51 protein-coding genes and 3 tRNA genes (2 of these 54 cut by a window edge) are annotated in these 56894 nt (G+C 68.8%); 40 read left to right on the top strand and 14 right to left on the bottom strand.

Annotated elements, in window-relative coordinates; translation table 11 throughout:
- Positions 1–343: the end of a 2-succinyl-5-enolpyruvyl-6-hydroxy-3-cyclohexene-1-carboxylic-acid synthase gene (gene menD / locus EER34_RS02810; RefSeq protein WP_127473044.1), read on the top strand. Its footprint begins 1472 nt before the window's first position; only the last 343 of its 1815 coding nucleotides appear in the window; its start codon lies beyond the left edge, outside the window; it ends in the stop codon at positions 341–343.
- A 71-nt stretch (positions 344–414) separates the two neighbouring features.
- A complete protein-coding gene (locus EER34_RS02805; protein ID WP_127473043.1) occupies positions 415–1278 on the top strand; it encodes a polyphosphate kinase 2 family protein in 864 nt (287 codons plus the stop codon).
- Positions 1279–1293: 15 nt separating this feature from the next.
- Here EER34_RS02805 and EER34_RS02800 read toward each other — a convergent pair whose 3' ends face one another.
- The gene (locus EER34_RS02800) at positions 1294–2052 is read right to left on the bottom strand and encodes a class I SAM-dependent methyltransferase (RefSeq protein ID WP_127473042.1); all 759 of its coding nucleotides are present in this window, start codon (positions 2050–2052) and stop codon (positions 1294–1296) included.
- Positions 2053–2132: 80 nt separating this feature from the next.
- Here EER34_RS02800 and EER34_RS02795 point away from each other — a divergent pair, with 80 nt between their 5' ends.
- The 4 genes from EER34_RS02795 to EER34_RS02780 all read left to right on the top strand — a co-directional run bounded on the left by EER34_RS02795 (position 2133) and on the right by EER34_RS02780 (position 5348).
- The gene (locus EER34_RS02795) at positions 2133–2513 is read left to right on the top strand and encodes a PadR family transcriptional regulator (RefSeq protein ID WP_127473041.1); all 381 of its coding nucleotides are present in this window, start codon (positions 2133–2135) and stop codon (positions 2511–2513) included.
- Positions 2510–3406 (top strand): permease prefix domain 1-containing protein, encoded by an 897-nt coding sequence (locus tag EER34_RS02790; RefSeq protein WP_127473040.1) that lies wholly within the window; start codon positions 2510–2512, stop codon positions 3404–3406. The genes EER34_RS02795 and EER34_RS02790 overlap by 4 nt, the downstream gene beginning before the upstream one ends.
- A 113-nt stretch (positions 3407–3519) precedes the next feature.
- Complete coding sequence (locus EER34_RS02785; protein WP_127473039.1) at positions 3520–4539, top strand: ABC transporter ATP-binding protein; 1020 nt, start codon at positions 3520–3522, stop codon at positions 4537–4539.
- Complete coding sequence (locus EER34_RS02780; protein ID WP_127473038.1) at positions 4536–5348, top strand: ABC transporter permease; 813 nt, start codon at positions 4536–4538, stop codon at positions 5346–5348. Before EER34_RS02785 ends, EER34_RS02780 begins: the two co-directional genes overlap by 4 nt.
- A gap of 115 nt (positions 5349–5463) precedes the next feature.
- On the opposite strand, the gene EER34_RS02775 is transcribed toward EER34_RS02780, so the two are convergent.
- Positions 5464–6765 carry an isochorismate synthase gene (locus EER34_RS02775; protein WP_127473037.1) on the bottom strand — a complete coding sequence of 434 codons (1302 nt, stop codon included), beginning with the start codon at positions 6763–6765 and terminating at the stop codon, positions 5464–5466.
- Between the two features lie 22 nt (positions 6766–6787).
- On the opposite strand from EER34_RS02775, the gene EER34_RS02770 reads away from it, so the two are divergent.
- From EER34_RS02770 to EER34_RS02750, 5 genes are all read left to right on the top strand, one after another.
- Positions 6788–7336 (top strand): DUF402 domain-containing protein, encoded by a 549-nt coding sequence (locus tag EER34_RS02770; protein WP_127473036.1) that lies wholly within the window; start codon positions 6788–6790, stop codon positions 7334–7336.
- 72 nt (positions 7337–7408) lie between these two features.
- Positions 7409–8149 carry a demethylmenaquinone methyltransferase gene (locus tag EER34_RS02765; RefSeq protein WP_127473035.1) on the top strand — a complete coding sequence of 247 codons (741 nt, stop codon included), beginning with the start codon at positions 7409–7411 and terminating at the stop codon, positions 8147–8149.
- A gap of 45 nt (positions 8150–8194) precedes the next feature.
- Positions 8195–9250, top strand: coding sequence for a polyprenyl synthetase family protein (locus EER34_RS02760; RefSeq protein WP_127473034.1), 1056 nt, complete (start codon positions 8195–8197; stop codon positions 9248–9250).
- A 65-nt stretch (positions 9251–9315) separates the two neighbouring features.
- Positions 9316–10689, top strand: a complete 1374-nt coding sequence (locus EER34_RS02755) for an FAD-dependent oxidoreductase (protein ID WP_127473033.1) — start codon at positions 9316–9318, stop codon at positions 10687–10689.
- 71 nt (positions 10690–10760) lie between these two features.
- Positions 10761–11741, top strand: a complete 981-nt coding sequence (locus EER34_RS02750; RefSeq protein WP_127473032.1) for an alpha/beta hydrolase — start codon at positions 10761–10763, stop codon at positions 11739–11741.
- On the opposite strand, the gene EER34_RS02745 is transcribed toward EER34_RS02750, so the two are convergent.
- Complete coding sequence (locus tag EER34_RS02745) at positions 11635–12450, bottom strand: hypothetical protein (protein WP_205791329.1); 816 nt, start codon at positions 12448–12450, stop codon at positions 11635–11637. The two genes, EER34_RS02750 and EER34_RS02745, sit on opposite strands and share 107 nt — an antisense overlap.
- Before the next feature lie 196 nt (positions 12451–12646).
- Between EER34_RS02745 and EER34_RS02740 the strand changes: the two genes are divergently transcribed.
- Genes EER34_RS02740 through EER34_RS02730 form a run of 3 tightly spaced genes read left to right on the top strand, consistent with a single transcriptional unit; the run spans position 12647 to position 16187 of the window.
- Positions 12647–13468: a pyruvate, water dikinase regulatory protein gene (locus EER34_RS02740; RefSeq protein ID WP_127474255.1), complete on the top strand. Its 822-nt coding sequence runs from the start codon at positions 12647–12649 to the stop codon at positions 13466–13468.
- A 44-nt stretch (positions 13469–13512) separates the two neighbouring features.
- Positions 13513–15903: a phosphoenolpyruvate synthase gene (gene ppsA, locus EER34_RS02735; RefSeq protein ID WP_127473031.1), complete on the top strand. Its 2391-nt coding sequence runs from the start codon at positions 13513–13515 to the stop codon at positions 15901–15903.
- Between the two features lie 56 nt (positions 15904–15959).
- Complete coding sequence (locus tag EER34_RS02730; RefSeq protein WP_127473030.1) at positions 15960–16187, top strand: RNA-binding S4 domain-containing protein; 228 nt, start codon at positions 15960–15962, stop codon at positions 16185–16187.
- A gap of 55 nt (positions 16188–16242) precedes the next feature.
- Here EER34_RS02730 and EER34_RS02725 read toward each other — a convergent pair whose 3' ends face one another.
- The gene (locus EER34_RS02725) at positions 16243–17487 is read right to left on the bottom strand and encodes an RNA polymerase sigma factor (protein WP_127473029.1); all 1245 of its coding nucleotides are present in this window, start codon (positions 17485–17487) and stop codon (positions 16243–16245) included.
- A gap of 111 nt (positions 17488–17598) precedes the next feature.
- Positions 17599–17985: a YciI family protein gene (locus EER34_RS02720; RefSeq protein WP_127473028.1), complete on the bottom strand. Its 387-nt coding sequence runs from the start codon at positions 17983–17985 to the stop codon at positions 17599–17601.
- A gap of 398 nt (positions 17986–18383) precedes the next feature.
- Here EER34_RS02720 and EER34_RS02715 point away from each other — a divergent pair, with 398 nt between their 5' ends.
- The 5 genes from EER34_RS02715 to EER34_RS02695 all read left to right on the top strand — a co-directional run bounded on the left by EER34_RS02715 (position 18384) and on the right by EER34_RS02695 (position 22850).
- The gene (locus EER34_RS02715; RefSeq protein ID WP_240642088.1) at positions 18384–19460 is read left to right on the top strand and encodes an acyl-CoA dehydrogenase; all 1077 of its coding nucleotides are present in this window, start codon (positions 18384–18386) and stop codon (positions 19458–19460) included.
- Positions 19457–20839, top strand: a complete 1383-nt coding sequence (locus EER34_RS02710; protein WP_127473027.1) for a bifunctional PIG-L family deacetylase/class I SAM-dependent methyltransferase — start codon at positions 19457–19459, stop codon at positions 20837–20839. Before EER34_RS02715 ends, EER34_RS02710 begins: the two co-directional genes overlap by 4 nt.
- Positions 20836–21576: a glycosyltransferase family 2 protein gene (locus tag EER34_RS02705; protein WP_240642087.1), complete on the top strand. Its 741-nt coding sequence runs from the start codon at positions 20836–20838 to the stop codon at positions 21574–21576. Before EER34_RS02710 ends, EER34_RS02705 begins: the two co-directional genes overlap by 4 nt.
- Positions 21577–21705: 129 nt before the next feature.
- A complete protein-coding gene (locus tag EER34_RS02700; protein WP_127473026.1) occupies positions 21706–22158 on the top strand; it encodes an Hsp20/alpha crystallin family protein in 453 nt (150 codons plus the stop codon).
- 221 nt (positions 22159–22379) lie between these two features.
- Positions 22380–22850, top strand: coding sequence for a CinA family protein (locus EER34_RS02695; protein ID WP_127473025.1), 471 nt, complete (start codon positions 22380–22382; stop codon positions 22848–22850).
- Positions 22851–22971: 121 nt separating this feature from the next.
- Here EER34_RS02695 and EER34_RS02690 read toward each other — a convergent pair whose 3' ends face one another.
- Positions 22972–23460, bottom strand: coding sequence for a YajQ family cyclic di-GMP-binding protein (locus EER34_RS02690; RefSeq protein ID WP_127473024.1), 489 nt, complete (start codon positions 23458–23460; stop codon positions 22972–22974).
- A gap of 271 nt (positions 23461–23731) precedes the next feature.
- On the opposite strand from EER34_RS02690, the gene EER34_RS02685 reads away from it, so the two are divergent.
- The 10 genes from EER34_RS02685 to EER34_RS02640 all read left to right on the top strand — a co-directional run bounded on the left by EER34_RS02685 (position 23732) and on the right by EER34_RS02640 (position 34471).
- Entirely contained in the window at positions 23732–24988 is a 1257-nt protein-coding gene (locus tag EER34_RS02685) for a sugar ABC transporter substrate-binding protein (RefSeq protein ID WP_127473023.1), read from the top strand.
- An 82-nt stretch (positions 24989–25070) separates the two neighbouring features.
- The gene (locus EER34_RS02680; RefSeq protein WP_127473022.1) at positions 25071–26672 is read left to right on the top strand and encodes an ABC transporter permease subunit; all 1602 of its coding nucleotides are present in this window, start codon (positions 25071–25073) and stop codon (positions 26670–26672) included.
- An 80-nt stretch (positions 26673–26752) separates the two neighbouring features.
- Positions 26753–27667 (top strand): sugar ABC transporter permease, encoded by a 915-nt coding sequence (locus EER34_RS02675; RefSeq protein ID WP_127474252.1) that lies wholly within the window; start codon positions 26753–26755, stop codon positions 27665–27667.
- 123 nt (positions 27668–27790) lie between these two features.
- Complete coding sequence (locus EER34_RS02670) at positions 27791–29764, top strand: glycoside hydrolase family 13 protein (protein WP_127473021.1); 1974 nt, start codon at positions 27791–27793, stop codon at positions 29762–29764.
- Positions 29761–30546 (top strand): hypothetical protein, encoded by a 786-nt coding sequence (locus tag EER34_RS02665; protein WP_127473020.1) that lies wholly within the window; start codon positions 29761–29763, stop codon positions 30544–30546. Before EER34_RS02670 ends, EER34_RS02665 begins: the two co-directional genes overlap by 4 nt.
- A 174-nt stretch (positions 30547–30720) precedes the next feature.
- Entirely contained in the window at positions 30721–31629 is a 909-nt protein-coding gene (locus tag EER34_RS02660; protein ID WP_127473019.1) for a bile acid:sodium symporter family protein, read from the top strand.
- A gap of 86 nt (positions 31630–31715) precedes the next feature.
- Entirely contained in the window at positions 31716–32216 is a 501-nt protein-coding gene (locus tag EER34_RS02655; protein ID WP_127473018.1) for an FBP domain-containing protein, read from the top strand.
- Positions 32213–33133: a PfkB family carbohydrate kinase gene (locus tag EER34_RS02650; protein WP_127473017.1), complete on the top strand. Its 921-nt coding sequence runs from the start codon at positions 32213–32215 to the stop codon at positions 33131–33133. Before EER34_RS02655 ends, EER34_RS02650 begins: the two co-directional genes overlap by 4 nt.
- A 97-nt stretch (positions 33134–33230) precedes the next feature.
- A tRNA-Tyr gene (locus EER34_RS02645) sits at positions 33231–33312 on the top strand.
- Between the two features lie 211 nt (positions 33313–33523).
- Positions 33524–34471, top strand: coding sequence for a hypothetical protein (locus tag EER34_RS02640; protein WP_127473016.1), 948 nt, complete (start codon positions 33524–33526; stop codon positions 34469–34471).
- 10 nt (positions 34472–34481) lie between these two features.
- Here EER34_RS02640 and EER34_RS02635 read toward each other — a convergent pair whose 3' ends face one another.
- A complete protein-coding gene (locus EER34_RS02635) occupies positions 34482–36071 on the bottom strand; it encodes a phytoene desaturase family protein (protein ID WP_127473015.1) in 1590 nt (529 codons plus the stop codon).
- 102 nt (positions 36072–36173) lie between these two features.
- On the opposite strand from EER34_RS02635, the gene EER34_RS02630 reads away from it, so the two are divergent.
- From EER34_RS02630 to EER34_RS02615, 4 genes are all read left to right on the top strand, one after another.
- On the top strand, positions 36174–36968 hold the full coding sequence (locus tag EER34_RS02630) for an inositol monophosphatase family protein (protein WP_127473014.1): 795 nt from the start codon (positions 36174–36176) through the stop codon (positions 36966–36968).
- Between the two features lie 211 nt (positions 36969–37179).
- Complete coding sequence (locus EER34_RS02625; protein ID WP_127473013.1) at positions 37180–38808, top strand: M23 family metallopeptidase; 1629 nt, start codon at positions 37180–37182, stop codon at positions 38806–38808.
- Between the two features lie 64 nt (positions 38809–38872).
- A tRNA-Thr gene (locus EER34_RS02620) sits at positions 38873–38944 on the top strand.
- A 23-nt stretch (positions 38945–38967) separates the two neighbouring features.
- A tRNA-Met gene (locus EER34_RS02615) sits at positions 38968–39041 on the top strand.
- A 261-nt stretch (positions 39042–39302) separates the two neighbouring features.
- Here EER34_RS02615 and EER34_RS02610 read toward each other — a convergent pair.
- From EER34_RS02610 to EER34_RS02595, 4 genes are read right to left on the bottom strand one after another with little or no spacing between them, the layout of a single operon-like run.
- Entirely contained in the window at positions 39303–40220 is a 918-nt protein-coding gene (locus EER34_RS02610; RefSeq protein WP_127473012.1) for a carbohydrate ABC transporter permease, read from the bottom strand.
- Positions 40220–41158, bottom strand: a complete 939-nt coding sequence (locus tag EER34_RS02605; protein ID WP_127473011.1) for a carbohydrate ABC transporter permease — start codon at positions 41156–41158, stop codon at positions 40220–40222. Before EER34_RS02605 ends, EER34_RS02610 begins: the two co-directional genes overlap by 1 nt.
- A 1-nt stretch (position 41159) precedes the next feature.
- Positions 41160–42446 carry an ABC transporter substrate-binding protein gene (locus EER34_RS02600; protein WP_127473010.1) on the bottom strand — a complete coding sequence of 429 codons (1287 nt, stop codon included), beginning with the start codon at positions 42444–42446 and terminating at the stop codon, positions 41160–41162.
- Positions 42447–42477: 31 nt separating this feature from the next.
- Positions 42478–44655, bottom strand: a complete 2178-nt coding sequence (locus tag EER34_RS02595; protein WP_127473009.1) for an alpha-galactosidase — start codon at positions 44653–44655, stop codon at positions 42478–42480.
- A gap of 115 nt (positions 44656–44770) precedes the next feature.
- On the opposite strand from EER34_RS02595, the gene EER34_RS02590 reads away from it, so the two are divergent.
- Both EER34_RS02590 and EER34_RS02585 read left to right on the top strand, forming a co-directional pair.
- A complete protein-coding gene (locus EER34_RS02590) occupies positions 44771–45886 on the top strand; it encodes an ROK family transcriptional regulator (RefSeq protein ID WP_127473008.1) in 1116 nt (371 codons plus the stop codon).
- Positions 45887–45915: 29 nt separating this feature from the next.
- The gene (locus tag EER34_RS02585; RefSeq protein ID WP_205791327.1) at positions 45916–47673 is read left to right on the top strand and encodes a glycoside hydrolase family 13 protein; all 1758 of its coding nucleotides are present in this window, start codon (positions 45916–45918) and stop codon (positions 47671–47673) included.
- Between the two features lie 170 nt (positions 47674–47843).
- Here EER34_RS02585 and EER34_RS02580 read toward each other — a convergent pair whose 3' ends face one another.
- Positions 47844–48593, bottom strand: coding sequence for a GntR family transcriptional regulator (locus tag EER34_RS02580; RefSeq protein WP_127473006.1), 750 nt, complete (start codon positions 48591–48593; stop codon positions 47844–47846).
- Between the two features lie 368 nt (positions 48594–48961).
- Between EER34_RS02580 and EER34_RS02575 the strand changes: the two genes are divergently transcribed.
- Positions 48962–50008 carry an aldo/keto reductase gene (locus EER34_RS02575; protein ID WP_240642086.1) on the top strand — a complete coding sequence of 349 codons (1047 nt, stop codon included), beginning with the start codon at positions 48962–48964 and terminating at the stop codon, positions 50006–50008.
- On the opposite strand, the gene EER34_RS02570 is transcribed toward EER34_RS02575, so the two are convergent.
- Together EER34_RS02570 and EER34_RS02565 are read right to left on the bottom strand one after the other, a co-directional pair.
- Positions 50005–50766 carry a GntR family transcriptional regulator gene (locus tag EER34_RS02570; RefSeq protein ID WP_127473005.1) on the bottom strand — a complete coding sequence of 254 codons (762 nt, stop codon included), beginning with the start codon at positions 50764–50766 and terminating at the stop codon, positions 50005–50007. The genes EER34_RS02575 and EER34_RS02570 overlap by 4 nt on opposite strands.
- Before the next feature lie 108 nt (positions 50767–50874).
- Entirely contained in the window at positions 50875–51612 is a 738-nt protein-coding gene (locus tag EER34_RS02565; RefSeq protein WP_240642085.1) for an SDR family NAD(P)-dependent oxidoreductase, read from the bottom strand.
- 396 nt (positions 51613–52008) lie between these two features.
- Between EER34_RS02565 and EER34_RS02560 the strand changes: the two genes are divergently transcribed.
- The 4 genes from EER34_RS02560 to EER34_RS02545 all read left to right on the top strand — a co-directional run.
- Positions 52009–53154, top strand: a complete 1146-nt coding sequence (locus EER34_RS02560; protein WP_240642084.1) for an ABC transporter substrate-binding protein — start codon at positions 52009–52011, stop codon at positions 53152–53154.
- Positions 53155–53245: 91 nt separating this feature from the next.
- Positions 53246–54145 carry a carbohydrate ABC transporter permease gene (locus EER34_RS02555; protein WP_240642083.1) on the top strand — a complete coding sequence of 300 codons (900 nt, stop codon included), beginning with the start codon at positions 53246–53248 and terminating at the stop codon, positions 54143–54145.
- Positions 54142–55143, top strand: a complete 1002-nt coding sequence (locus EER34_RS02550) for a carbohydrate ABC transporter permease (protein WP_240642082.1) — start codon at positions 54142–54144, stop codon at positions 55141–55143. Before EER34_RS02555 ends, EER34_RS02550 begins: the two co-directional genes overlap by 4 nt.
- 5 nt (positions 55144–55148) lie before the next feature.
- Positions 55149–56894, top strand: the 5' portion of a protein-coding gene (locus tag EER34_RS02545; protein ID WP_127473001.1) for a DUF8034 domain-containing protein. It continues 225 nt past the right edge of the window; only the first 1746 of its 1971 coding nucleotides appear in the window; the start codon lies at positions 55149–55151; its stop codon lies off the right edge, out of view.

Genomic DNA, 56894 nt, shown 5'->3' with positions numbered 1-56894 from the left:
CGACGGGCGGCCGGGCGTCACCCGTGTGCTCCTCGGCGACCTCGCGCTGCTCCACGACGTCGGAGCCTTCCTGCTTCCGCCCGGCGAGGCCGAGCCCCGCATCCAGGTGATCGTGGGCAACGACGGCGGTGGAACGATCTTCGACGGGCTCGAGGTCGCGGGCGTCGCCGGTGCCGAGGCGATGGACCGGGTGCTGTACACGCCGCACACCGTTCGCCTCGAGCATCTCGCCCTCGCGTACGGGTGGGAGTACCGGCGCATCACGACGCGATCGGCACTCGACCAGGCGCTCACCTCGCCCGTCGGCGGCCGTCAGCTCATCGAGGTGCCGCTCGAGCGGTAGTCTCGGCATCCCTCCCGATTGGCGCGCAACGAAACCGTGCGCTCCGACACCGCGGTCGGCATGATGGGCAGATGATCGCGAAGAGTCAGAAGAACTGGAGCGGCGACGCGGCCGCGCTCCTCCGGGTGGGCGAGGGCTTCGCGCTCGCCGACGTCGACCCCCAGTCCACGCCCGGGTACGAGAAGACCAAGGTCGAGGCGGCCGAGGATCTGGCGTCGGGCGCCGGCCAGCTCGACGAGTATCAGGAGCGCCTGTTCGCGCAGAGCCGTGTCGATGCGACGAACGCCTCGGTGCTGCTCGTGCTGCAGGCGATGGACTCGGCCGGCAAGGGCGGGATCGTGAGGCATGTCGTGGGGTCGGTCGATCCGCAGGGGGTATCGATCACCGCCTTCAAGAAGCCCACGCCCGAGGAGCTGGAGCACGACTTCCTGTGGCGCGTCGAGCGGCGGCTGCCTGAGACCGGAATCATCGGGGTCTTCGATCGCTCCCACTACGAGGACGTCCTCATCGGACGGGTGCGCGAGCTCGCCCCGACCGACGAGATCGAGCGCCGCTACGGCGCCATCAACGAGTTCGAGAAGCGGCTGACGGATGGCGGGACCCGCGTGGTGAAGGTGATGCTGCACATCTCGTCCGACGAGCAGAAGGCACGTCTCGAGGAGCGGCTCGAGCGACCCGACAAGCATTGGAAGTACAACCCGGGCGACGTCGACGAGCGCGAGCTGTGGCCGAAGTACATGGAGGCGTACCAGCGGGTGTTCGAGCGCACCTCGACGGAGCACGCGCCGTGGCACGTGGTCCCGGCCAACCGCAAGTGGTACGCGCGCATCGCCGTGCAGAACCTGCTGCTCGAAGCCCTCGAGTCGATCGACCCGCAGTGGCCGGCGGCGACATTCGATGTGGAGGTCGAGAAGAAGCGCCTCGCCGCGACGTAGGCGCCGCGCCCGTCGTCACGCCACGCCGCGGGCACTCCACGCCGTCGCGGTGATGGTGAACGGCCCGTTCGGGAGCAGCTCGACGCAGCGCTCGCGCACGAGCGCACGGTCGACCTCGCCGAGTGCCGCGAGCTGCTTGCCGGCGGGCGACACGCCGAGCGTGTACGGCCCCCACCAGTCCTCGAACGCCGCGTACTCGACCGCGACGGAGAGCTCCGTCTCCTCCACGTCTGTGCAGCCCGCGCCCTCGAGCAGTTCGCCGAGATCGCCCGCGTCTGCCCCGACACGGTGCGTCTCGTCGTCGATGCCCACGACGACCGAGCGCAGAGCTTCGAAGAAGGTGCTCTGCGGTGCGCGGCCGCCGACGAAGTCCCACACGCACGCCGCCAGCACGCCGCCGGGGCGCGTGACCCGCTTCATCTCGCGGGCGCCGGCGGAGGGATCCGTCATGAAGTGCACGACGAGCTCGGCGAGCGTCGCGTCGAAGGTGTCGTCGTCGAATGGCAGCGCCTCGGCCGTACCGTGCCGGATGTCCGCCCACGGGAAGCGGTCGTGCGCGGCGGCCACGAAGCTCTCGGACGGGTCGACGCCGGCGACCTGGTCGGGACCGAACCTCTCGGACAGGACGGCGGTCAGCGCACCCGGGCCGCAGCCCACGTCGAGCACACGCCCTGCGGCGGGCAGGCGTGCGGAGTGCACGAACACAGCGGCCAGGGGAGCGGAGTAGCGGCCCATGAATCGGTCGTACGCCTCCGCGGCGACGTCGAACGACATGCGCGCAGTCTAGGCCCGGTGATGTCGATACGGTATAGATGACTGCTTCATCAAGTACTGGATGTGATACAGTACTCGACATGACAAAGGACGACGCGTTCGCAGCCGACCTGCTGCGCGGCCACACCGACACGATCGTGCTCGGTGTGCTCCGTCGCGGCGACCGGTACGGCTTCGAGATCTACAAGACGATCCGCGACGCGACCGGCGGCGACCACGAGATCAAAGAGGCCACCCTCTACGCCACCTACCGCCGCCTCGAGAAGGACGGGCTCGTCGAGTCCTACTGGGGCGACGAGACGCAGGGCGGCCGCCGCAAGTACTACCGCATCACCGACGCCGGCCGCGCGGTCTTCCGCAGCAACGTCGCGGCATGGGCGGCGACCCGGCGCATCATCGACTCGCTCCTGGACGTGGGTACGGACGCCAAGAGCACAGACGTGAAGGGCACGCAGAAATGACCGAGAACACCGACATCCATCGCCTCCTCGACGAGGCCTTCCGCGGCGTCGACATGACGGCCGACGCCCAGGATCTGAAGGAGGAGGTGCGCGCCAACCTCATCGCGCGCGCCGCCGAGCTCGAGGAGGCCGGGCGCACGCCCGCCGAGGCCGCACGGCAAGCCGTCGCCGAGCTCGGCGACGTGCGCGAACTGCTCGACGAGTCGACGGATGCCGCACCCACCGCGCGTTCCGAGGGCTACGCCGCCCTGCAGCAGCGCTACCGCGTCAAGCCCAAGGCAGGCTATGTCGTGCGCGTCGTGGCGTATTCGCTGGCCGCCGTGGTCGGCATCACCCTGGCGATCCTCGGTGCGACGGGCGTGCTGCCGCTCCCCGTCGGAGCCATGATCGGGATGCTCGGCTTCGCGTCGACCGCCCTCGGACTCGTTGTCGGGGACTCGCTCGCGCAGGAGACCACCACGAACCATCCGATGCCCGACAACCGTGCCGGCGGCTACGCGCTGGCGACGTTCCTCGCCGTCTACGGGCTCGGGTTCGGCATGCTCGTGCTCAGCGGCGCCATGCCGGTGTGGGGCATCGTCTTCGCCGCGCTCGGCGTGATCGCGTCCATCATCCTGTTCGCCTTCCTCCTCTCGAGCCAGACGAACCGTCACAAGGCGTGGACCAGGGAGGCCTTCGCGCACGAGCCCCCCAATCGCTTCGAGCGCGAGCCTGAGGTCGCCGCTCGGTTCGGCATCTACACGGTGTCCATCTGGATCGTGACGTTCGCCGTGATCGCGGTCCTCGTCTTCACCGTCGGGTGGTGGTGGGCGCCCGTCGCGTTCGCCGGCGGGTTCGCCGTCATGATGCTCGTCCTCGCCCGGATGCTCTTCGGCCCCGACAAGAGGTCCTGACCCCGGCGCCCCTCGCCCGGCCGTTCACGAACGGCTCCGGCCGCTCTCCGCGGGGCCATTCGAACGACAGCCGTTCGCACACGGAACACACACTAAGGAAGGGATGCTTCGCCATGCCCGAAAACAACAGCGACGCCATCGTCGCCCGTGGCCTCGTCAAGGTCTATACCGGTCGCGGCCGCAAGAACACCGTCCGCGCCCTCGACGGCCTCAGCTTCGAGGTCCCCGCCGGACGCGTGTTCGGCCTCCTCGGCCCGAACGGCGCCGGCAAGTCCACCACCACGAAGATCCTCACGACGCTCTCGCGTCCGACCGAGGGAACGGCGCGCGTCGCCGGGTTCGACGTCGCCCGAGAGCCGAACGCCGTCCGCTCCGCGATCGGGTACGTATCGCAGGGGTCGAGCACGGATCCGCTCCTGACCGCGATCGAGAACCTCGAGATCGCCGCCCGGCTCCGGGGCGCGAACAGCGCCGATGCCCGTGCCCGGGCTGCGCGCCTGCTCGACGAGTTCGGGCTGGCCGAGGCATCCCGTCGGCCCGTGAGCTCGTTCTCCGGAGGCATGCGCCGTCGGCTCGACGTCGCGGCGGCGCTCGTCCATCGCCCGCGGGTGCTGTTCCTCGACGAACCGACGACGGGGCTCGACCCCGAGGCGCGCGCCGCGATGTGGGCCGAGATCCGGCGCCTGTCGGGCGAGGAGGCCCTCACCGTGGTGCTCACGACGCACTACATGGAGGAGGCGGATCGCCTCGCCGACGAGCTGCTCCTCGTCAACCGGGGCCGCGCGGTCGTGCAGGGCACGCCCGGCGCGCTCAAGGCCGCGCTCCACGGAGACTCGGTGCGGGTGAGTCTCATCGAACCCGACGTCGACGCCGTGCGCCGAGCCGTGGCCTCCGTCGCCGGCCTCCGCGACGTCCTGGTCGAGGCATCCGGTGTCGACGGCGTCCTCGCCGCCCGCACCGACGACGCCTCGGCCGCTGTCGGGGCCGTAATCGCCGCTCTGGATGCCGCGGGCATTCGCTTCGGGCAGGTCGCGGCATCCCACCCCACCCTCGACGACGTGTACCTGCACTTCGTCGGCCACACCTTCGGCGACGCCTCGGCGACCGCCGTCACGGAAGGAGCAGCGGCATGACCACGCTGACTTTCGCCCCCGCGGTGCGCCCCGCGCGCGCCGGGTGGTTCACCCAGACCGGACAGGTGCTCCGGCGCTGGCTCATCGCGACCCTGCGCCAGGCGTGGGGACCGGTGATGTCGCTCATTCAGCCGGTGATCTGGATCGTGCTGTTCGGTGCGGTCTTCTCGTCGCTCGGCGAACTGCCGCAGTTCGGCTCCGCCGGCTACATCGACTACCTCGTGCCCGGCATCCTCATGATGACCGTGCTCTACTCGGGCGCGTGGGCCGGCACCGGCTTCATCGACGACATCACCTCCGGCGTCATGGACCAGTACCTCACCTCGCCGCTGTCGCGATCGGCGATCATCACCGGCCAGCTCGCCCAGCAGCTGATCGTCAACCTGGCGCAGTCGCTGGTCGTGCTCGGGATCGGCTGGCTGGCCGGCGCGCGCTTCCCGGGCGGAATCGGCGGGATGCTGGTGGCCCTCGGTGTCGCGACGCTCCTGGCGACGATCTTCTGCTGCGCCTCGACGGCAGTCGCGCTCACGACCCGCAGCCAGATCGCGCTCATCAGCCTGTCGCAGCTCATCGTGCTGCCGGCGACGTTCCTCTCGACGACGATGATGCCCGCCGAGCTGCTGCCCGCGTGGGTGCAGGACGTCGCCCGGTGGAACCCCATGAACTGGGCGGTCGAGCTCGGGCGGGGCGGTCTGAGCGGCGAGTACCCCGCCGAGGGATGGTGGCAGGCCGCCGGGCTCGCGGTGCTCGCGTGCCTCGCCTTCCTCTGGGCCGTCCGGTCGATCCGGGCCTACCAGCGCTCGGTCTGACGCGGGTGGCGCGCAGAACTCCTCCAAATCGGCTCGCCCGGCGGTGATTCGGGCCCGATCTGGCCGCGCAGGACTGAGACTGCAGGAGTTCTGCGCAGCCGACGCCGCTCCAGCGTCAGGCCAGGGCGTCGACGATCGGCCGGAACTTCACGCGCGTCTCGAGCAGCTCGGTCTCGGGGTCGCTTCCCGCCACGATCCCCGCGCCGGCGTGGGCGACGACCGGGATCGTGTCGCTGAACTCCGCGAAGCCGCGCGCGGGCTCGGCGCCGATCTGGGCGCAGCGCAGGGCGATCGCCCACTCGCCGTCACCGCTCGCGTCGACCCAGCCGACCGGTCCGGCGTAGCGGCGGCGGTCGAACGGCTCGATCCTGCGGATGACTTCGATCGCGGCATCCGTCGGCGTCCCGGCCACGGCAGCGGTGGGGTGGAGCGCCGCGACGAGGTCGAGCGCCGACGCGTGGTCGGCGATCTCGCCCGCGACGTCGGTCGCGAGGTGCCAGAGGTTGGGAAGCTCGAGCGCGAACGGCTCGTCGTCGGCGCGCACCGAGCTGACGTGGGGCGCGAGCGCGTCGAGCACGCTCTGCACGGCGTACTGGTGCTCGTCGAGGTTCTTGCCGCTGTGCGAGAGGCGGAAGGATGCCGCGGCATCGTCGTCGGCGTCGGCTCCGCGCGGGAACGTCCCGGCGAGGACGCGCGCGGTGACCTCGCCGCCCGACACCGTGACGAGGGTCTCGGGGCTCGCACCGATGAGACCGTCGACGGCGAACGTCCACGTGTCGAGGTAGCCGGTCGAGAGGGCGCGGACGAGCCGGCGCAGGTCGGAGCCGGCAGGGACGGTGCCGACGAGGTCGCGCGCCAGCACGACCTTGCCCACCTCGCCGGCCGCGATCGCGTCGAGCCCGGCGCGCACTGCCGCCTGGTACCCCTCCGGATCGAGCGCGCCCGGTCCGAGCGTGGCCGACCAGTACGGGCCGTACGGGACCGGTTCGACGACCGGCTCGACGAGATCGGCGACCGTCGAGCGGATGCGGGTGATCCAGGAGCGTCCGTCGCGGCGGCCGATGACCGCCTGCGGGACGATGAGGCGGCTCGACGCCGCCGAGCGGTGATCGAAGACCAGCGTGCCGAACGCCACGAGGCCGGTGCCGTGCAGGCCGACCGGATCGTCGATCTCGGCGTCGGCGCAGATCGCCCGCCACGAGTCCGCCGGTGAGGGCTGCTCCGACGGGTCGAGCCCCGGGACCGGATGCGCGCCGCCGGCTTCGTACCCGCCGACGCTGCCGATGCCGACGATCCCCTCGCCGCGGCGCAGCCACGCGAGCGGGGAGCGCGGGTCGGCGAAGGCCAGCAGATCCTCGACGGGATCGATCTCGCGGGTCTCGACCACCAGCTTCGGCAGGCGGTGCAGAGATGTCACCCCTCAAGCCTAGACTCGCGGAGTGACAGACGACGCCGTCCCCGCACGCCCCGAGGCGGGCACCAGACTGACCTTCCGCTGGCGCAAATGGACAGGCGACCCGCACTGGCTGCACGAGTGCGTCTACCTCGGCAGCGATCGCTGGGGCGACTGGTTCGGCCAGCTCCCCGGGTGGGACAGCTCGCGCCCGGGCCGCACGTTCGCGCCGGAGCATCCCAATGTCACCCTCGTGCCGCCGAGCGGCGACTACGCGTACACCCGCAACGCCGCTCCGCACCACACGCGCATCTACATCGACATCGCGTGGGACCTCCGATGGGAGGCCGGCGAGCCCACCGGGATCGACATGGACCTCGACGTGGTCGAGCGCACCGACCGCGGCGTCTACATCGACGACGAGGACGAGTGGGACGAGCACCGCGTCGCCTACGGCTATCCGCTCGATGTCGTGGCGCACCTCGAGGCGCTCGCCGCCGATCTCGAGAAGCGCGTCACGGCACACGAGGCTCCGTTCGACGACGCGACGGCGGATGCCTGGCTCGACCGGCTCGCCGCGCTCGGCCTGGAATGACCGGGCAGGGTCCGTCGCCGGCGCCGGTCGACCCCGGCTGACCGCCTGCCGCCCGCCGCCTAGACTCGACGGGTGGCATCGCACCCCTCCGAGCACGAGCCGAACCGCGCCGACCTCCACAAGGATCCGTCGCGGGTGAGCGGCATGTTCGACCAGGTCGCGCCCGCGTACGACCGCACAAACACCGTGCTGAGCATGGGCAACGACCGGTTCTGGCGCGCCGCGACCACGCGTGCCGTCTCTCCGAGGGCGGGCCAGCGCATCCTCGACCTCGCCGCGGGGACGGGTGCGTCGAGCGTCGCCCTTGCGCGCAGCGGCGCGACCGTCGTCGCCGCCGACTTCTCGCCAGGCATGATCGCGGAGGGGAAGCGCCGGCACGGCGGCATCCCGAATCTGTCCTTCGTGCAGGCCGACGCGACCGACCTGCCGTTCGCCGACGCCGAGTTCGACACGGTGACGATGTCGTTCGGGCTGCGCAACGTGAACGAGCCGAAGAAGGCGATCGCCGAGCTGCTCCGCGTCACCCGCCCAGGCGGACGCCTCGTCGTGTGCGAGTTCTCGCATCCGCCGTCGCCGGTGTTCAACGGGCTGTACCGCTTCTACAACGACCGCGTCCTGCCGGTCGTCGCGAAGACCATGAGCTCGAACGCCGAGGCCTACGACTACCTCAACGAGTCCATCCGCGACTGGCCCGATCAGGCGACGCTGGCGACGTGGATCCGCGAGGCGGGCTGGACGGATGTCGCCCACCGCAACCTCTCGATGGGCATCGTCGCCCTGCACCGCGCGACGAAGCCGCATGCGCGCGACTGACCGACGGCCGCGATCGGCGGTCACGTGCCCCGGTAGGCTGGGCACGTGACTCCCTCAGCGCCGGGCTCGCGCATCGCGGGCAAGCTGGGCCTCAACGACCGCGTCTTCGCGGGGCCGAGGTCTCGCAAGCTGCTCGCCACGGTCGAGGCGGGCCTGAAGCGCGTCGACAGCGCCCTCGAGCGCGAGCTGCGCGTCGCGGACTCCCTCGCCGACACCACCAGCCGCTACCTCTACGAGGCCGGCGGCAAGCGGGTGCGCCCGATGCTCGCGCTTCTCACGGCGCAGCTGGGCGACGGCGCGAACGACCAGGTCATCGACGGGGCGACCGCGCTCGAGATGACGCACCTCGGCTCGCTGTACCACGACGATGTGATGGATGCCGCGGACAAGCGCCGCGGGGTGCCCAGCGCCCACGCGATCTGGGGAAACAGCATCGCCATCCTCACCGGCGACCTGCTGTTCTCGCGGGCCAGCCAGATCATGGCCCGCTATGGCGACGCCGCCATCCAGCTGCAGGCCGACACGTTCGAGCGTCTGGTGCTGGGGCAGATGCACGAGACCGTCGGACCCCAGGAGGGCGACGACCGGGTCGCGTTCTATCTGCAGGTGCTGTCCGACAAGACCGGCTCCCTGATCGCCGCGGCCGCCCAGGCGGGCGTCGTCTTCTCGAACGGGCCCGCCGAGTTCGAGCAGCCGCTCGTCACGTTCGGCGAGAAGGCCGGCGTGGCCTTCCAGCTCCTCGACGACGTGATCGATCTCTCGGCCGATCCCGACGAGACGGGCAAAGTGCCCGGCACCGACCTGCGCGCGGGTGTGCCGACAATGCCGTACATCGTGCTCGGCCAGCGCACCGACCCCGCCTCCCTCGCACTGCGCGAGCAGATCGACGAGGGCGTTGCCCGCATCGCCGACGGGGCCGACCCGGCCATCCTCGACGACGCGCTCACCGAGCTTCGCGAGCATGAGGCCACCCAGGCGACCCTCGATCTCGCGCACACCTGGTCGCGCGAGGCCGTCGAGGCGCTCGCGCCGCTTCCCGAGGGCGCCGTGCGCGAAGCGCTGACCCGCTTCGCCCAGGCCGTGGCCGACCGCTCGAGCTGAGGCTCCGCACTCGTTTCGTCTCGCTTCGTTCGCGCACCGACCGAGGCAACCCCGAAAGGACCACCATGACCAAGCTCCGACTGGCGATCGTCGGCGCGGGCCCGGCCGGCATCTACGCGGCCGACATCCTGCTCAAGGCCGAGCGCAAGTTCGACGTCTCGATCGACCTGTTCGAGCAGCTCCCCGCGCCGTACGGCCTCGTCCGCTACGGTGTGGCGCCCGACCACCCGCGCATCAAGGGCATCATCACGGCCCTGCGCGAAGTGCTCGACCGCGGCGACATCCGTCTGTTCGGCAACGTGCGCTTCGGCGAGGACATCACCCTCGACGACCTCAAGCACCACTACAACGCCGTGATCTTCGCGACGGGCGCGATCCGCGACTCCGACCTCGACATCCCCGGAATCGACGCCGCCGGGTCGTACGGGGCGGCCGACTTCGTGAGCTGGTTCGACGGACACCCCGACGTCCCGCGCGAGTGGCCGCTCGACGCCGAGTCCGTCGCGGTGATCGGCAACGGCAACGTCGCGCTCGACGTCGCGCGCATGCTCGCCAAGCACGCCGAGGATCTGCTGCCTACCGAGATCCCCGACAACGTGCACGCGGGCCTCGCGGCCAGCGCGGTGACCGACGTCCATGTGTTCGGCCGCCGCGGGCCGGCGCAGGTGAAGTTCACGCCGCTCGAGCTCCGCGAGCTCGGCGAGCTGCGCGATGTCGACATGGTCGTCTACGACGAGGACTTCGACTACGACGAGGCGTCGAAAGCGGCCATCGCGAGCAACAAGCAGGTCATGGTCATCGACCGGGTGCTGCAGTCGTGGCGGCAGCGCCCCGCCGCCAACAACGCCGGAGGAGAGGCATCCCGCCGACTCCACCTGCACTTCTACGCGAAGCCCCTCGAAGTCGTGAAGGATGCCGAGGGCCGCGTCGCCGCGTTCCGGTACGAGCGCACGCGCCCCGACGGCGAGGGCGGCGTCGTGGGCACCGGTGAGATCCGCGAGGTCCCGATCCAGGCGATCTATCGCGCGGTCGGCTACTTCGGGTCGCCGCTGCCGGGCGTGCCGTTCGACAAGCGCCACGGCGTCATCCCGAACCACGAGGGACAGGCGCTGCACAAGGACTCGAACGAGCGCGTGTCGGGCGTGTACGCGACGGGCTGGATCAAGCGCGGTCCCGTCGGCCTGATCGGTCACACGAAGTCCGACGCGATGGAGACGGTCCGCCACCTCATCAACGACCAGGGGTCGTGGTGGCAGCCGGCCGATTCGTCCGAGGGCGCCATCCCCGCGCTCCTCGCCGAGCGCGGCGTGCGCTGGACCGACCTCGACGGCTGGCACCGCCTCGACGAGCACGAGATCGCCCTCGGCGCGCCGCACGAGCGGGCGCGTGTCAAGGTGGTCCCGCGCGACGAGATGGTGACGATCTCGCGCGGGGAGTGATCGCGTCCCCGCGAACGGCCGGAGCGGGGTGGCCCGCCCGCCGTGCGGCGGCGGCTCGATAGGCTCGCGGCATGGCCGCCGACTGGGTACCCGACGTCCTCGGGGAGCCGTTCGAGCAGCTCACGCTCGATCTCGGCGTCGAAGGCGACAACGGGCCGCTCGTCGCGACGCTGGTGCGGCTGCGCCCGAACCCGATCGCGGCGCTGGTGCAGCCGCTTCGCGATGTCGACGTCCTGTACGTCCACGGCTGGTCCGACTTCTTCTTCCAGACCCAGCTCGCCCGGTTCTGGACCGGGCTCGGTGCGCGCTTCCATGCACTCGACCTGCGTCGCTACGGGCGGAGCCTCCGCGCCGACAACGTGCCCGGCTACATCGATGCACTCGACGATTACGACGTGGACATCGAGGCCGCCCTCGTCGCGATGGGCCACGCGACGGATGCCGCCTCCCGCCGCCGCCTCGTCCTGCTGGGGCACTCGACCGGCGGGCTCACCCTCACGCTGTGGGCCGCCCGGAACCCGGGCCGTGCGAGCGCGCTCGTGCTCAACAGCCCGTGGCTGGAGTTCCAGTTCGGAGCCGTCGGGCGGCAGGCCATCGCACCGCTCGTCAGCGCGCGGGCCCGCTTCGACCCGCGAGGGACTCAGCCCGTGGTCGATCTGGGCTTCTACACCCGCGCACAGACGGAGGTCGGGGCGCTCCCGCTGCCGGTGGACGAGCCGAGCTGGCGGCCCGAGCGGGGGTTCCCCACGCGGCCCGGCTGGCTCGCCGCGATCCTCGAGGGGCACCGCCGCGTGGCCGCCGGCGTGGAAGTGGGATGCCCCGTCCTCGTGCTGCTGTCGGCGCGATCCACTCCGCCGATCTCGTGGAACGAGACGATGACCTCGACCGACTCGGTCCTGGTCGTCGACGACATCGCCAAGAGCGCGACTCGGATCGGCCGGCTCGTCACGATCGCGCGGATCGACGGCGCGATCCACGACGTGTTCCTGTCGCGCCCGGAGCCCCGAGCGCAGGCGTATCGAGACCTGGAGCGGTGGCTGCGGGCTCGGTGACGGCCTGCGGTGTGGTGCGCAGCGGCCGGTGGATGCGCCAGGCCTCCTGGTACGTCCAGAATCCATAGCGCCCGAAGCCGACGAGCAGGAGCACCGCGGCCAGGATGCCCGCGATGACCGCCCAGCCCATGAGTCCGCCGGCGGCGAGGATCGCACCGCCGAGGAACAGCCCGACGACGCAGGCGTTCACCACGAGGATGAGCATGAACGAACTGCCGAAGAGATGGCTGAAGCCCCGGGTGCGAAGGAACGAGTACGTGCGCTGGGAGCCGAGCATGTCGTCGGCCGTCGCCGCGAGGAAGTAGCGCTCGATCGGGGGATCGAGGTCGACGTATGCGCCGCGCAGACGATTCATGGCGATGACGTACATGAGGTCTTCCTCGGCGACGTTGAAGACGCGCATCTGCGTCATGAGCCCGATCAGGGCGAGGAACCCGAGGATCGCGAGCGCGGCGCCCGCGAACCACCCGTCGAACTTCGTCGCCTGCCCGAGCAGCCCGATGGTGAGGAGCCCTGCCGACACGAGTGTCAGGAAGATCGTGATGCGCGTGAGCACCTCGCTCTGCGCCGTGCTGCGCGCGGCGAGGAGGCCCCAGTGCTCGGTGGCGAGCATCTGGGCTCGTCGTCCGAGCGCGGCGTCGGACTCCGACGGGTCCGGCGCCGGCGAGGACACGCCGGCTGCGGGGCCGACGGGTGGGTCGGCGGCCATGGCCCATTGTCCACCCGCGGTCGCCCGAGGCACCAGAGGCGGCATTCCCGGGCGCGGAATCTAAGAATCTGCAAGGTTCCGCAATTCTTGCCGGAGCACTCGTCCATAATCCCGAGTTGATCCTCCCTATCGTGGAGTCATGACGCATTCTTACGCACCCGAGGCGAGCGGGCGAGCGCTGACCGCCGAGGGGACCATGGATGCAAGCACGACCCGGCGGGCGGCATTCTTCGTGTCCGACAGCACCGGGATCACGGCCGAGACGCTGGGGAGCGCCCTCCTGGCGAACTTTCCGCACGTGCCGTTCTCGCGGCACACGATCCCGTTCGTGGATACGGTCGACGGAGCGCGGGCGGTCGTCGCGGACGTCGAACGGGCGACCCGGCCCGGCAGCCGGCCGGTGGTCTTCACGACCGTGAAGTCGGAGCAGATCCTGCACGAGCTCCAGCTCTCCGGTGCGGTCCTCATCGACCTGCTGAGCGGGCACCTGACGGAGCTCGAGGGTGAGTTCGGCACGACGCGCTCAGAACAGCTCGGCCAGTTCCACGGAGTCGGCGACATCGAGCGGTACTTCGCCCGGATGCGCGCGGTGGAGTACGCGATCGAGCACGACGACGGCCAGAGCGCTCGCGCACTCGACATCGCCGACGTGATCATCGTCGCCCCGTCCCGCTGCGGCAAGACGCCCACGACGATGTACCTCGCGCTCCAGTACGGACTTCTCGTCGCCAACTATCCCCTCACCGACGACGACTTCCCGACCGACGATCTGCCCCCGGCGGTCGCTCCGTACGCCCGCAAGTGCTTCGGGCTCACGACCACCCCGCTGCGGCTGAGCCAGGTGCGGCACGAGCGTCGACCGAGTTCGGTCTACTCGAGTCTCGCCCAGTGCACGCTCGAGCTCCGTCGGGCCGAAGACCTGTACCGGCGCAACCGGGTGCCGTTCCTGAACTCCTCCACCAAGTCGGTTGAGGAGATGTCCGCGGTCATCATGCAGTCGATGCACCTGCGCAGCTGACCTGTCCGTCGTTCCACCCACTCGCACACCGATCGGAAACCCGCATGACGAACATCCTCTGGTACGACCAGGTCGGCATGGCCGACCTCGCCCAAGTCGGCGGAAAGAACGCCTCCCTGGGCGAGATGATCTCCCACCTCTCCGACGCGGGGGTGCGCGTCCCCGGCGGGTTCGCGACGACGGCGGACGCCTACCGGGAGTTCCTCGCCGCCGACGGTCTGTACGACCGCATCCGCGGCACGGTCGAGTCGCTCGATGTGGGCGACGTCGCGGAACTCGCCCAGGTGGGCGCGACGGTGCGGGGATGGATCCTCGAGCAGCCGTTCCCCCCGGCGTTCGAGGAGGCGATCCGCACGGCGTTCGACGAGCTCGTCGCCGCCGATCCGCGGCCCGACGCGGTCTCCTGGGCGGTGCGCTCCAGCGCGACCGCCGAGGACCTTCCCGATGCGTCCTTCGCGGGGCAGCAGGAGACCTTCCTCAACATCAGCGGCATCGAGAACATCCTCGCCGCGATCCGCAACGTGTTCGCGTCCCTCTACAACGACCGCGCCATCGCCTACCGCGTGCACCAGGGGTTCGATCACCACGACGTGGCGCTCTCCGCAGGAGTGCAGCGGATGGTGCGATCGGATGTCGGCGCGTCCGGGGTGCTCTTCACCGTCGACACCGAGTCGGGGTTCGACCGGGCCGTGTTCATCACCAGCTCCTACGGCCTCGGTGAAGCCGTCGTTCAGGGCGCCGTGAACCCGGACGAGTTCTACGTCCACAAGCCCGCACTCGCCGCCGGGCGCCCCGCGATCCTGAAGCGCTCCGTGGGGGAGAAGGCCATCAAGATGATCTACGCCGACGGCAACCACGTCGGCGGAAGCACCGTCTTCACGGATGTCGCGCCGGCCGAGCGGGCACGGTTCAGCATCAGCGACGCCGAGGTCGAGGAGCTCGGGCGGCAGGCGCTGATCATCGAGCAGCACTACGGCCGGCCGATGGACATCGAGTGGGGCAAGGACGGAACCGACGGTCTCGTCTACATCCTGCAGGCCCGGCCCGAGACCGTCGTCTCGCGCGCCGACGGGAACGTGATGCGCAGGTTCGTGCTGGGCGAGACGGGCACCGTCGCCACGCACGGTCGCGCCATCGGCCAGAAGATCGGCGCGGGTCCGGTGCGGGTGATGACATCCATCGAGGAGATGGACCAGTTCGAGGTAGGCGACGTGCTGGTGGCCGACATGACGGATCCCGACTGGGAGCCGATCATGAAGCGCGCCTCGGCGATCGTCACGAACCGCGGAGGGCGCACCTGCCATGCCGCGATCATCGCCCGCGAGCTCGGCATCCCCGCCGTGGTCGGAACCGGCGACGCCACCCTCGTGCTCGCCGACGGGCAGGACGTCACGGTGTCGTGCGCCGAGGGCGACACCGGGTTCGTCTACCAGGGCATCCTCGCCTTCGACGAGGTGATCACCCGGCTGGACGCGATGCCCGAGAGCCCCGTGAAGATCATGCTGAACGTCGGGACGCCCGATCAGGCCTTCTCCTTCTCGAAGCTGCCCAACTGCGGCGTCGGGCTGGCGCGGCTCGAGTTCATCATCAACCGGCAGATCGGCATCCATCCCCGCGCGCTCCTCGAGTACGACACCCTGGAGCCCGGACTGCGCGAGCAGATCTCCGGCCGCATCAGCGCCTACGCGTCGCCGCGCGACTACTTCGTGCAGCGCGTGGCCGAGGGGGTCTCGATGCTCGGCGCCGCGTTCGCTCCCGAACCGGTGATCGTGCGGCTGTCCGACTTCAAGTCGAACGAGTACGCCAACCTCATCGGCGGAGAGCTGTTCGAACCGCACGAGGAGAATCCGATGATCGGCTACCGCGGCGCGGCCCGGTACATCTCGGAGGACTTCCGGGCGTGCTTCGACATGGAGTGCGAGGCGCTCCGCTTCGTTCGCGACGACATGGGACTCACGAACATCGCCATCATGGTGCCGTTCGTCCGCACCCTCGACGAGGCCGCCGCCGTCATCGACCTCCTCGCGGCCAACGGGCTGCGCCGAGGTGAGAACGGCCTCCGGGTCATCATGATGTGCGAGCTGCCCTCCAACGCCGTCCTGGCGGACGAATTCCTCCAGTACTTCGACGGGTTCTCGATCGGGTCGAACGACATGACGCAGCTCACGCTGGGACTCGACCGCGACTCGGCTCTGGTCGCAGCCACCTTCGACGAGCGCGACCCCGCCGTCCTGAAGATGCTGTCGATGGCGATCGACGCCTGCGCACGGGCGGGGAAGTACGTCGGGATCTGCGGGCAGGGGCCCAGCGACCACCCCGATCTCGCCGACTGGCTGGTCGAGCAGGGGATCGAATCGATGTCGCTGAACCCCGACACCGTCGTCGAGACGTGGCTCCGGCTCGCGCAGGGTGACAGAAGTCTGGTGGCGAGCTGACGCGGCGCCGCCGGCGCACTCCGCCGGCGGCGCACCTGCTCGGCTAGCATTCGAGGATGACGAAACCGGCTCCGATCGAGGACGTGCCGATCGGCGGTGAGGTGATCCGCCTCGGACAGTTCATGAAGTTCGCCGGGCTCCTCGACTCCGGGGGAGACGTGAAGGAAGCCATCATCGACGGCTACGTGATCGTGAACGGCGAGGTCGATCGCCGTCGAGGACGGCAGCTGCAGCTCGGCGACATCGTCGGCTTCGAGGGGCGCAGGGTACGCGTCTGCCCTTGAGGCTGCGCCGTGACGTACCGCGGTCGGGGATGAAGCAGCCGAGTACGGACCCGTGTCACCGCACGAGCTGGTCGCGGCGGCGGGCGAGGTAGGCCCGCTCGGCCGGGTTGCCGGCGAGCTGGATGGCTCGGTCGTACGCAGTCCTCGATTCGTCGCTTCGCCCCACCCGACGCAGGAGGTCGGCGCGCGCGGCGTGGAACGCGTGGTATCCGTCGAGGGAGTCGTCGAGTCGATCGACCTCGGCGAGAGCCACGTCGGGACCGTCGAGTTCGGCGACCGCGATCGCGCGGTTGAGGCGGACGATCGGGGAGGGATCCAGTCGAACCAGGCGGTCGTAGAGCGCCAGGATCTGGGACCAGTCGGTATCGCGTGCGGACGGGGCATCGGTGTGCACCGCGTTGATCGCGGCCAGGAGCTGATATCGCCCCGGCGGCTCCGCGCCGACGGCGACGGCGGCGATCCGTTCGCGGACCAGCGCGTGGCCCTCGACGACGAGGGCCCGGCTCCACCCGCCGCGATCCTGCTCGTCCAGGGTCACCAGCTCACCGGCGTGCGACACGCGCGCGGTGCGTCGTGCGTCAGCCAGCAGCATCAGGGCGAGGAGGCCGGTCGCCTCGCCCTCATCGGGAAGGAGCGTGCGCAGGAGGCGGCCCAGGCGAATCGCCTCGTCGCTCAGGTCGGCGCGGAGCGCGTCGGCCCCGGCGGTGGCGAGATAGCCCTCGTTGAAGATGAGGTAGACCACCGCGAGCACGCCGGCGAGCCGCTCCCGGATGTCGGTCGCCGACGGCACCCGGTAGGGAACGTGCGCGGCCCTGATCTTCGCCTTCGCGCGGGTGATCCGTCGCGCCATGGTGGTCTCCGGCACCAGGAAGGCGTGGGCGATCTGCGCGACGGTGAGTCCGCCGAGCAGGCGCAGAGTCAGCGCGACCCGCGCCTCCATGGCGAGCACGGGATGGCAGCACGTGAAGACCAGCCGGAGCCGGTCGTCCTCGACCGGTCCGTTCGGCTCGGGGGGAGTGTCGTCGGACAGCATCCGGGCTGCTCGGTGCTTGTCGTCGCGATGGGACTCACGACGCAGCCGGTCGATGGCCTTGCGCGTCGCGGTCGTGGTGAGCCAGGCGCCCGGGTTGGGTGGCACGCCGTCGCGCGGCCACCGCTCCACCGCGGCGACGAAGGCCTCCGCTGCCGCGTCCTCGGCGAGGTCGAGGTCGCCGAAGCGGCGGGCGAGGCCGGCGACCACCCGCGCCCACTCCTCGTGGTGGGCGCGGGCGATGGCCTCGTCGACGGGGGATCCGGTCACGACTCCTGCAGAGGGCGAGCGGATGCGGCGGACCGGCCGTGACGCATGTCGGGGCGGCCGAACGACGTGCGCTCGGCCGGCTCGAACGCGGAGGACCCGTCGCGAGCCATGTCACTCGCCGTCGGGCGAGTGACGGTCGATGATCTCCGCGAGATCCGACGGGAACCGGTGCACTTCCTGGGGCCAGTCCAGCGAGACGGCGAGTCGTCCTGCCCAGTAACGTGCGGCTTCATCGTCCGCGACCTCCACGACGGTGAATCCGCCGAGGTGCTCCTTGGACTCGACGAACGGCCCATCCGTGAAGACCGGCTTGCCGTCCTTGCTCACGACGCTGCAGACCGCGGTCGAGGCATCGATCCCCCCGTCCGCGTACAGGAAGACGCCCGCCGCCTTCATCTCATCGAGTACCGCTTGCGAGGCTTCGCTCTTGCTGCGCAGTTCGTCGGGGGTGTGCGGGGGAACCCACTCATCGTTGAATGCGATCAGATACTTCGTCACTGTCGTCTCCTCTCATCGGGACGAGAGCCATGTCGTGGCTCCTCGGTCCCGGCCACCCGGACGGGTCGCATGACAAATCCACGAACGACGACGCTCCGATACGACAATATCCGCGACATCCGATGTTCAAGCGATGCGCCGTCGACAACTCACAGAACGCCAGGGTCAGCAGCGCTCGCATATTCGGCTGCGGTGAGGCCCGGTCCCGGCCCCGGCGCGGAGGACGGATCGAAGACGGACGTCGGTGGCGGAGAAAGCCCGCGCCGCTCCACTCGCTGAGATCGCGCAGACGAGCGGCGGCGACGCCCACGCCGGTGCACGGGGGTTCAGCCACCGGGTGTGTCAAGCCCCGCGCCTCGACGCCACGGGCCGTCTAGCGTCGCAGCAGGAGGTGCCCATTGCCGGAATCCCGCATTACCGCCAGACCGACGCTCGCGCCCGATGCAGGCAGCGCGCCGACCTCGCCGTCGGGGTATCCGTCGTCGGTTCCGACCGGCGACGACATCCCGGCGATCCTTGCGTGGTGCGTCGAGGTCGGCAGAACCGCGCCGCGCGTCGGCGACGGGTCGATCGCCGCGGTGTGGGAGCTCCTCGCAGGCGCGGCGCACCGGAATGTCGCCACCGCCCGGGTGCTCGAGCCCCACCTGGACGCCCTCGGCATCCTGGCGCAGACGGGAACGGATCTGAACTCCGAGCGCGATCCCTGGGCGCTGCGGTCGCTCGGCGTCGATGACCGATCGTCGTGGGGAGTGTTCGCTGCAGAAGGCCCCGGCATGCGGGTGGAGGCGCGGGAAGACGCATCCGGATGGACCCTGGACGGAACGAAGCCGTGGTGCTCGCTCGCCGCCGACGTCTCCCACGCGCTCGTCACGGCGTTCGTCGGCGACGAGCGGCGCCTGTTCGCTGTCTCGCTCGCCGCAGAGGGGGTATCGCCTCACCACGGACCCTGGGTCGCGCGCGGCCTCCCCGGCATCGTGAGCGCGCCGGTCGACTTCACCCGCGCTGCCGCCGTCCCGGTCGGCGACGTCGGGTGGTACCTCCGCCGACCCGGCTTCGCATGGGGAGGGATGTCGGTCGCCGCCTGCTGGTGGGGAGGCGCGGTGGGGCTGCGCGATGCGCTCGCCGAAGCCGCCGCGGCCGAGCACGCGGATCAAGTCGCCTTCGTCCATCTCGGGAGAGTGGATACTGCGCTCTGGGCGGCGCGCGCGGTGCTCTCCGAAGCCGCAGACCTCGTCGACCGCCGCGCGGATGTCGACATGCGACTGCTCGCGGAGCGGGTCCGGACGATCACCGTCGACGCGGCGACGCTGACCCTCGCAGAGGCTGATGCCGCGCTCGGGCCTCGGCCGCTCGTGGCGGACGAGCAGTATGCCCGGCGCGTGGCGGATCTGCACCTGTATCTGCGGCAGCACCACGGTCTCCGGGATGCCGCGCGCCTTGGACGCCTCGTCCTGGAGTCGGAGGATGCGCAGTGAGCGTCCGATTCAGTCATCTCGATCCCGGCACTCCCGAATCCGACTGGCAGGAGGCGCTTCGCGCACGCACCCTCGTCGATCTCGAGGACGACGTCGACTTCCTCGTCGTGGTGGCGGCGCACCCCGACGATGAGACGCTCGGTGCCGCCGGGCTGATGGCGCGCGCGTCGAGCAGGGGCACCCCGGTCGTGGTCGTGGTCGCGAGCGACGGCGAGGGGTCGCACCCCATGTCGCCCACTCATACGCCCGAGCAGCTGTCCTCGCTTCGGCGCCGGGAGACCGAAGAGGCGGTCTCACGGGTCGCGCCGGGCAGCGACATCCGCTTCCTCGGCCTTCCCGACGGCGAGCTCCACGAGCACACCGCCCGCCTGCGCGCGCAGCTGGTCGCCGTCGTCGACGGTGCGCCGGCTGCATCGGCCGACCGGGTGATCGTCGCCGCGCCCTGGTCGGGTGACGGCCATCGTGACCACCGCATCGTGGCAGAAGTGGTCGCCTCGGTCTGCGCGCCTCGCGGACTTCTCCACGTCGCGTACCCGATCTGGGCGTGGCACTGGGGAGGGGCGGACGACGTTCCCTGGGTGCGAGCGAGGGTTCTCCGCCTTCGCGACGAAGAGAGGGAACGGAAGCGGCGGGCGATCGCATGCCACACGACTCAGATCGAAGCCCTTTCGTCGCAGCAGGGGGATGAAGTGCTCCTCCACGCCGGAATGAGGTCGCACTTCGAACGGGATGTGGAGGTCTTCCTCGGAGAGCGCGAGGAGCCGGCTGTCTCGGACGGGCTCGACGCCGCGTGGTTCGACGCGTTCTACGACCGCAACGGCGATGACCCGTGGGGATTCGAGACCCGCTGGTACGAGGAGCGCAAGCGTGCGATCCTGCTCGCATCCTTGCCGGAGTCCCGCCTCGGCGCCGTGCTCGAGGTGGGCTGCGCGACGGGCATCCTGACCGCGGAGCTCGCCCGGCGCTCTGAGCGAGTCGTGGCGATGGATGCCGCCGAAGCGGCCGCGGCGAAGGCTCGGGAGCGACTGCGCGGCGACCCACGGGTCACCGTGCTGCGCGCCGCTGCGCCCGACGACTGGCCGATCGGCGAGTTCGACACCGTCGTGCTCTCGGAGGTCGGCTACTACCTTTCAGGACCGGACCTGCGGCGCCTGCTCCATCACATCGCAGGTTCGCTGAGTGAGCGCGGGTGCGTCGTCGCCTGCCACTGGCGCCATCCGGTTGCGGAGTATCCGCTGTCCGGCGACGACGTGCACGACGCCCTGAACGAGATGATCGGGTGGCAGACCCTTGTCTCCCACCGCGAGCGCGACTTCGTCCTCGAGGTCTTCGCGCCGCTGACCGCGGTGTCCGTGGCGGAACGCGAGGGTCTCGTATGAAGCGTCCCGTCGTCGAGGCGATGGTCGCGGTCATCCCCGTTCGCAATGAGGCGGACCTGCTCGAACCCAGCCTGGTTGCGCTCGCCTCGGCCGTGCAGGCGGCGCGGGAGGCGCGGCTGCGCTGCGAGGTCCGGATCGTGCTGGATGCCTGTACGGACGCCTCCGCCGAGATCGCCATCGCATCGGGTTTTCCCGTGCTGCACTGCGACGCGGCGCGGGTCGGTGCCGCGCGGCGGCACGGCATCGCCGCCGGGCTCCGGGCGCTGGACGACCTCGACGCCGATCGCGTATGGATCGCCAACACCGATGCGGACTCGCGCGTGCCGCCTCACTGGCTCACACATCAGCATGCGACGTCCCGCGTTGCGGACATATGGCTCGGCACCGTGCGTCCTGACTTCGCCGACCTGTCACCGATCCAGCGCGAGCACTGGCTGCGGACGCACCCGCGGGGAAGGACGAACCTCAACATCCACGGCGCCAACCTGGGGTTGCGTGCACAGTCCTACATCGAGGCCGGCGGGTTCGCGTCCATCGGTGAGCACGAGGACGTCGACCTCGTGTCACGGTGCCGCGCGCTCGGCGCAGTCATCCTCGGAAGCGACGCGGCCGAGGTGCTCACCTCGGGACGCTTCGTGGGCAGGTCTCCCGGGGGATACGCGGAGTTCCTGCGCGGACAGGCGTCTGAACTCATTGCGGATTCGTCGGGGGAATCCTTGCCGCGAGGAGCGTCGTGACGGTCGTACGCCGAGAACCTGGCACTCTCCTACGTCGAGTGCTAATCTGAATTTAGTTGAGTCGCATCGACTCAACTTCGATTGCGCCGCTCGGGCGAGGTGCTCGGGCGATGAGAGAAGGAGATGACAATGGCCAGCTACGACCCGTTCCGTGACCTCGACCGTCTTGCGTCGACGCTTCTCGAAACCCGACGAGGGCCGCGGCGGATGCCGATGGACCTGTACCGGGATGGCGACCACTACGTGCTCGACGCCGACCTGCCCGGTGTCGACCCCGGCTCGGTGGACATCGATGTCGACGGACAGCTGCTGACGATTCGAGCCGAGCGGACCCTTGCGTCCGGCGATGGAGTGAAGTGGATCACACGCGAGCGCGAGGCGGCGACGTTCGTCCGGCAGCTCAACCTCGGACAGGGCATCGACACCGATCGCATCAGCGCGTCCTACGACAACGGAGTGCTGTCTGTCACGATCCCGGTGAGCGAGAAGGCCAAGCCCCGACGCATCGAGGTTGCCACCGCAGACGCGCCCGGCACCATTCGGGCGCACGAGTCCGACGCTCCGCAGCCGATCGAGCAGTAGTCCATCGTCGTACTGGTGCGGGGCCGGAGACGACTCGGCCCCGCACCGGTCGACGCACGATTTCACCCGGTGTCCGAGGGGGAGACCATGGGAATGTCAAGCCCTCACCGGCGCCATCGAGCACCGGGCGCCTGCGTGAGAACATGCTGACGGTGATGGCAGAGCTGAGCGCGTCGACCGAGCAGTTCCGGATCGTGCCGGCGCAGGAGCGGGGATAGGTCATGCGGGACGACGTCGAACGCCTCGCCCGGCTGTGCCGGGCACGTGACGTGAGCGTCGCGGTCGCCGAATCGCTCACTTCCGGCCTCCTCGCGAGCGCGGTGGGAAGCGGCCCGGAGGCGGGCGATTGGTTCTGCGGTGGAGTGGTCGCGTACCGCACCGAGGTCAAGGTGAGCCTGCTGGGAGTTGCGCGCGGAGTCGACCCCTGTTCGGAAGCCTGTGCCCGCCAACTCGCCCGCGGGGCGAGGGCCCTGCTGCACGCCGACATCAGTGTCGCGACGACCGGTGTCGGCGGACCCGACCCCGAGGGCGGTCATGAGCCGGGCACCGTCTATCTGGGATGGGCGACGGCTGACGACGACGGTGCGCTGTTCCTGAACCTGACCGGCCCTCCTGAGCGCGTCCTCGCCCGCGCCGTCGACGAGAGTCTCGTCCTCCTGGGAGATCTCGCCGGTCGCGCATCGTCCGGCTGACCGGCCGATCGCGATCCATCACACTCGAGCGACGCGTGCGGCTGCGACGACGCTGTGCGTCATCTGTCGAGGCGGGAACACACTCAGACGCCTGCGGAGAGCCCCAGGTCAGCGGCGAGCGCTACCGGTAGTTGATGAACTGGAGGTCGACCTCGAGGTCGGCCGCCTTGAGGAGGCGCTGTACCTCCTGGAGGTCGTCGCGGCTCTTCGACTGCACGCGCAGTTCGTCGCCCTGGATCTGAGACTTGACCGACTTGGGGCCTTCGTCGCGGATGAGCTTGCTGATCTTCTTGGCGTTCTCCGACGAGATGCCGTCCTTGATCGTCGAGACGATCCGGAACTCCTTGCCGCTGGCGAAGGGCTCGCCCGATTCGAGGCTCTTGAGCGAGATGCCGCGCTTGATCAGCTTGGACTGGAAGACGTCGAGGACGGCCTTCGCGCGCTCCTCGGTGCTCGCCTTGATGAGCACCTGCTCGCCGCTCCACTCGACGGATGCGCCCGTTCCCTTGAAGTCGTAGCGCTGCTCGATCTCCTTGCGGGCCTGGTTGAGCGCGTTCTCCGCCTCCTGGTGGTCGACTTTGCTGACGATGTCGAACGAGGAATCAGCCATGTCGGGAAGTCTATCCGGGCGCTCGCGTGACTGCGAAGGCCGATGGCGTCTTGGAAGCGCTTGCAGGTTGTGTCATTTCGCGGGTCGTCCGCGTTATCCGGAAGTCACGAAGTCGTATCGATCCCTCCAATCGCAGGTTGCGTTTCAAAGGGATCGTGGTAACAATGTAAGCGCTTGCAGTTTCTGCAGGCGGAAGAACGGCCTTCACACGGTGCTCCGCGCCGGCGCAGGCCGGTCAGATCCCATCAGCACTTCAGAGAGGCACACACCGATGAAGGTGAACAAGAAGGGCGCGCTCGCAATCAGCGCGTTCATCGCGGGCGGCGCGCTCGTTCTCTCCGGCTGCGCAAGCGGCGGCGGAGACAACGGCGACAACGGCGGCGACAACGAGGACACGACTCCCATCACCGTCTGGGTCGACATCGAGCGCAAGCCCGCGCTCGAGCCGATCTCGGAGCAGTTCACGGAGGAGACCGGCATCGAGGTCAAGCTCGTGACGAAGGACTTCGCCACGGTCGACCAGGACTTCATCAGCCAGGTTCCCACCGGCAAGGGTCCCGACGTGATCGTCAGCCCCCACGACAAGCTGGGTGCCTACTACGCCGCCGGTGTCGTCGCGCCGCTGGAGCTGGGCGATGTCGCCGACGGCTTCAGCGAGTCCTCGCTCGCGGCGGTCACCTACGACGGCAAGGTCTACGGCGTCCCGTACTCGGTCGAGAACGTCGCGCTGGTGCGCAACGCCGACCTCGTCAGCGAGCCGGCCGAGACCTACGACGAGGTCATCGCGAACGGCACCGCCGCGGGTACCGAGTACCCGTTCCTGGTCGGGCTCTCGCCGGAGCAGGGCGACCCGTACCACCTGTACCCGTTCCAGACCTCGTTCGGCTCGCAGGTCTTCGCCCAGAACGCCGACGGCAGCTACGACGCGTCGCAGCTCGTCCTCGGTGACGAGCAGGGCATCGCGTTCGCCGACTGGCTCGGCACGCAGGGCGCCGCCGGAACGGGCGTCTTCAACGCGAACATCGACGGCGACAAGGCGCGCGAGTTCTTCATCGCGGGCCAGTCGCCCTACTACCTGACCGGCCCGTGGAACATCCCCGCGATCGCCGAGGCAGGCATCAACTACGCCATCGATCCGCTCCCCAGCGCCGGTGGCCAGGAGGCAAAGCCGTTCGTCGGCGTCAACGCCTTCTTCCTCTCGAGCAAGTCGACCAACGCGCTGGCGGCGACGAACTACATCGTCAACTACCTCAGCACGGAGGAGGCTCAGCTGAGCCTGTTCGAGGTCGGCGGTCGCCCGCCGGCACTCACCGCGGCGTACGAGACGGCTGCGGCCGACGACCCCGACGTCGCGGCCTTCGGCGCGATCGGCCAGACCGGCGCTCCGATGCCCGCGATCCCCGAGATGGGTTCGGTGTGGTCCGACTGGGGCAACGCCGAGCTGCAGATCATCAAGGGCGAAGGCGGCGAGCCCGCTGAGATCTGGACCGTTGCGGCCCAGAACGTCCAGTCCAGCATCGACGGCTAACAGTCGACAAATGGGCGGGGCTCTTCCGGGAGTCCCGCCCATCCTTCTACCCTGACCTTGACACCGCGATGAGGGAGCGTCCATGGCCGACGTGAAGACAGAAGCATCGTCCGCTAGCACGCCACCGAAGCGACGTCGCGGTGGGCAGCCCGAGTTCGGTCCGAAGCGGCCCCTGACGAGTGGCGGCATCCTCGCGCTCGTGATCAAGGTCGTGCTGCTCGGCATCATCGACGCGCTCGCCGTGTTCGGGCTCTACGTCCTCGTCGGCAAGGGCGACTGGGTCGCAGCCGCGGTGCTCGTCGCCGTGGTCGCCCTCGTCAACTACATCTACCTCAAGCCCGGTGTCCTGCCGGCCAAGTACCTCACGCCCGGTCTCTTCTTCCTCGCGGTGTTCCAGGTGTTCGTGATCTTCTACACCGGATACATCTCGTTCACGAACTACGGCGACGCGCACAACAGCACCAAGGAAGACGCGATCGCGCAGATCGTCCGCACGTCGCAGGAGCGCGTCCCCGACTCGCCGAGCTATGCGGTCGAGATCTACCGGCAGGCCGACCAGTACGGCATGCTCGTGGCCGAACCCGGCGGCGGCACCGCATTCGGAACGAACGAGCAGCCCCTGGAAGATGCCACGAGCGCCCCCGACGGCTGGGAGCGACTGGACCTCAACCAGGTTCTCCGTTTCCAGGACGAGGTCCTCGCCCTCACCGTGCCCGTCTCGGACGACATCAACGACGGCACTCTCCGCACGCCGGACGGGTCGACTGCCTTCGTCTTCACATCGACGCTCGAGTACGACGAAGCGGCCGACACGTTCACCGACACCGAGAGCGGCGTCGTCTACTCCGACGACGGCGAGGGCAACTTCCGCGCCGAGGACGGCCAGACGCTGACACCCGGATGGCGCGTCGTCGTCGGCTGGGAGAACTACGCGTACGCGTTCACCAACGATCAGATCCGTGATCCGCTCATCCGGGTGACGATCTGGACGTTCGCCTTCGCGTTCTTCTCCACGCTCCTCTGCTTCGCGCTCGGGCTCTTCCTCGCGATCGTGTTCAACCACCCGACGCTGCGCGGAAAGAAGATCTACCGGATCCTCGTGATCCTCCCGTATGCGTTCCCGACATACCTGACCGGTCTGGTCTGGGCGGGCATGCTGAACCAGGAGTTCGGGTTCATCAACGAGGTTCTCTTCGGCGGCGCGAACATACCCTGGCTCAGTGATCCATGGCTCGCCCGATTGAGCGTCCTGCTCGTGAACATGTGGCTCGGCTACGCCTACATGTTCCTCGTGTGCACGGGAGCCCTCCAGTCGCTCCCCGACGACGTCATCGAGGCGGCGAAGATGGACGGCGCAGGAGCGTGGCGGATCTTCCGGTCGATCAAGCTGCCTCTGCTCTTCGTCGCCGTCGCACCCCTGCTGATCGCCACGTTCGCCTTCAACTTCAACAACTTCTCGGTGATCTTCATGCTCACCGGGGGCAATCCGAGGTTCCCCGACACGACAATGCCTATCGGCGCGACCGACATCATGATCACGATGGTCTACAAGATCGCGTTCGGCAGCGGCGGCGGGCGAGACTACGGCCTCGCGAGCGCGCTGTCGATCCTGATCTTCATCATCGTCGCGATCATCGCCGCGGTCTCGTTCCGATCGACGAAGTCACTGGAGGATCTGCACTGATGTCCGATTCGATCGATCGCCAGATCAAGGAAGACCGGCTCGTCGAGAACCGTCTGGGACGCGCAGACGGGGTCACGACGATGGCGGGCATGTCCGACTTCGCTTCGAAGCCGCCGACGCAGCTGCCCGGCCAGAGGCGCCAGCCGTTCGGCAGGTGGTTCGTCGACAAGGGCTGGCGTCACCTCGTCGGGATCGCCGCGATCATCTTCGCCCTGCTCCCTCTGGCCTACGTGCTCTCCGCCTCGCTCAACCCCATCGGCACGCTGACCGGCTCGAACGAGCTGTTCCGGGCGTTCTCGCTCGACAACTACACCGAGATCCTCACCCGCGACGGCGGCATCTACCTGACCTGGTACTGGAACGCTCTCGTCATCTCGGTGGTGTCCAGCGCCGCGACGGTGCTGCTGTGCGCGATGGGCGCCTACGCCTTCTCGCGCATGCGCTTCCGCGGTCGCCGGACCGGACTCCTGGCGCTGCTGATCCTCCAGATGTTCCCCCAGCTCCTCATGATCGTCGCGATCTTCCTCACGATGATCTGGATCACCGACGTGTTCCCCGCGATCGGCCTCGGCACCCACGCCGGCCTGATCATGGTCTACCTGGGCGGTGCGCTCGGCGTGAACACGTTCCTCATGTACGGGTTCTTCAACACGATCCCGACTGCCATCGACGAGGCCGCCAAGATCGACGGCGCCGGTCACGCTCGTGTGTTCTTCACGATCATGCTGCCTCTCGTGACGCCGGTCCTCGCCGTGATCGGGCTTCTCAGCTTCATCGGCTTCATCGGCGAGTTCGCGATCGCGAGCGTCCTGCTGACCGATCCGCGCGACCAGACCCTCGCGATCGGACTCTTCCAGCTGGTCTCCGGCTTCCAGTCGCAGAACTGGGGCATCTTCGCAGCGGGGGCGGTGCTCGCGGCCCTCCCCGTGATGATCCTGTTCCTGCTCCTCCAGCGGTACATCGCCGGTGGACTGATCGCGGGAAGCGTCAAGTAGACGGATGCCGCGGGGCGCGGCATCCTGGATCCAACACAACTCAAGGGCTCTGTCATGGCCTCGGGCCGTGCAACCACGTCGCATCTCGGCGGCGCGCGCTGCCGACCGTTCGAAAGGCATGCCATGACCCTTGCTCCTCACCACGACGGCTCCCCGCTGTACGTATCTGACTCCGCTCCCGCGCTGGGCGACGTCGTGACGGTGCGGCTGCGGGTGCCTGTCGGGTACGGCCCGCTGGCGGCCGTGCGCACCCGATCCAATCCCGACCACGAGCCGGAATGGAGCGACGCGGTCGCACTCGGCTCGGCCGACGGCTGGGACTGGTGGCAGGCGCCGGTCACCGTCCGCAACCCGCGGCACGGGTACCGGTGGATGCTGCAGCACCGCGACGGCCGGGTGGAATGGCTCAATCAGACCGGCCTCCACCGCATCGAGACGCTCGACGCCGAGGACTTCGCGCTCGTCGCGTACCCGGCTCCGCCCGCGTGGCTGAACGAGTCCGTGATGTACCAGGTGTTCCCCGACCGGTTCGCGCGCTCCGCGCAGGCCGACACGCACCCGACACCGGAGTGGGCGATCCCGGCGGAGTGGTCCGACCCCGTCGATCCGGTGATGCCGGCGCGCTCGCAGCAGTTCTACGGCGGCGACATACCGGGCATCATCGAGAAGCTCGACCACCTCGTGACGCTCGGAGTGAATCTCCTCTACCTGACGCCCGTCTTCCCTGCGGAGTCGAACCACCGCTACGACGCCGGCAGCTTCGAGCGGATCGATCCCCTGCTCGGCGGCGACGAGGCGTACGTGAAGCTGGTCGAGGAGGCGCATGCGCGCGGCATCCGCGTGATCGGCGACCTCACGAGCAACCACTCGGGCGACAGTCACGAGTGGTTCCGCTCGGCCTTCGGCCACCCGGGTGCGCCCGAGGAGGAGTTCTACTACTTCACCGATGAGGGCAATGAGGAGTACGTGTCGTGGCTCGGCTACGCCAGCCTGCCGAAGTTCGACTGGTCATCGGAGGAGCTCCGGCGCCGGTTCGTCTCCGGGGAGGACTCGGTGGTCGCGAAGTGGCTGAAGCCGCCGTACAGCGCCGACGGCTGGCGCATCGACGTCGCCAATATGACCGGGCGCCTGGGCGACGTCGATCTCAACGCCGAGGTGCGGCAGCTGCTGCGCGAGACGATGATCGGGATCAATCCCGACACGATCCTGCTCGGCGAGTCCACCAACGACGCGGCGAGCGATCTTCAGGGCGACGGATGGCACGGCGCCATGACCTACCCGTCCTTCACCCGGCCGGTGTGGGGCTGGCTGAGCGAGCCGACCGGAACGCCGTACCTCGACGCGAACGGAGCCGAGCTGACCGAGGCCTGGTTCTTCGGCCAGCCGATCGGGGGGATCCCGCGCTACACCGCCCGCGAGTTCGCCGACGCCGTCACGCGCTTCACGGCCGGCATCCCGTGGCGCGTCCGGCTGGGCAACATGCAGCCGCTCGACACCCACGACACCGCGCGCTTCGCGACGAACGCCGCGCCCGGGGCGATCCCGGTCGCCGTCGGTCTCTCGCTGACGATGCCCGGTCTGCCGGTGGTGTTCGCGGGCGACGAGTTCGGCCTGGTCGGGGCCGACGGCGAGGCGAGCCGCACGCCGATCCCGTGGGGGACGGAGGGTGATCCCGGGGTGTCCGACCGCATCGCGCTGTACCGCGACCTCATCGCGCTGCGTCACGCCCACCCGGCGCTGCAGATGGGCGGGTTCCGCTGGGTCCTCGTCGACGACGAGACCGTCGCCTTCGTGCGCGAGTCCGAGGACGAGACGCTCCTCGTGCTCGCGACGCGAGGAGATGCGGATGCCGAGCTCGACGGCGGTGTGCTTCCCGGTGCGGCCTCGGCCGACGCCGCGTTCGGCGACGCCACGCTTGCGGTGGCCGACGACGGGTCGGTCCTGCTGTCCGCCGACGGCCCGGCCTTCGCGGTGTGGGTGCTGCCGGGAGTCGCCGTGCCCGTACCGGCCCCGCCCACCGAGACGGCGGAGGTGTCGCGGGGCGTCGTCGACGCCGACGTGCCCACCCCGGCGGAGATCGTCAAGGACGGCGAGTGAGCTCGCCCGAGCGCTTCGAGGCGCTCAGCGCCGGTCTGGCGCAAGGCGTCCGCGACACGGACGGGCTGATCGGACTGGTGCTGCTCGGGTCGGCGTCGGATGAGGCATCCCACCGTCGCGACGAGTGGTCCGATCACGACTTCTTCGCGATCACCGAGGCCGGGCGCGGTCCGGAGCTGCGTCCGGATCTGTCGTGGCTGCCCGATCAGGAGCACCTGGCGCTGATCGGACGCGAGGGCGAGATCGGCTTCGCGGCGGTCTACGACGACGGGCATGTGTTCGAGTTCGCGTTCTCGGACGCGGCGGAGCTCTCTGGTGCCATCGCCCGGGAGGCGACGGTCGTCGTGGACGACGAGGCGGGCACGACCGCGCAGCTCCTCGCCGAGTCGCGGGCGCGCGCCGAGTCGGGCGACCGCTTCGATCCGGAGAACGACGTGCGGCTCATGCTCGTGAAGCTGCTCATCGGCACCGGGAGCGTGCGCCGGGGCGAGGTGCTCAACGGCGGCATGTTCATCCGGCAGTGGGCGGTGCAGCTTCTCGTGCGGGCGATCCGTGGGCGGTTCGCCGAGGCATCCACCTCCCTCCGCGACACGATCGACCCGATGCGCCGGTTCGAGCGGGACTTCCCCGGATGGAGCGGGCGCATCGCGGCAGCGGTGGAGAGACCGGCGGAGGATGCCGCGCACGCGCTGTTCGATCTCACGCGGGAGATCCTCGAGCCGGGCTGGGACGCATTCCCGACCCGCGCCGCGGACGCGATCGCGGCGCGCCTCGGCTGGTAGGGCCGCCCACCGGGCTGCAGGCATCCGGACCCGTTGCGACGGCCCTCCTCCTCGCGGTCGGATCAGCGCTGCTGGCCGGTCGGCGACGGCACAGCCAGCAGTGACCGCCCGCGCCCGGGCGGTTCTCCACAGGCGGGGTGACACGGCGTCGCGACTTCCGCCACACTGAGTCCCATGTCAGCGTTGACCACCATCGGCCTGCCCGTGGCCCTCGGCATCATCATGTTCGGCCTCGGCCTGAGCCTCACCGTCGGCGACTTCGCCCGCGTCCTGAAGCAGCCGAAGGCGGTGATCATCGCGCTGCTGTGCCAGCTGATCCTCCTGCCGGCGATCTGCTTCGGCCTCGTCCTCGCATTCCAGCTGCCTCCGGTGCTCGCGGTCGGCATGATGATGCTCGCGGCTTCGCCGGGCGGCACCACAGCGAATCTCTACAGTCACCTGTTCCGCGGCGATGTCGCCCTGAACATCTCCCTGACGGCGGTGAACTCGGTGATCTCGGTGATCACGCTCCCGCTCATCACGAACTTCGCGATCATCTACTTCGACCCGTTCGACAGCCAGCTGGGCATGCAGTGGTCCAAGGTGCTCGAGGTGTTCGCGATCGTCCTCCTCCCCGTGGCCGCCGGCATGATCGTCCGTCGGCTGTGGCCGGCGTTCGCGCGCGCCATGGACAAGCCGGTGCGGATCGCCTCGGTGGTCATCCTCGTCGTCGTCATCGCCGGAGCGGTCGCGTCGAACTGGGCGCTGCTCGTCGAGAACTTCGCCCGCCTCTCGCTCATCACGATCGTCTTCTGCCTGATCAGCCTGACCGTCGGGTACTTCGTACCGCGGTGGCTCAAGGTCGGCAAGCGCCAGGCGATCGCGGCGTCGTTCGAGATCGGCATCCACAACGCGACTCTCGCGATCGTGATCGCGCAGACCGTGCTGAACTCGGTCGAGCTGAGCCTCCCCGCGGCGGTGTACGGCGTGCTGATGTTCTTCATCGCGTTCGGGTTCGGGTTCCTCATCCGCGAGCGAAAGGGAGCCGCGGACGACGATCTCTCCCCGGCCGACGAGCCGGCGGAGCCGGCCGCGACGGCCTGAGCACGCGTCGATCGGATGCCTCCGCCCCGGTTCACGGGTGGCGGAGGCATCCGTCGTTCGTAGACTGGGGGGCGCGAGGAGGTGCCATGCGCCCACTGACCGAAGACGACGTGCGTTCATCGTTCGTGAACGCCTCACCCGACGAGCTCAGGATCGTCGCCCTGCCGACGGACTTCCTGCTGGCCGACTGGGACCACCTCGACTTCTTCGCGTGGCGCGATCCGCGCACGCGGGGGCGAGGCTACGTGCTCGCCGAAGTCGACGGTGAGACGCGGGGAGTGGTGCTCCGCGCCGCCGACGGCACCTCGAGCGCCCGCTCGGCCATGTGCAACCTCTGCCACACGATGCAGCCGGCCGATCAGGTCGCCCTCTTCACGGCCCGCAAGGCCGGTGACGCGGGCGATCACGGAGACAGCGTCGGCACGTACATCTGCAGCGACCTGTCATGCCATGAGAACGTCCGGCTCGCGATGCCGCTGGCGCCGAGCGAGATGCGGGCGAGCGTCGACCTGCGCATCGACGGCACCCGTCGCCGCGCCGAGGCGTTCGTCGGACGCGTCCTCGAGACCGCGGGGAGCCGGCGATGACGACCGCGCGCGCGATCGTCGTGGGCGATGCGCTGATCGACGAGCTGCGCGACGACAACGGAGTGCGGGAGTTCGTCGGCGGTGCCGCGCTCAACGTCGCAGTGGGCCTGTCCCGGCTGGGCGTGCCCGCCACGCTCATCGCCATGGTCGGCGACGACGAGCCCGGCTCGCACATCCGCTCCTACCTGGCCGACTACGGGGTCGACCTGGTCGCGACGACGTCACCGCTCGGCACCGCCCGCGCGGTCAGCACGCGAACCGGCGGCGGCGAGCCCGAGTACGTCTTCAACGAGGCGTCGCAGCGCCGCCGCATCCGCTTCGGCGACGCGGAGCAGAAGGCGATGGCGGATGCCGCGATCGTCGTGGTGAGCTGCTTCGCGTTCGACGACGCCGAGCAGACGGCCGATCTCGCCGCAGCTCTCGCCGCCGCAGGGGCACCCGTGGCGATCGATCCGAACCCACGGACCGGGATGCTGCACGACAAGGACGCGTTCGTGCGCGGGTTCGAGAGCCTCGCGACCGGAGCGGCGCTCGTCAAGGTGGGCGAGGACGACGCCGCGCTGCTCTACGGGCAACCTCTCGACTCGCTGCGGTCACGGCTCGTCGACCTCGGGGTCGCCGCAGTCCTGGCGACGGAGGGAGCCTCGGGGGCGACGATCGAGGCGGGAGACGTCGTCGTCACGCACCCCGTCTCCACCCTGCCCGGCCGCATCGTCGACACGATGGGCGCCGGCGACGCGGCGTTCGCCGCCACCGTCGAGGCCGTGCTCGATCGGGAGCCGTCGGGCGAGGACGAGTGGGCCGAGGTGCTCCGCGCAGCGATGGATGTCGCGGCCGCGACCTGCCGGTTCGAGGGTGCGCTGCTGCGCACGCCCGCGGCTCTCGAGGCTCTCGATCTCGACCGGATCGGCACCTAGCGACGGCCTCGTGGCGTGGATTTCGAACGCGCCGCGAGACAGCGTATGATTGTGCATCGCGCCTCCGGTCGTCTGGAAAAGTCGGACGGGTGCGTCTGGCGAGTTACCCAAGCGGCCAAAGGGATCTGACTGTAAATCAGACTGCTCAGCATTCGGGGGTTCGAATCCCTCACTCGCCACAGAACGAAGCGCCCCCTTGTGGGGCGCTTCTTCCGTTTCGCCGGGCTTCTCGTCGGGGGCCTCGGACGCGTGATCGGCTGAGGCATCCGCTCCTCCACAGGCGCTCGTCCGACGACCGGCGCCCGGCGAAGGACCCGGCTCTCACGGCGAGGTCGCGGTGCATGCCAGGATGGGCGTGCAGGCGTCGAGCCCGCGACAAGGAGGACCGCCATGACCGTGCCCGATCACCACGCCGCGACTCACCCGCAGCCGGCGGACGCCCCGACCTCGTCCCTGCTGCGCGCCGCCATCTGGGTCGCCATCGGCGCACTCATCGCGGCGGCGATCGTGTGCGTGATCTGGGTGCTCCTCGGCGAGCAGAACGGCATCGTGGGGCGCGCGTTCCTGACGATCCTGCTCCTGGTCGCCTTCGCCGGCGCGACGATCCTCGATGCGCATCTCGCGCCTCGTCGACCCGCATGGTTCGCGCTCGCGAGCATGGGTGTGTGGATCGCCACGCTGCTCATCGGCGCCGTGATGATCTGGCTGCCGGAGCGCTATTCGTGGGGCGGTTACTCGCGATTCATCCAGTTCCTCTTCATCGTGCTCATCCTCCAGCTCGCCCTGCTGCACGTGCGCCTCTACCTGAAGGCGTTCCAGCGGTACGACACCGCCTTCACCCGCACCGTGGCCATCATCACGATCGTCCTCGTCGTCTCGCTCGCCGCGCTGCTGATCCTCCCGCTCATGCTCAGCGAGTATCTGTGGTTCCCCGACATCTACTGGCGCGTCGTCGTCGCTGTCGCGATCCTCGCGGCGGTCGGCACGGCTCTGATCCCGTTGGTGAACGTGCTCTTCGCGCCGAAGAAGCCCCGCACCGCCGCCTACCCGCCGTACGGGACGGCCCCCGCCGTCGCGCAGCCCCAGCTCGCCGCATCCCCCGCCGACCGTGCTCCGCAGGAGCTCCTGCCGTGGCCGAACTACGTCGACGGCATCACGCCGCTGCCGATGCTGCCCGACGGCTCGCCCGACTGGAACGCCTACTACACGGGTTACCCGACCCCGGGTGCGCACGTCTTCGGAGCGCCCGAACCGGCGCCGGCGCCGGTTGCGCCGCCTGCTCCGGGAACCGGGTACGAAGGTTTTCCGCCCCCGCCGCCGCTTCCGCACCGGCTGTAATCGGCTCCGGTCAGACCCGCAGCATCTCGAGGGCCGCCATCGCGGCGTTGTGCCCGCCGATCCCGCTCACCGCACCACCGCGCCGGGCGCCTGAGCCGCACAGCAGGACGCGATCGTGGTCCGTCGAAACGCCCCAGCGCTGGGCGGGAGTCTTGAGCGGCTCGTCGTCGCTCGCCCACGGCCACGACAGCAGCCCGTGGAAGATGTCGCCGCCGACCATGCCGAGCGACTCCTCGAGATCGGCGGTGGTCCGCGCCTCGATGCACGGCGACCCGTCCGGCGCCTGGAACACGATGTCGGCGATGGGCTCCGCGAGCACCGAGTCGAGCGAGGCCCGGGCGGCGGCGAGCAGGGCCGCGCGCGCGGCATCCCGATCCACCCCTGCGACGAGCCGATGCGGCACCTGCAGGCCGAACAGGGTCAGGGTCTGGGCGCCCGAGGCCCGCAGCTCGGGACCGAGGATCGAAGGATCCGTCAGCGAGTGGCAGTAGATCTCGGCCGGGAGCGGATCCGGGATGCCTCCGCCCGACGCGGTGCGGTAGGCGTCGTCGAGCTGCGTCATCGTCTCGTTGATATGGAACGTCCCGGCGAACGCCGCCTCGGGAGCCACCGCGGTGTCGCGAAGCCGGGGGAGTCGCCGCAGCAGCATGTTCACCTTCACCTGGGCGCCCTCGGGAGCGGGCGGAGGAGCGCTCGCGCCGCCGAGCAGACCCGCGAGGACAGTCGGCCCGACGCCGCTGAGCACGACGCGCCCGCGCAGCGTCTCGGGGCGTCCGTCGCCGAAGACGACCTCGACCTCGCCCTCGGGGCTGATCGCCGTCACCTCCGCCCTCGTGCGCATGTCGGCTCCGGCCGCGCGCGCGGCGCGCTCGAGCTCGCCGCTCACGCGCCCCATGCCGCCGACCGGCACGTCCCAGTCGCCCGTGCCGCCGCCGATCACGTGGTACAGGAAGCAGCGGTTCTGCCGAAGACTCTCGTCGTCGGCCGAGGAGAACGTGCCGATCAGCCCGTCGGTGAGCGCGATGCCCCGCGCGATGTCGGAGTCGAGCGACGCTCGCAGCACCTCGCCGAGCGGCCGTTCCACCAGGTCCTCCCACAGTGCGTCGTCGCCGAGGCCCCTGCGCACCGCGCCGCGCCGGTGCAGCGGTTCGGTGACCGTCGGGAACAGGTGTCTGGCGACGGGTGAGATGCGGTCGTAGAACGCGGCGAAGCGGCCGGCCTCGGCAGTGCCACCGGTGACGCGGCCGAACGAGGCGGCGGTGGCGGAGGCATCCGCGGTGTCGACGAGGATGCCGCGCGAAGGGTCGGACGGATCGGGCGTGTATGAGGAGTACCGCCGCCGCATCAGCGCGATGTCGAGGCCCAGGTCGTCGATGACCCGTCGGGGCAGGAGGCTCACGAGGTACGAGTACCTGGACAGGCGCGCGTCCACGCCCGCCCACGGTCGCTCGGACACCGCGGCGCCGCCGACATGGTCGAGTCGTTCGAGAACCACGACCGAGTGGCCGGCGCGTGCGAGGTAGGCGGAGGCGACGAGGGCGTTGTGGCCCCCTCCGACGATGACGACATCATGGGTGTGGGCGGGGACGGCGCTGGCCATCCCCCCACGCTAGCCGCGCACCGGCCGGGGCCGCGCGGTATCCACGAGGACGCGAGCGGATGCCGCATCCCGCCGTCGATGCCCGACCGCTACCGTGGACCCATGGCTCTCGCACACGACCTCGGCGCGCTCGCCATCGACATCGCCCGCGAGGCCGGTGAGCTCGCCCGGGTCCGCCGCACCGAAGGCGTGGCGGTCGCCGCGACCAAGTCGGCGCTCGCCGACATCGTGACCGACGCCGATCGCGAGGTCGAGGCGCTCATCCGCGGGCGTCTCGCGGTCGAGCGGCCGGACGACGGGTTCCTCGGCGAGGAGAGCGGCGCGGAGCGCGGCACCAGCGACGTCACCTGGGTCGTCGACCCCATCGACGGCACGGTCAACTACGCCTACGGCATTCCGTCGTACGCGGTGAGCATCGCCGCCGTGATCGGCGAGCCCACCCCCGCCGAATGGGAGGCCGTCGCGGGCGTGGTGTTCAACCCGGCGTCGGGGGAGCTCTTCCACGCAGTGCGCGGCGAGGGCGCGCGCCTCGGAGACCGAAGGCTCGTCGTCAACGCCGAACCCACCGCCGCGGGCGCGCTTCTCGCCACGGGCTTCGGCTACGACCCGGCGACCCATGCCGGCGACCTCGCGCGCGTCGCCCGCGTCATGCCGCTCGCACGCGACATCCGCCGGGCGGGAGCGGCCTCGCTCGACTTCGCCTTCGTCGCCGCGGGCAGGCTCGACGGGTACTTCGAGCGCGGCCTGCAGCCGTGGGACCACGCGGCCGGCGCGCTGCTCGTGACCGAGGCCGGAGGGCTCGTGGGCGGCGCCGGAGACGGCGGAACCGTGTCGAGCGACCTGGCCGTGGCATCCGGCCCGATGCTCTTCGAGCGTCTGCTCACAGCCGCGTCCTGAGCAGGAACCTGCGTGTTTCGTAAGGATTCCGCACGAATCGCCGGGATCTATCCACAGCGCTCATGGCATTCTCAGGTCACCCGGGGTAGTGTTTACCCGATCGTTACCTTTGCCGCCCGAACGGCGAAGGTGGTCATCTGCCCGAGACCGTACCGTTGCCCCCCGAGCGACACGACCCGAGAGCATTTCCCGCTTGCCTTTTGACGCCCCGATGGCTGAGCCCGCGCCCACGCGCCGATCCAGCCGGACCTCTCCCACGCCTGTTCAGGCGGCTTCGGAGACCCTGGGTTCGTCGCGCGCGGAGCTGCGTCGCAAGGCCGCCGGCTCGGCGTCGGAGCGGCCCGCAGTCGTGTGGGGTCGGTCGGCCGAGGAGAAGCAGAAGGATGCCGCGCCCGCCGCTGCTCCCGTTGCCCCGGTGATCCCGACCGAGACCGAGCCGCTCGCTCACGAGCAGCCGCTCACCGATCTTCCCGCGGCCCCTGTCAGCCCGGTCGTGGCGTTCGAGCTTCCGACCGTCGCGCTCCCCGTCGCCGAGCCGGTCGCAGCCGCGACGCCGGTGGTCGCCGAACCCGTCGAGCCGACGGCGCCCTCGCTGAGCCGCCGTTCACGCCGTGCCCCCCAGCTGACCGAGCAGACCGCCGTGGCGGTGCCCGCGATCGCTCCGGACGCTCCCGTCGAGGTCGAGCGGCCCGCGCCGTCGTTCCAGGCTGATCTGCCTTCCGCGGAGGCTCCTGCGCCGCTGCTCGAGGCGGTGCTCGCCCCCGCCGAGCCGTTCGAGCTCCTGGAGCCCGTTGTGGAGCCGGTGCTCGAGGAAGTCGCCGTCTTCGAGGTCGTCCCGGAAGCCGCACCGATCGCCGAGCCGGTCGCACCCGCTGAGCCGGTCGCGCAGACCGAGCCGGTCGCGCAGACCGAGCCGGTCGCGCACACCGAAGCGGCCGCACCACGCGCCGAGGGATCCGCCGCCGACGATTTCGAGGCCGCTGCGCGCCTGTTCTCCTTCACCGGCGAGCTCCCCGTGCAGGCATCCGAGCCCGAGGCGACCGCCGAGCCCGAAGACGAGCACCGCGTGCGGGCGCACACCGCCCCCCGCAAGGTGCGGGCGAGTCGCGGTGCCGCGTTCAAGCGCGTGACGGCAGCGTCGTTCTCCGTCGGCGTGATGGGCATCGTCGGTCTCATGACCGTCGGCATGACCACCCCCGCCGAGGCCGTCGCCGCTGCGAGCGGGGTCGACGCGTCCATGTCGATCATCGCGCCCGGCGACACGATCGGCACCGAGGTCGACGCCGACCAGATCCAGGCGTACGTCGCCCCCGCCGGAGCCGAGGCCGTGACCCTCGAGCGCACCGAGGACTACGACACCACGACGATCGCCGAGCTCGCGTCGCAGGCAGGCATCCGCAACTTCTCGAACCTGTTCGTCAACGACCCGAACGCCGCGATCCAGTGGCCCTTCGCGGTCGGCGTCACGATGTCGTACGGCTTCGGAATGCGCTCGGGCCGGATGCACGAGGGCATCGACTTCACCCCCGGTGCCGGTGCTCCGATCCAGGCGATCGCCGACGGCACGGTCCGCGTCGCTTCCGAGGCCGGCGGCGCGTACGGCGTGCACGTGATCATCGATCACATGATCGACGGCCAGCTGGTGTCGAGCCACTACGCGCACATGCAGTACGGCTCGCTGCAGGTCTCGCCCGGACAGACGGTGACAGTCGGCACGGTGCTCGGCCGCACCGGCAACACCGGACGCTCCTACGGCGCGCACACGCACTTCGAGATCCTCTTGAACGGCACCACGCCGATCGACCCGCTCCCGTGGCTGCGGGCGCACACCGGCGGCTGACGCCGATTAAGAAGAGGGCCGCGGCTCTGGTATTCTCTTCTAGTTGCCCGCTCGCGGGCAGCACGCCCCGATAGCTCAGTGGCAGAGCACTTCCATGGTAAGGAAGGGGTCGTCAGTTCAATCCTGACTCGGGGCTCGGAACATCGCGAGATGTGACGCGGCGGGGTAGCTCAGTTGGTGAGAGCGCACGACTCATAATCGTGAGGTCGCGGGTTCAAGCCCCGCTCCCGCTACAGATGGAAAGCCCCGGTCATGCCGGGGTTTTTTGTTGCCCGTGATCCGTCCGGGTTTGCTCAGAATCGGCGATCTGCCCACATGTGCCCACGGGATGTCGGCGGTCAGCGGATGCTTCTTGGGTCGACAGGGGGCGTTTCGAAGCTGTTCAGCAATCGACGTCACGGGCCTGAGGCTCGTGCGTCCACCCCCTGCCACCTGCAGGGAGAGTGGCAGCAGATGCCGGGCCTGTAGACCGGATCGGACGCGGTTTGCCGGCCTCACTTGATCGAACCACGGGTGACCCCGGAGATCACCCACCGCTGCGAGAAGATGTACACGATCAGCAGGGGCGCCATCGCCATCAGGTAGGACGCGAACGCCACGGTGTAGTCCGTGTTGAACTGCCCCTGGAACACGTACTGTGCGAGTGGCAGCGTTCGAGCGGACGGCTCGGTGAGCACGACGAGCGGCATGATGAAGTCGTTCCAGGCCCACACGCACGTGAGGATCCCGACGGTGGCGTTCATCGGCATGAGCAGCGGGAAGATCACCGACCAGAACACGCGCCAGGTCGACGCGCCGTCCATGCGCGCCGCTTCCTCCAGTTCGATCGGGATCGAGCGGATGTACGCCGTGTAGATGAAGATGTTCAGCGACAGCCCGTAGATCGTGTACAGGATGATCATCCCGGCCTGGTTGTCGAGCCCGAGGATCGCGGTCTGCTTGACGAGCGGGAGCATGATGATCGGGAACGGGATGAACAGCGCCGCCAGCAGGTAGAAGAACACGCCCTTGAAGAACGGCCGGTGGATGTTGCGTGCCAGCGCATACGCGACGACCGAGCTGGTCAGCAGCGTGAACACCACCGAGCCGACGGTGATGATCGAGGTGTTCATCAGCGCCTGCGGGAAGTTCGTGCGCTCCCACGCCTCGGGGAAGTTCTCCCAGCGGATCGGGTTGGGAAGCTCGAAGCCGGTGCCCTGAGTGAGCTGCTCCGGCGTCTTGAGCGCGACGACGACCGCGAGGTAGAGCGGGATGAGGACGGTCAGCGAGCAGACCGCGATCAGTGCGGTCGCCCACCAGTTGGTCTTTCGGGTGTCGTCGTCGACGGCGCCTTGCCGGCGACGGCGGCCGTTCGCGGTGACGGCGTCGAGCTCCTGCTCGGCCTGCGGGGCGATGTTGGTTGCGGTAGTCATCAGAAGTCGGCCTCTCTGCGCTGAAGGACACGGAACTGGAAGAGCGAGACGATCGTGATCACGATGAAGAAGATGACCGCGTTCGCCGTCTGGTAGGCGAACTCTCCGCCGGAGAATCCCCCTCGGAAGATGAGCAGCGTGACCGACTCGGTCGCCGTGCCCGGGCCGCCGTTGGTGAGGGCGACGATCGGGTCGAACACCTGGAGGAAGCCCTTGAGGCTCAGGACGACGTTGATCGTGAAGAACGCGCCGATGAGCGGGAAGGTGATGGAGCTGAACTGGCGCCAGGGGCTCGCGCCGTCGAGGGATGCCGCTTCGTACAGCTCGGTGGGGATCGTCTGCAGTCCCGACAGGTAGATGATGATCGCGAACGCGCACGCCTGCCATACGGCGAGGGCGACGATCGCGGTCCACGCCCAGGTTTCGTTGGTGAGGATGTTGTCCGCGAACAGGGGGATCCCGGCGAGGATCTTCGGCAGCGAGTTCGAGAAGAAGAACTGGAACACGTAGCCGATGACCAGGATCGCCAGGATGTAGGGGACGAAGTACACGCCCCGCCAGAAGTTCCTCGCCTTGATCTTGGCGTTCAGCCCGAGCGCGATCGCGAGAGAGATCGCGTTCGTGAGGATCGTCGCGACGATCGCGAACAGGAACGAGAATCCGTAGGCCTGCAGCACCCTGCTGTCTTTGAAGAGATTGATGTAGTTCGACAGCCCGATGAAGTTCCAGTCGCCGTAGCCGGCGTAGTTCGTGAAGCTGAAGAAGATGCCGATCACCACCGGCAGCGTGTGGAAGAGGGCGAACGCGATGACCGCGGGCCACACCATCCAGTAGAACGCGGGCATCGCCCGACTCGCGTCGCTCCGCGTCCGGCTGGCCCGCTTCCTCGCGGTGCCTCCGGTGGACGAGGCGCGCACGGCCTCTGTCATGGTCGTCATGTCAGTCTCCGTTCACGGGGATCGTTCGGGCGGCCACCTTGGCCCACTCGCTGTCGAGAGTGGCGAGCGCCGCCTGCGCGTCGCCGCTGAAGAGGAACTGCTGGTCGATCGCGGCGAGCGGGATGCTCGGCGGGATCTGGTGGTCGATGAAACCGGTGATCCGCCCTTCGTCGAAGTACGGCTTGACCGACTGCAGCGAGGGATCGTCGCTGATCTCGGCGCCTTGGACGGACGGCACCATGTTCTGCGATGCGGCGAAGTCCTCGATGACACCGACCTCGAAGAGGTAGTCGATGAAGCGGAGCGCCTCTTCCTTATGCGGCGTGTTCTCGCCCATGGTCACGACGACGTCGACGCCGGACACGAGGAGCCGGTCGTCAGGATCGTCGACGGCGGGATAGGGGAAGATCGCCGCTTGGATGTCGGGGTTGATCGCCTTGACCGGGTTGATGGCCCAGATGCCCTGGAGGAGCATCGCGACCTCACCGTTCGCGAACGCCGCATTGCCGTCGTCGTAGGTCTTGCCCCGATACCCGTCCTGCATGTACGAGAAGAGCTCGTACTGCTGGTCCATGGCCTCTGCGAAGTCCTTCTGGAAGGACACCGGCGAGTCGGGCCCGACGTTCTCGCCCTCTGCTCGCATCTCGTCCCAGAAGTCGCCCTGGGACGGGTACGCACCGAGCGCGTTGAACGACGGCAGCCCGGTCCAGGAGTCGGCGAGCGTCCCATAGAAGGGGGTGATGCCGGCATCCTGCAGCGCATCGCACACCGCGATGAACTCGTCCCAGGTCTCCGGAACCTCGAGTCCCTGCTCCTCGAAGATCTCCTGGTTGTAGATCACGCCGTTGGCGTTGTTGACGTAGCCGAGGCCGTTGACCTCACCCTCTTTGTTGCCGAGCTGCGCGAGGATCTCCTGGACGGCGGGGTTGATCGTCTGCAGAACGGGTTCATCGCTGAAGTCGTAGAACACCCCGGACTGGGCGAGCTTGCCGAAGCCGCCGTTCGCATTCAGAGTGATGACATCCGGCGCTTTGTCCTTCACCAGCAGTGTGCGGATGATCGTGTCTGCGTCCGCCACTTGGTTCTGCACCACGCGGATGTCGGGGTTCTCCGCCTCGAAGTCGGCGATGATCTCGTTGAAGTCCTCGAGCGCCTCGCCCTTGAACTGGAAGAAGTTCAAGGTCGTGACCCCGCCGGGATCCGAGGCGCAGCCTCCGAGCACGATCGCAGCGCTCACCAGGGCGAGCACGCCGATCGCCCTGGTGTTCCGTCGGTGAGTGAGTCTCATCGTTGCGCCTCCTTGCGCTTGGTTTCGGGGCTCAGGGCTCCGAGGTGATCTCGATCACGGTCGAGTGCTGGGGGAACTGCACCGGTGGGCGGAGCCCGACCGCTGCGAGCTCGCGTCCGGTGAGGACGAGGTCGTGGGTCGCCCATTCCAACGGCGACTGAGACGGGTCGTCTCCGCCGCCGATCGCGCGGACGCGGTAGACCCGCGCACGCTCGAGCCCCGGCACCCGGATCCGGCCGGGAGGGTGCGCCACCGTGGACGCGGTCTGGGTGACGGTGAAGACAGCGGATGCCGCGTCGCCGGCGACGATGCCGCGCACGTCGATCCCCGGCTCCGTGCCGTCGACGTGGATCACGCGGCCCGTCGCGATGAGCGGTCGCAGTCTCTTGGCGAGCCGCACCCACTCCGCGATCGCGTTGCGCGTCGGCTCGTCTGCGGTGGTCAGATCCCACTCGATGCCGAAGTGTCCGAGGAGAGCGACGGCAGCGCTCAGGTCGAGGGAGACCGCGCGAGCGGAGGAGTGGACGATCGGACTCGTCAGGTGCATGCCCATCATCTCGGGTGGCACCACGAGCCCGGTGAAGCGCTGGTTGTCGAGCCGTTCGAGCGGGTCGAGGCTGTCGCTCGTCCAGATCCGATCGGTGCGGCCCAGGATGCCGAGGTCGACGCGGGCGCCTCCGGATGCGCAGCTCTCGATCTCGAGGCCCGGATGGCGGGCTTTGAGTTCGTCGATCAGGCGGTACACGGCCAGCGTGTGGGCATGCACGCGGGCTACCCCCTCGGGTCCGCTCCCGGCATCGACGAGGTCGCGGTTGTGATCCCACTTGAGGTAGGCGATGGGGTACTCGTCGAGAAGCGCGTGGAGTCGCCCCGCGATGTGGTCGAACGCTTCGGGGTGTGAGAGATCGAGGACCTGCTGCTGGCGCGCCGACGGCGGCAGCGCCATTCGGCCGCGAAGGATCCAGTCGGGATGCGCCCGGGCGAGGTCGCTGTCCGGGTTGATCATCTCGGGCTCGACCCACAGGCCGAACTCCATGTCGTGCGCCCGGACGTGGTCCACGAGCGGGTGCAGCCCGCGGGGCCAGACGTCGGGGTCGACGAACCAGTCGCCGAGTCCGGCGGTGTCGTCACGACGCCCCGAGAACCAGCCGTCGTCGAGCACGAATCGCTCCACCCCGACGTGTGCCGCGGCATCCGCCAGGGCGGTCAGCCGCTCGAGGGAGTGGTCGAAGTAGACGGCCTCCCAGGTGTTCAGCGTGACCGGGCGCGGCCGGCGTGGATGCTGCGGTCGACGGCGCCACTCGTCGTGGAAGCGGTGCGACAGCTCGTTCAGACCCTCGCCCCACGAGCCGATCACCCACGGCGAGGCGAGCGACTCACCGGGCGGCAGGATGATCTCGCCCGGACCGAGGAGCTCGCCTCCTGCGAGGAAGGCATCACCCGTCGTGGTGCGCTCGGCGAGTACGCGGTGGTTGCCGCTCCAGGCGACGTGGACCGCGTGGACGCGCCCGGACTCGAACCCGAAGCCGGGACGGCCCGCGGCGAGGAGAAGCGTCGCATCCGCCCCGGGCCGACCGCGGCGGCTCTCGCGCAGATGTGTGCCGAGCGTGAAGGCGCGGCGCTGGGGGGAACGCTCGCGAAGGTGATGGCCGGTCGTGTCGAGGATCTCCGTGGCATCCCATGGGAGAGGGAAAGTCGCAAGGACTCCGCCGACGGTGAAGTCGGTGTCTCCGGTGTTCCGCAGCGTGACGCGCTGGTGGAACAGGCCGCTAGGGCCGACGCGGAGGTCGAGCTGAACGGCGAGTCGCGCCTCGGAGTCGAGGAGGGCGATCGTCGCGCGGTGCTCGTTGGCCTGGACGCCGACCACCTCGAACAGCGCACTGAACCCGGCCCCGTTGCGGTGTCCCTCGAGGCCTGGCGTGCCGAACCAGCCTTGCGCGCCGGTGGGGAGGACGCTGAGCGAGGGCGTGAGGTCGAGCCCTCCGGAGACCCGTTGGCCGCGCGCCGCGCGAGCGATGCCCTTGAGTGTCTCCGGGGTGGAGTCCGTCAGCCATTCACCCCAGTGCACGATCGCCGGCGCGGGACGCGCCGCGAGATCGATGACGACGCTCGTCCCGCCGCGGCTGAGGTGCAGAACATGCGGCTCGCCCGTACGGCCAGCCGCCCGCGAGGCGGTCTCGACGTCGATCGACCGGTCGGAGGAATGCATGAGTTAGTTCTAGCACGGAAGTAATAAGGGGACAAGAGTTGAATAATGTTTGTCCTCGACGCCGTCGAGGGCCCTCCTTCGTGTCATCATGGAACCAATCAGGGAGGGTTCGCGAATGCTGACCGACAGCGAGAGGGCGCTCGCCCGCGCCGTGCTCATCCACGGACCCATCGCGCGAAGCGCGCTCACCTCTCGCCTCGGCCTCTCGCCGGCCAGCCTGACCAGACTCGCCAAGCCGTTTCTCGACAACGGGCTGCTCATCGAACTCGACGACTCGGCCGACGGCTCGGTCGGCCGACCCGTGCGCCCACTCGACGTTGCGCCCGGAATCGGAACGTTCGCCGGGGTGAAGATCACCGGTGAGCACATCCACGCGGTCGTCACCGGGGTCCGCGCGGAGCCGCTGGCACAGGCGTCGGAGCCGCTCGAGAGCCACGAGCCCTCGCGCGTCGCCGCGCAGGTCGCCGCACTCCTCGGCGAGATGACGTCGCAGCCGCTCTCCGGCGTGGGCGTTGCGCTCGGAGGAGCGGTGCGCGGCGGTACGGTCGTGTACGCCCCCTTCCTCGGCTGGGAGGACGTCGCCTTCGGGCCGATTCTCGAAGCCGCGGTCGGTGCGCCGGCGTCCCTGGAGAACGACCTCATCGCCCTCGCCGAGGCCGAGCGCTGGTTCGGCCTGGGCCGCGGCATCCCGGGCTTCGTCGTGATCACCATCGGCGCCGGCGTCGGTTACGCCCTCGTCGTCGGGGGCGAGGTCGTGCGGTCGCCCGATGCAGGGCTCGGTCTCGGCGGCCACATCCCGCTCCGAGACGGCGGGCCGGTGTGCAGCGTGGGACATCACGGCTGCTCCGAGGCGATGCTGAGCTCGGGATCCATCGCGGCGCAGGTCTCGTCCGCACTGCAGCGGCCGGTCGATTACGACGAGGCACTGCAGCTCGCGGCGCAGGGGGTTCCTGCAGCGGCGGCGATCGTGGATGCCTCTGCCGCCGCACTGGGACGGTTCGCGGTGGTGGCGGCCAATCTGACGCTGCAGTCTGCGGTCGTTCTGGCGGGCGAGGGCATCGGACTGTTCCGACTCGCCGAGGGCGCCGTGCGCGTCGGCATCGTCGCCGAACGCGATCCTCGTGCGCAGCCCGTCGAGCTCTACGTCGACGACACGGGCTTCGTCGCCTGGGCCCGGGGCGCAGCTGCCATCGCGATCCAGGCCGCCGTCGACCGCATCCGCCTCGACTGACCACAGACCAGCCACACCGTAAGGAGGCCATGATGGCTGCCGACACCCCGACATCGTCGCACCCGCCGACCGCCGCGTGGTGGACGTCCGCGGTCGTCTACCAGATCTATCCGCGTTCGTTCCAGGATTCGAACGGCGACGGCGTCGGCGATCTGCGCGGGGTTCTGCGGCGCATCGACTACCTCGCGGAACTCGGCGTGGACGTCGTGTGGTTCTCGCCGATGTACCGCAGCCCGCAAGACGACAACGGCTATGACATCAGCGACTACCAGGACGTCGATCCGCTCTTCGGCACCATCGACGACCTCGACGAGGTGGTCGATGCACTCCATGCGCGGGGCATCAAGGTCGTGATGGACCTCGTCGTCAACCACACGAGCGACGAGCATCCGTGGTTCGTCGAGTCCCGTTCGTCGATCGACAGTCCGAAGCGCGACTGGTACTGGTGGCGCCCTGCCAGGGCCGGATTCGCGCCCGGAGAGCCGGGCGCGGAGCCGACCAACTGGGAGTCGTTCTTCTCCGGCTCGACCTGGGAGCTCGATCCTGCGACGGGCGAGTACTTCCTGCACCTCTTCAGCCGGAAGCAGCCCGACCTCAACTGGGAGAACCCTCAGGTGCGCGAGGCGGTGTACGCGATGATGCGGTGGTGGCTGGACCGGGGGATCGACGGCTTCCGCATGGACGTCATCAACCTCATCTCCAAGACCGTGGGTTCCGACGGCGCTCTGCCCGACGGCGCCGTGACCCGCGGGCTGTTCGGCGATGCGGCCCCGTTCACGATGAACGGGCCACGGCTGCACGAGTTCCTCCAGGAGATGCACCGCGAGGTCTTCCACGGGCGCCGGGACGGCCTGCTCCTGGTCGGTGAAACCCCTGGCGCGACGGTCGAGGACGGCGCCCTGCTCACCGATCCGTCGCGCGCCGAGCTCGACATGGTGTTCACCTTCGAGCACATGGGCCTCGACCACGGGCCAGGCGGACGCTTCGACCGGCGTCCGCTCGACCTGCGGGATCTCAAGGCGACGCTCGCGCGGTGGCAGCACGGGCTCGAGGACGCCGGCTGGAACTCGCTCTATTGGGACAATCACGACCAGCCGCGGATCGTCTCGCGATTCGGGGACGCGGACGCGCATCGCCGCGATTCGGCGACCTGCCTCGCGACGCTGCTCCACCTCCACCGCGGCACGCCCTACGTCTACCAGGGCGAGGAGCTGGGCATGACGAACGCCCACTTCACCGCGCTGTCGTCGTACCGCGACATCGAGTCGCTCAACTTCGCGACGTCCGCGCGGGAACTGGGGCTGCTGGACGAGCAGCAGCTCGTCGACGCGCTCGCTTTCGGCAGTCGCGACAACGCCCGCACGCCGATGCAATGGGACGCCACTGCGCACGCAGGGTTCACGACCGGGCAGCCGTGGCTCGAGGTGAACCCGAACCACGACCAGGTCAACGCTGCGGCCGAGCGTGCTGACGAGGCATCCGTCTTCCATCACTACCGACGGCTGATCGCGCTGCGCCACGACGATCCCGTGGTGAGGTACGGCGACTTCCGGATGCTGCTTCCCGACGACCCCGCCGTGTACGCCTTCACCCGTTCCTTCGAAGGGGTGAGCCTCCTCGTCGCCTGCAACGTGTCGGGGGAGGAACGCGAGGTGACTGTCGAAGCGCTCACGGATGACGCCGAACTGGTCCTCGGGAATCTCGCGCGGGTGGCTTCGATCGACGGCCGGCGGCTCACCCTGCGTCCATGGGAAGCCGTGGTGCTTCGTCTCCGCAACGACAGGTGACTCTGGCGGGCGCCGGTCGAGCTCGGACACGGGGCGCTCGATGCCATCGCGGAGAACCTTCGCGAGCTCGAATTGACGTGAGCTTGTCTGTTGCATTCGGTGGTGCGTGTGCACCTGCTCGAGGTATGGCTGGCTCGGAGGTCGACGGTCTGCCGAGTGGACGGGCAGAATCAGCGGTGCTGTGCGGGGCCTGTCTCAGGAGTTGGCTGAGTTCCCGCGGCGGACGCGGCGATCAGCCGGTCCAGAGCGGGAAGGCTCGGCCGTTCCGGGCGGAGACTGAGCCCGAGTGCGTGGCAGACGAAGAGATCGACCGCCTCTTCGACGTCGTCGCCGTCCAGAGCATCCAGAAGCTGTTGATGCGCATCGGCCATGGCATGCCAGTCGGCTACGGCGGTCGGATCGGCAAGCACATGCATCGAGCGAAGGCTGGGCTCGACGATGTCCCACATGCGGGGGAGGTGGGCGTTTCCACTCGCCTCGATCACCAGCCGATGGAACTGGAAGTCAGACTCGCGGAAGTCACCGATGTTGCCGAGGTCGGCCGCGGTGCGCATATGACGAATGAGGTCAAGAAGCTCCCTCCTATAGTCCTCAGACAGCCTGGAGCATGTGATCCGGGCGCCGATGGCCTCGAGCGCGACGCGCGCCACGCGCGCCTGCTCCGCTTCCTGCGACGAGAACTCGGTCACGAAGTTGCCGTGGTGCGGGACGTGTGTGATGAGTCCGTCGTGAGCCAGACGCTTGAGCGCCTCACGCACCGGTGCCTGGCTCACGCGAAAGCTGCGGGCGAGCTTCGATTCCACCACCTGCTCACCTGGATTCAGCTGGCCGTCCTTGATCATCCCCTTCAGCTGCACGTAGATCTGGTCCGAGAGCAGCCCGCGTTCGAGGTGGAGGCCTGCGGCAACGTCACGGGTCATACCGCGACCATACTCGATTATCTACAATCGGTTCTCGATCAGGTATCGTGAACCGATGCGTGGCTCTCGCGGTTTCCCCATGAGTGGCGATGCGATCAGGAATCGTAGTTCCAGAGGAAAGGGGTCGCGATGCGGCGAATCGCCTCCGCAGAGTACGAGCGGATTCATGCTGGCACTTGCCTAGCGCCATGGCGATCGGCTCTTCTCTCACATGGGGTACGCGGGCGACGACCTCGAGGGCGACAGGGCGGCGATGGTCACCGATCCCATCGCGCAGGGGGGGTGGGATGTCTGCAAGCCATCGCAGCTCCCGCTCGACGGCCGCGTCGAGGGCGAGTGGTGGCCGGCGATTCCCGAGGCATCTCATCGTGACCGGCGACATGCACGAGACCCCCGCGATGGAGAAGAGCGGTGGGGGTGCCGGACCACGCCCTCTGGGCAGGGCAGGCCTGGTCGTGGGGCCGCACTCGTTCGGAACTGCAGGACTGGGCAATCTCTACCGCACGGTGACTCCCGCCGAAGCGGCGGGGGCGGTGGACGCCGCCTGGGAGGTGGGCGTCCGCTATTTCGACACGGCGCCGCACTACGGCCTCGGACTCGCCGAGGAGCGGCTCGGCGCGGCGCTCGCCGCGCGGCCGCGCGACGAGTTTGTCATCTCGACGAAGGTCGGCCGCCTGATCGTCGGCACCGGCGAAGACCCGGGCGAGGACGACGACCAGGGTGTCGACGTGCCGAAGGACCGCATCCGCGTCCTGGACTACTCGCGCGACGGCGTGCTCCGATCGATCGAGGACTCGCTCGGCCGGTCCGGGCTCGACCGGATCGACATCGTGCTGGTGCACGATCCCGACGACCACTACCGGGAGGCGATGGACGGAGCCTTCCCCGCGCTCGAAGAGCTCCGTGCCGCCGGGGTCATCCGGTCGTACGGGGCCGGGATGAACCAGTCCGAGATGCTCGCCGACTTCATCCGCAACACCGACCTCGACGTCGTCATGGTCGCCGGCTGTTATTCGCTGCTCGAGCAGCCGGCGCTAGACGATCTGCTCCCCGTCGCGCTCGAGCGCGGTGTCTCGGTCATCGCGGCGGGCGTGTTCAACTCGGGCATCCTCGCCTCCGAACGGGCCACCGCCGCGTCGAACTACCGCTACCAGCCGGCGCCCCCCGAGATCGTTTCACGCGTGAACGCCATCGCGGACGTCTGCGAGGCCCATGGGGTGACGCTGCCGGTCGCGGCTGCGCAGTTCGTGCTGGGGCATCCGGCGATCGCCACCGTCTGCCTCGGCGCCCGTTCGCGCGCGCAGGTCGAGCGCAATGAGTCACTGTTCCACCAGGCGATCCCGGGCGAGCTCTGGGCCGCGTTGAAGAATGAGGGGTATCTGGACCCTTCTGCACCTGTGCCGCAGCAGACCTAGTCGGCGATGGAGTTCCGCGTCGGTGAGAAGCGCCTCCGCGACGACTGGATGTGGGTGAGCATCAGCGCCGAGGCCGCGTTGGCCTGGCCGGACAGGATCGCGTCGGCGATCGCGGCGTGCTCCCGAACGGCGAGGGACCCGGAGCCGGGCTCGTAGTACGCGCTGAACAGCGTGTCGACGAACTCGGAGTCGGGGGAGTCGCGCACCTCTGCCTGACCCGCCTGGTACAGGCGGAAGAGGTGGAAGTGGCAGTGGGTGCGGTTGAAGGCATCCTCGACGAATTCATTGCCCGACATGCGCGCGATGAGCTTGTGGAAGCGCTCGTCGTGCTCCGACATGGCCGCATACCCGGCCGACTCCGGATCGCTCGACCGACGACCGGCCTCGATCTCGGCGGCGAGATCTCTCGCGGCCGCATCGGTGTGATGTGTCGCGGCTTGAGCGGCGCACCACGGCTCTATCAGAGCGCGGATCTGAAAGAGATCGTCGCTCTGCTCGACGGTAAGCAGCTCGATCGCACTGTACCCGCGAAGGGCCTGCTTGACCACGAGGCCCTCGGACTCGAGGCGGGCGAGAGCTTCGCGCACGGGGGTCGGGGAGACGTCGAGCTGCAGGGCGAGCGCGTCGATGTTGATGTGCTCGCTGGGCTGGATCGAGTGATGGAGCAGCATCGATCGGATGGCTTCGTGGGTCTCATCCGACAGGACGGACCGGAACGGTCGACGGACCGAGCCGGGGGGTGCCGCGTAGGTGGGCATAGTCGCATCGGTCCTAGGCTCGGCGCCCACGCGGGTCGCAACCCTCGTGCTTCTGGCGCTCTTCGTGACGTATTCGCGCGTCCCGACGGGAGTGCGAAGCGATCGCTCTCATGCGGGAAGGCGGAGGCCGTTCATGCCACCGTCGACGGCGAGCGCGATGCCGGTCGTGGACGCCTGGTCGGGGCTCGCGAGGTAGGCGACGGCAGAGGCCACTTCGTCGGCGGTGATCAACCGGCCGATGGGCTGTCGGGCGGAGAGTCGCGCCCTCTCGGCAGCCGGGTCGGCGGCCTGGTCGAGGAGGCGGTTCACCCAGGGGGTATCGGCGGTGCCCGGGTTGACGCAGTTGACACGGATGCCTTCGCGGGCATGGTCTGCCGCCATCGCCATGGTCATCGACTGAACGGCGCCCTTGCTCGCGCTGTAGACAGCGCGGTCGGGCAGGCCGACCGTCGCGGCGATCGAGCAGATATTGACGATCGAGGCGTGCCCGCTCTTCCGAAGCAGGGGGAGCGCGGCGCGCGTGACCCGGGCGATGCCCATGACGTTCACATTGAAGACGCGCGCCCAATCATCCTCGATCGCGGTCTCGACGTCGCCGACCGCGCCGATGCCGGCGTTGTTGACCAGGATGTCGATCCGATCGACATGCTCGGAGACATCGCCGAAGGTCTGCGCGACCTCCTCCGCCGATCCGACGTCGCAGTGGATCCACGTGGCGAACGGCTCCAGGCCCCCAGGCACGAGATCCAGACCGATCACGCGCACTCCCTCGAACGCGAGTCGTCGTGCCGTCGCGAGGCCGATGCCGGAGCCGGCGCCGGTCACCACGGCAATCAGGCCATTCATACCCTCGGTCATCGGAGCATCCCTTCTCGCGCGGACGAACGTCCGCACATTTCCCATAGGATACAGGATTAGCGAGTATCGCCAATCGATTGATTCTGATTCTCTCTCTCGGGCTTCTTACAGTTTCGCAGCGATACGCTCTGCGACGGTAAATCGTCTTACCTCCGCCGGATACTGGCAATACTCGTCGAAGAGTGGGGTTGTTATCGATTACCGATTAGCGTATCTTGGCATCCACCCGCAGCGGGACCCGATACTCACGGAGGTTCAAAGTTGATCACTCGCCGCTTCATCATGACCACGGCAGCCTTTACAGCGGCTGCTCTCACCCTCGCCGGCTGCGCCGGTGCGGACAGCACTAACGAACCAGCGTCAGGCGAGGAGGTCGAGATCAGCATGCTCGCCAACATCTCGCTCACCCAGACGGAGGAATTCTGGAACGAGGTCGTCGCCCCGTTCGAAGAGGCCAACAACGTCGACGTCAAGATCGTGGCTCCCGGAGCCGACGGTCTCTCGGCCACGCTGACGCAGCTTCTCGCTTCGGGCGATGTGCCCGACGTCGTCGAGTGGTTGGCTCCGACCGCCGAGCTCGCGCCCGAGCTTGTCGACCTCTCCGAGTACGAGTGGGCTCAGAACGGGCCCCTCGCCGAGCAGAACAAGGTCGACGGCAAGATCTACACGTCCGGCGTCGGTGCGAACTTCCAGTCGACGTTCTTCTACAACAAGGCCGCGTTCGAAGAAGCGGGCATCACCGAGGTCCCCGAGACCATGGATGACCTCGAGGACGCGCTTGCGAAGCTCAAGGACGCCGGGTGGATCCCGCTGCAGACCGGTGGCGAGTGGTTCTCGAACATCCTGTACCAGTACCAGAGTCTCCCCAACGTCCTGGCGGAGTACCCGGACTGGCGCGCCGAGATGACCTCTGGCGATCTCACCTTCAGCGAGACGTTCAAGGAGCCGACGGAGCGCTACGTGAGCTGGCTCGAGAAGGGCTACATCCCCGCCGACTCGGTCGGTGTGAAGTACGCCGACGCCGAGGCCAACTTCCTCGCGGGCAAGGTCGCCATCTACCCGATGGGCAGCTGGTTCGCCGCCGCCGAGATGCAGGCCGCCGAGAAGCCCGAGATCGGCGTCTTCTCCACGCCGGTCGAGAAGGAGGGCGACACCCCGCGCGTGGCCGCCGCACTCGCGAACACCTACCTCGTCATGAAGGCATCCGAGCACCAGGATGCTGCGATCAAGCTCGTCGAGTTCATGACCACCGACGAGGACGCGATCACGGCGCAGCTTGCCGGCGACGGCATCTTCCGCGCAGGCTACGACGACTACGAGATGGACCAGCTCAGCAAGGACATTGTGAAGCTCGTCGAGGAGACGCCCGTCGATGCGTTCGTCTCTCCCGGCGAGGGCGCCGGAGACGACACGGTGCCCGCCGGCTTCACCGCCGAGATGAACACCCAGGTCCAGGCACTCATGACGGGTCAGGCCAATGCCGACCAGTTTCTCGCTGCCATGGACGCCTGGTTCGCCAGCAACCGCTGACACCCGGCGGCCCTCGCGCCGCCAGCGCTCCCGGGGCGACTATACGGTCGCCCCGGGAGCACCCTAGATTGTTTTCGACGAAGGGCCAATGATGTCTACCCCGTCTCGTGCCGTGGTCGTGTGGAGGCGACGCCTCCCCGGGCTGGTCATGGCCTCGCCCGCGGTCATCGTCTTTCTGGCCATGTTCATGGTTCCGATGGTGCTCGCGTTCGTGCTCAGCCTCACCAACTGGAACGGGTTCAGCCTGAGGTTCGAATTCGTCGGCTTCGAGAACTATCTCAATGCGTTCAAGAACCCCCGCGTGTTCAACGCATCGACCTACACCTTCGTCGTCGCACTGATCGGAACGCTGCTCTGCAACGCGGTCGGCTTGGCGCTCGCCACCCTCATCAGCGGATCGGGGCCTCTCAACACTGTCGCGCGGACCGTGTTCTTCTACCCCTACATCATCAGTGCGCTGATCATCGGGTTCCTCTGGTCGGCGCTTCTCGCGCCGCAGGGCGTTGTCAACAACGTCCTCGTCCAGCTGGGTCTCGCGCCGATCCCGTTCCTCTCGGACCCCGAGCTGGCCAAGGCGACGGTGATCTTCACCGTGGTCTGGGCGGCGTTCGGCTTCAACATGATCCTGTACATCGCGGGTCTGAAGTCCATTCCCGCGGAGTACTACGAGGCAGCGATGATGGACGGCGCCCGCAAGTGGATGCAGTTCCGCCACATCACCCTGCCGCTGCTCGCACCGGTGGTGACCGTGAACCTGGTTCTTACCATCGTCGGTCTGCTCAAGGTCTACGACATCGTCCTCGCGCTGACCGATGGTGGCCCGGCCGGCTCGACGCAGACCATCGTCTACCAGATTCTGAAGGAGTCTTTCGCGAACGCGAAGCTCGGATTCGGGTCGGCCCAGTCGGTCATCCTCCTGATCGTCACCGCCGTCATCGCCCTGACCGTGACGCTCGCCCGTCGCGGGGCCGAGAAGAAGGTGTCGGAATGAACATGCGGACCAAGTCCACCGAGTCGCAGACGACCGCAGTCGCCGAAGCCATGACCGTGCCAGCGGCGACCGACGCCGTCGTCACCCCTGCATCCGCGTCAGCCATCGCGAACGCCGTCGAGGCGCCGCGCTCTCCGCGTCGTCGGCGCCGGAGGCCGACCGCGTCGTCGTCCGTCGGTCGCATCACGAAGTGGGCGGTGCTCGTCGTCGTCGCCGTCGTCATGCTGGTGCCGATGTACGTCCTGGTGATCAGCGCGTTCAAGTCTCAGGCGGACATCCTGCTCACGCCGCTGCTCATCTCCCCGGACACCTTCACTCTCGAGCATCTGGCGAAAGCCCTCACGAGCGAAAAGTTCAATGTCGTCCGTGCGTACGGAATCACCCTGCTGTTCGTGGTGCTCGTCAACGTCTTCTGCATCCTGCTGGCGGCACCGGCCTCTTACGTCATCGCGCGCGGTCGCAGCAAATGGCATCTGGTGCTTCTGCTGGTGTTCGTCTCGGGCATGTTCATCCCCGGCCAGGTCACTCTCATCCCTGTCGTGTTCGTGCTCCGGGTGCTCGGCCTCATCGGAACGATCCCGGGGTTCGTTCTGTTCGAGACAGCATTGACGCTGCCCATCACGATCTTCCTGTTCGTCGCATACCTGCGTACCGTCCCCCGCGACATCGACGAGGCTGCCGCCCTGGATGGTGCGGGCAAGATCCGCGCGTTCTGGTCGTGCATCTTCCCCATCATGAAGCCGGCCGTCGCGACGATCGTGGTGCTCAACTCGATCGCGGTATGGAACGACTTCGTGAATCCGCAGGTCGTACTCGGAACCAGTTCGGGCATCTACACGGTCACAACGGGCGTCTACGCGGCGGTGGGGCGATACACCACCGACTACACCCTCGTCTTCCCGACGCTGCTGCTGGCGATCGCCCCTGCGTTCATCTTCTTCATCTTCATGCAGCGCAAGATCGTCGGCGGGCTCGTCGCCGGCGCCACGAAAGGCTGAGTCGTATGACGCCAGCGAACCCGTCGCCCGGTCCCACGCCCGCGCCCGCGGTCATCCGCGCCACTGCGCCCGCAGGAATGCCCCCGACGTGGGCGGTTCTCGAGCGACACCTCTTCGACCTGCTCGACGTCTCCTGGCGCCGCTTCTCGGAGCGCTATTGCGATCCCGACGGAAGCCTCCGGTACGAGGGAACACTGGTCACCCGGGATGGCGTGGACGACTTCTACGAGGCCTTCTTCAACTGGCCGGCCCTGTACTTGCTGGGTGGCGAATCCGACCTGCTCGACGCGTGCAAGCGGCATTGGAACGGGGTCACCGCACAGCTCACGAGGATGGGCTTTCTCACCGACGAGTACGAGAACGGATACGACTGGTTCCACCAGGGCGAGTCGCTGCTCTTCTTCTATGCGATCTGCGCGGCGGATCCGTCAGACGAGGCGTTCCGCGCGCGAGCGAAGAGATTCGCCGACCTCTACCTGCCTGGTGCAGCGACCGGGAACTTCGATGCCGAGCGCAGCATGATTCGCGCGCCGCACAACGGTGCGCGCGGCCCGTTGCCGGGACTGGGGGAGGACCTCAACACCTACGGCACAGATCTCTGGTTCATGGAACCGTACGGCCTGCCCGTCGTCGGGCTGCCCGGGATCGAGAAGTGGCGGGATCTGGAGGATCCGCAGAAGGCTGCGCTCATGGGTCAAGAGATGCAGCGCCGCCTAGGGGCGGGCGACACCGCCATAAACCTCTGTGCGACCAGCTTGATGGCGAACGCCTGGCTCTACGACAACGAATCCGATTACAGCTCGTGGATCACGGCGTACGCCGACGCGTGGAAGAAGCGGGCCGAAGACCTGGGCGGGAGGATGCCGGACAACGTCGGCCCGTCGGGCGAGGTCGGCGAGCTGCAAGACGGACGCTGGTACGGCGGGCACTACGGCTGGGTCTGGCCGCACGGCGTCTATAGCGTCGGTGCGGCAGCGCTCATCGCAGCCATGAACGCGCGCTTGGTCGGAGCAGACGATTCGATCCTCGAGCTCGCCAGGATTCCTCTGCAGCAGATCCAGCAGGAGAAGCGACGCGGCGTCGTCGCTGAAGAACGCGGCACCATGTTTCGCGAGTGGACTGCTCGACTGGGTGAGGACGCTCAGAACCAGGTGATGCTGGTGCCCTATCGACACGCGCTCGACGGCTGGTTCGACTATCACCCGATGCAGACCGCGTTTCCGGTGTGGCTCTGGTGGACATCGATGGATGCCGCTGACCACGCCCGGCTCGAGACGCTTCGGAGCGAGGCGGGATACGACTGGTCGGTCGTGCACGAGTTCCGCGATAAGGAAGAAGCAGGTCATGAGGCGCCGTGGTATGCCTATCTGCGCGGTGAGAACGAGGACTACCCCGAGCTGGCGCTGCGGATGGCCATCGCCCAGGCCTCACGACGCCTGGCGCTCATGGCGGAAGACGATTCGACGCCCGACCAGATCGACATCCATTGGTGGCAGCGGATCAACCCCGTCGTCACCGAGGTGCTGACTCAACTCACGACCGGCGCCCCCCAGACGCTCTACAACGGTGGTCTGCAGTACGCCCGAGTCCGCTACGCGGATGCTGAGGCGGGCCGCCCCGGCCTGCCGCCGCATGTCTCGGCGCTGGTGGACCGGATCGACGGCAATGGCCTCGGTATCACGCTGGTCAACCTCAGTCCGACCGAAGAGCGCACTGTCCTGATCAGCGGCGGCGCATTCGGTGAAGACCGG

The organism is Microbacterium sulfonylureivorans, assembly GCF_003999995.1.
Lineage (GTDB): Bacteria > Actinomycetota > Actinomycetes > Actinomycetales > Microbacteriaceae > Microbacterium > Microbacterium sulfonylureivorans.
The sequence above is the reverse complement of the archived record's forward strand: the minus strand, read 5'-3'. Positions and strand labels throughout refer to the sequence as shown.

Excerpts from the sequence above, each read along its gene's own strand:
- EER34_RS02635 (WP_127473015.1), bottom strand. The coding sequence starts at position 36,071 with ATGGCCAGCGCCGTCCCCGCCCACACCCATGATGTCGTCATCGTCGGA.
- EER34_RS02750 (WP_127473032.1), top strand. The coding sequence starts at position 10,761 with ATGGCCGCCGACTGGGTACCCGACGTCCTCGGGGAGCCGTTCGAGCAG.
- EER34_RS02785 (WP_127473039.1), top strand. The coding sequence starts at position 3,520 with ATGCCCGAAAACAACAGCGACGCCATCGTCGCCCGTGGCCTCGTCAAG.
- ppsA (WP_127473031.1), top strand. The coding sequence starts at position 13,513 with ATGACGAACATCCTCTGGTACGACCAGGTCGGCATGGCCGACCTCGCC.
- EER34_RS02570 (WP_127473005.1), bottom strand. The coding sequence starts at position 50,766 with ATGCCCACCTACGCGGCACCCCCCGGCTCGGTCCGTCGACCGTTCCGG.
- EER34_RS02560 (WP_240642084.1), top strand. The coding sequence starts at position 52,009 with ATGCTCGCCAACATCTCGCTCACCCAGACGGAGGAATTCTGGAACGAG.
- EER34_RS02700 (WP_127473026.1), top strand. The coding sequence starts at position 21,706 with ATGGCCAGCTACGACCCGTTCCGTGACCTCGACCGTCTTGCGTCGACG.
- EER34_RS02565 (WP_240642085.1), bottom strand. The coding sequence starts at position 51,612 with ATGAATGGCCTGATTGCCGTGGTGACCGGCGCCGGCTCCGGCATCGGC.
- EER34_RS02730 (WP_127473030.1), top strand. The coding sequence starts at position 15,960 with ATGACGAAACCGGCTCCGATCGAGGACGTGCCGATCGGCGGTGAGGTG.
- EER34_RS02745 (WP_205791329.1), bottom strand. The coding sequence starts at position 12,450 with ATGGCCGCCGACCCACCCGTCGGCCCCGCAGCCGGCGTGTCCTCGCCG.
- EER34_RS02590 (WP_127473008.1), top strand. The coding sequence starts at position 44,771 with ATGCTGACCGACAGCGAGAGGGCGCTCGCCCGCGCCGTGCTCATCCAC.
- EER34_RS02595 (WP_127473009.1), bottom strand. The coding sequence starts at position 44,655 with ATGCATTCCTCCGACCGGTCGATCGACGTCGAGACCGCCTCGCGGGCG.
- EER34_RS02805 (WP_127473043.1), top strand. The coding sequence starts at position 415 with ATGATCGCGAAGAGTCAGAAGAACTGGAGCGGCGACGCGGCCGCGCTC.
- EER34_RS02605 (WP_127473011.1), bottom strand. The coding sequence starts at position 41,158 with ATGACGACCATGACAGAGGCCGTGCGCGCCTCGTCCACCGGAGGCACC.
- EER34_RS02610 (WP_127473012.1), bottom strand. The coding sequence starts at position 40,220 with ATGACTACCGCAACCAACATCGCCCCGCAGGCCGAGCAGGAGCTCGAC.
- EER34_RS02755 (WP_127473033.1), top strand. The coding sequence starts at position 9,316 with ATGACCAAGCTCCGACTGGCGATCGTCGGCGCGGGCCCGGCCGGCATC.
- EER34_RS02625 (WP_127473013.1), top strand. The coding sequence starts at position 37,180 with ATGGCTGAGCCCGCGCCCACGCGCCGATCCAGCCGGACCTCTCCCACG.
- EER34_RS02800 (WP_127473042.1), bottom strand. The coding sequence starts at position 2,052 with ATGTCGTTCGACGTCGCCGCGGAGGCGTACGACCGATTCATGGGCCGC.
- EER34_RS02780 (WP_127473038.1), top strand. The coding sequence starts at position 4,536 with ATGACCACGCTGACTTTCGCCCCCGCGGTGCGCCCCGCGCGCGCCGGG.
- EER34_RS02640 (WP_127473016.1), top strand. The coding sequence starts at position 33,524 with ATGACCGTGCCCGATCACCACGCCGCGACTCACCCGCAGCCGGCGGAC.
- EER34_RS02690 (WP_127473024.1), bottom strand. The coding sequence starts at position 23,460 with ATGGCTGATTCCTCGTTCGACATCGTCAGCAAAGTCGACCACCAGGAG.
- EER34_RS02585 (WP_205791327.1), top strand. The coding sequence starts at position 45,916 with ATGATGGCTGCCGACACCCCGACATCGTCGCACCCGCCGACCGCCGCG.
- EER34_RS02685 (WP_127473023.1), top strand. The coding sequence starts at position 23,732 with ATGAAGGTGAACAAGAAGGGCGCGCTCGCAATCAGCGCGTTCATCGCG.
- EER34_RS02555 (WP_240642083.1), top strand. The coding sequence starts at position 53,246 with ATGTCTACCCCGTCTCGTGCCGTGGTCGTGTGGAGGCGACGCCTCCCC.
- EER34_RS02795 (WP_127473041.1), top strand. The coding sequence starts at position 2,133 with ATGACAAAGGACGACGCGTTCGCAGCCGACCTGCTGCGCGGCCACACC.
- EER34_RS02600 (WP_127473010.1), bottom strand. The coding sequence starts at position 42,446 with ATGAGACTCACTCACCGACGGAACACCAGGGCGATCGGCGTGCTCGCC.
- EER34_RS02580 (WP_127473006.1), bottom strand. The coding sequence starts at position 48,593 with ATGACCCGTGACGTTGCCGCAGGCCTCCACCTCGAACGCGGGCTGCTC.
- EER34_RS02680 (WP_127473022.1), top strand. The coding sequence starts at position 25,071 with ATGGCCGACGTGAAGACAGAAGCATCGTCCGCTAGCACGCCACCGAAG.
- EER34_RS02655 (WP_127473018.1), top strand. The coding sequence starts at position 31,716 with ATGCGCCCACTGACCGAAGACGACGTGCGTTCATCGTTCGTGAACGCC.
- EER34_RS02695 (WP_127473025.1), top strand. The coding sequence starts at position 22,380 with ATGCGGGACGACGTCGAACGCCTCGCCCGGCTGTGCCGGGCACGTGAC.
- EER34_RS02670 (WP_127473021.1), top strand. The coding sequence starts at position 27,791 with ATGACCCTTGCTCCTCACCACGACGGCTCCCCGCTGTACGTATCTGAC.
- EER34_RS02660 (WP_127473019.1), top strand. The coding sequence starts at position 30,721 with ATGTCAGCGTTGACCACCATCGGCCTGCCCGTGGCCCTCGGCATCATC.
- EER34_RS02675 (WP_127474252.1), top strand. The coding sequence starts at position 26,753 with ATGGCGGGCATGTCCGACTTCGCTTCGAAGCCGCCGACGCAGCTGCCC.
- EER34_RS02790 (WP_127473040.1), top strand. The coding sequence starts at position 2,510 with ATGACCGAGAACACCGACATCCATCGCCTCCTCGACGAGGCCTTCCGC.
- EER34_RS02550 (WP_240642082.1), top strand. The coding sequence starts at position 54,142 with ATGAACATGCGGACCAAGTCCACCGAGTCGCAGACGACCGCAGTCGCC.
- EER34_RS02630 (WP_127473014.1), top strand. The coding sequence starts at position 36,174 with ATGGCTCTCGCACACGACCTCGGCGCGCTCGCCATCGACATCGCCCGC.
- EER34_RS02740 (WP_127474255.1), top strand. The coding sequence starts at position 12,647 with ATGGATGCAAGCACGACCCGGCGGGCGGCATTCTTCGTGTCCGACAGC.
- EER34_RS02705 (WP_240642087.1), top strand. The coding sequence starts at position 20,836 with ATGAAGCGTCCCGTCGTCGAGGCGATGGTCGCGGTCATCCCCGTTCGC.
- EER34_RS02650 (WP_127473017.1), top strand. The coding sequence starts at position 32,213 with ATGACGACCGCGCGCGCGATCGTCGTGGGCGATGCGCTGATCGACGAG.